The following is a 57671-nucleotide window of genomic DNA, read 5'->3' on the forward strand; positions in this document are numbered from 1 at the left end:
TTCACTCGGATACTTCGATCGTGAATATATTAGTCGCGCTCCCATTGCAACATTATCTGATGCGGATGGAAAAATTATTGCATTCACAACATTCATGCCCGTATATCAAAACGGATCATTATCTGTCGATTTAATGCGATATTATCCAGATGCGCCTAGCGGCATTATGGACGCAATTTTCATCCACTTATTCCAATGGGCAAAAGAAAATGAATACCACTCCTTTAATATTGGTATGGCACCACTTTCAAATGTTGGTTTATCCACACAGTCTTTCTGGTCTGAACGAGTGGCTGCTGCAATCTTTAATAACGTTCGTTATACGTATAGTTTCAGCGGATTACGACATTTTAAAGAAAAATATAAACCAGCATGGAGCGGTAAATATTTAGCATTTAGGAAGAATCATTCTTTACCAATTACAATGCTCTCTGTAACAAAATTAATAGGAAAAAGAAAAAACAGCTAAATTCTTAGCTGTTTTTTCTTTTTTGAACTTGTACAATAAATTCTTTTTCATATTTCTTACCATTTATATAGAAATTCCCCCACATTTTATACGTACCCTCGGCAGGAAATGTAATACGGTATTGTAATTGTTCATCCGTATCCACAGGCATAGCGTATAAAAAGTTCTCCTTCGTTTCATCCACGATATAGAGTGACTCTACTTCTCCTCTCTCTGAATGTAATTTCAATTTTTCACCCTTTTTCGCTTGAAACTGAAATGTTAACGTAACTGGTTCATTCGGATGTAATGCGCCAAATAAAAGAGAAACTTCATACTCCCCTATTTTTTTTGTAAGTACACTGTCGATTGGAAATTTCACTTTTTTCTTATTGTTCTCCTCTTTCGTTCTACCAAAATCTTTCCTAGCGAATGACTCTACGGACTTATTTTTATCTTCGTATAAAAATATCGTATATTCTTCATCTTTCGCTATTTTGGAAGATAACTTATATGACCCGTTCCCTGCAAATGTAGGTTTAATTTGTTGTATGTGTTTTAACTGTCCATCTACAATCACTGCCCGTATTTGATCATTTACACCACGAATTTCATTATTCTTTTTGTTTAACAACTGAAATACAATATCTACTTTCTCATTTCCCTTTCCATTTGACACATCCCACTTTACTTCCTGAACATCTCCTACAGTCTCTTCGTTTTCTTGATATTTTTTTATGTAAAATCCTCCTGCCACAATAAGTACTAACGCAATAAGCCCAATGACAAGATTTTTCAAAACATCACCTACCATTTTTATTGTCTCTGTTCACATAAAACTTCTTAAGCTATATATTCTAGATTATGATTTATGAAATCCTCCTATTTTGCACATATTACAAATAATAAAAAGATTTTAATTGAAAGGATTCGTAGTGTATAATGCAAATGATATTGATTTCTATCAATACATTATAAGGAGGACTTTTCATGAGTGTACATATCGAAGCAAAACAAGGCGAAATCGCTGAATCTATTCTATTACCAGGTGATCCATTACGTGCAAAATATATCGCTGAAACATTTCTAGAGGATGTTACTTGCTATAATAACGTACGTGGTATGTTAGGTTTTACTGGAACTTATAAAGGAAAACGTGTATCTGTTCAAGGTACAGGTATGGGTGTTCCTTCTATTTCTATTTATGTAAACGAATTAATCCAAAGCTACGGAGTTAAAAATTTAATTCGCGTTGGCACTTGCGGTGCAATTCAAAAAGATGTAAAAGTTCGTGATGTTATTATCGCAATGACGGCTTGTACTGATTCTAATATGAACCGTTTAACATTCCCAGGATTTGATTTCGCACCAGCTGCAAACTTTGATCTTTTAAAGAAAGCTTACGATGCTGGAACTGAAAAAGGATTACACGTTCGTGTCGGTAACGTCTTAACAGCAGATGTGTTTTATCGCGAAAGCATGGACATGGTTAAAAAACTTGGAGATTACGGTGTATTAGCAGTAGAAATGGAAACAACTGCTCTTTATACATTAGCAGCGAAATACGGCGTAAATGCATTATCTGTATTAACAGTTAGCGATCACATCTTCACTGGCGAAGAAACAACATCTGAAGAGCGTCAAACTACATTTAACGAAATGATTGAAATCGCTTTAGATGCAGCAATTCAACAATAATACACTAAAGAACTTGTCATACGTCTGGCGAGTTCTTTTTATGTGACTTTTTATAAATAACTATTTTATAAAGAGACAGATTTCTCCCCTCTACTTTATTGTAACGTTTGTTATAATAAAGTGAAACTTTAATCAGTGGTTTTTTTCCATCCCCCACTGATTATTAGTTGAACCAATCAGGCTTTTACGGACAGTTGATCTCCCACCTAACTCCCTTGTATTCGCCGAATTTTGAAGTGGAAGTCTTATTGCCCGAGCGGGATAAAGAAATCATTTACAGTATTTCTCATAAGAGGTGACGCAGTGAAAAACAGAAGTATCGTCTTTAAACTATTTTTATTAACATCAACTTTATTTACAATAATATTCCTACTTTTTTTCCTAGGACAATCTCTATTTTTAGAGAAATTTTATATTAATAAAAAAGTAAAAACAGTTCAAACTGCTTTTGAAAAATTCGTAGATAATTATGACAAAAGTGATAAAAGTTATGAGAAAGTTAGAAAACTAAAACAAGAATTTCATGATAAAACAAATGCCGATATGCAGTTTTTGGATTCTAACGGTATTATTAAAAGTGATAACAATTACTATATCGATGTATTTAATCCCAACAATAATAAACAGTATTCCATTCCACTCAATAACCTTTTAACACCAGAAGAATATAATAAATTCGAAAATTTAGGTTTAAAAAAAGATGTAATAATTAATGTTGATGGAGTCGTACAAGAGAATAATATTATTACACCACAAAAATTAGGAACGAATTATAATCAATGGCAAAACGAACATTTCTATTCGGATTTTCAGTCAATTAATGGTAATCCTTCTAAGAATAGACTTGCAAGCCGATACAAATCTACAACTCGTATCGTCTTTACAGGTGTTATAACTAAGTTACAGCTCCCATCAAAAGCTGAGGTTCGTCTTGCAAATGATATTGAAACATTACAAGCCGTTCAATATTTTGCAGATATTATTAGAGATGGCACTTCTAACTCGAACCAATTAAACACTTTCATATTAGATGGCGGCGAAAATATAAAAAATAGTATCTTTGTAAAGCCGATTATAGAAAACGGAAAGATTACAGAATATGCTTTTGCGATAGCGTCTTTACAACCCGTTAATGAAGCGATGCTAGTTTTAAAAGACTATTATGTTTATGCCTTAATCATCGTGTTTCTCGTTATTATTTTGTTATCCTTCTACTACTCAAAAATCATTGTTAAGCCATTAATTAAAATGAATCGTGTTACAAAAAAAATGGCTAATTTTGATTTCAGCGAGAAATTACCTGTTACAGCCGACGATGAAATTGGTGGGCTTTCCGGCAGTATCAATACATTATCTGTAAATTTAAAAGATCGAATCGATCGATTAAATGTTGCCAATACAAAGTTACAACAAGACATTGAACGTGAACGTCAATTAGAGAAAACAAGAAAAGAATTCATTTCTGGCGTATCACACGAATTAAAAACACCACTGAGTGTAATTAGAAGTTTTGCAGAAGGTATTAAAGATGGTGTTAGTAAGGATACTTCGTATTATACTGATGTTATTTTAGAAGAAACAGAAAATATGAACAGGCTGATTGTTGAAATGTTAGAATTAGCAAAGTTAGAATCTGGTACTTACAAACTAGATATGACGACGTTCTCAATTGGTGAATTAACGCAACAAGTCTATACAAAATTATTATTTAGCATGGAAGAAAAGCATCTACAAGTGAACGTCGATGCAGACCCTTCTATACTTGTTAAAGCAAATCGTAGCCGTATTGAGCAAGTAGTTGTGAACTTACTAAGTAATGCCATCCGCTATACGCCGGATGGAGAAAAAATACAAGTCTCCATTATAGAAGCAGAAGATACCGTAAAAATCGAAATCGAAAATACAGGAAACCCTATCCCTGAAGAAAGTCTTGAAAAAATTTGGGATCGCTTCTATCGCCTAGATGCATCACGTAGCCGTCACACCGGAGGTACCGGTCTCGGATTATCTATTGTAAAAAACATTTTAGACCTCCATCATGCCGAGTACGGTGTGTATAATACGACTAACAGTGTTGTATTCTATTTCAATTTACAAAAAGTAAAAGAAGTCAAATAATTTGTCTTAATTTCACTAGGAGTTCACATGAAATTCACACTCTCCCTTTATAGTAAGAAACAAGTTAATCCTTTCCTTTACACATATAAAAGAGGAGAGTGCGTGAAATGAAACAAGCAGGACAACCTATTCAAAATGAAAAACAATTAGAAACTATCAAAAATATACTTTTACAATCTTCGAAACGTGATGGCTTATTATTCGTATTAGCTGTAAATTCTGGCTTAAAAGTAAGTGAAATCTTACAATTAAAAGTTAGTGATGTAATCGATGAAAATGAAAATGTTCGCCATTCCATTTTATTTTACAATGAAAAAGTGAAGAAACATAAATGGTTTGCTGTAAATGAAGACTTACAGCACGCAATCGAAGACTACATGAAAGAACGTAAAACTTGGAAACGTAATGAACCATTGTTAAAATCTCAAAAAGGAACAAAATCTATTACGAGACAACATGCATGGTACATTTTAAACAAAGCTGCAAAAGAAGTTGGATTAGAAGGGATTAGCTCACATACACTTCGAAAAACTTGGGGTTATTGTGCATACAAATCAGGTGTTGATATTGCATTTTTACAACACTTCTTTGATCACAGTACTCCATCAAAAACTTTAAAGTATATCGGTATTGCTTAATAACTCTTATACATAAAAAAGGTTACCATTTGAAAATTTGGTAACCTTTTTTATATTTCATATTCTCTTTTCTTGTCTCTCCTATACTGTAGTGGTACTCTAATAATAAGGGGGAGAAATTATGAACACACTTACAATTGAATTACCAAAAGAAACGGCTGAAAAACTTGATTTATTAAAACAAGCTTACGAAAAGAAAACAGGTGCTTCTATCTCTGAGAGCACTCTCGTGCAAACACTTATCTCAAAAGAATTTATCCAGGCGATAACTCCTTTTGATTTACAACAATTCATCAACGGAAAAGAACAGCATTAATGCTGTTCTTTTTTTATCTCTATTTAAAATATACAAAGTTTTTTATATATTTTTAGAAAAACCATTGACAATGATAATGATAACCATTATCATTTATTATGAAGCCAACAATTGATGAATCAACCAAACGCTCAGTAACATTGTTACCCCTCTTTTTCATATAGAAAGGCACTGTACATTCCCCCTGTTTGTACAGTGCCTTTCTTGTTTATTATCATTCAAAAAAATTTAATTGCTCCGGCTTCGGCTCACCATATGTAATGTTCATCATTTTCATAAGCTGTTTCGCATTATCTGCTGCATCCCCACCTGAATTGTTGTTAAACAGTACGTATATATCCTTTGTTTTCTTTTTTAATTGCTCTAGTCGTTCCACCCATTCTTCCAGTTCTTTATTGTTGTAGCGATATAAACAACGAACCGCTCTCCAATTTTCCCCTTTATCAAGCCAACCATGAACATTTCGACCGTGAAAACGTATTAATGCCATGTTTGAATTCGTAACCTCTAATACGAGTGGCACAGAACCTATCCCAGCCTGTGGTTCATCACAAATTGTATGAACCCATTTCTCCTGTTCTAGAAACTGTAACGTCTTATCTCTCATTTCTGGATAAAACCATGTTTGATTTCGAAATTCTATTGCACATGGTAAACCTTCCATTTTTTCTTTCGTATATCGAAGAAAATCTACATTTTTCTTTTTGCAATCAAACCATGGTGGATATTGAAATAAAATTGTTTTTAATTTATTAGCTTCTATTAAAGGAAGAATGGACTGCTTATACACATCAAACATCTCATCAAACGTAGAAAAAGGAAATTCCCCTTTCATATGTCCTGTCATTCCTTGATACGCTTTTACGACAAAAGAAAAATCTTTCGGCGTTTCCATTGCCCATTTTATATAATTTCGTGCAGGTTGCATCGCGTAAAATGAACTATCCACTTCCACAATAGGAAAATACTCACTATATGTTCGTAATTTATTTCTATTTTCATAGGAATCTACGTATAAAGAATCATGATCTCCCCATCCTGTCACTCCAATGAACAGCACATATATTCCTCCCTTTTTAACTTTATCTTCTATTCACTCCCCAAACACTTTTGCTAATCAATTTCATTAAGTGGCCCTTTCTTTAAGAGTATCCTTATTAAAATATGATATACTATATGGAAGAATTTTTAAAATGAGGGGTTATTTATTTATGCTTCCAAACGATGCTACTGTATCTCATGAAAAACGAATTGAAGAACTAGAAAATAAAGTGCGTTTTTATGAAGAACTTGTAAATCAATTACCACATCATTTCACATACAAAAATCCACATATTGGTTTACAAATAAAGAAAACTAGAGCAACTCATTCCATTCAAGAAATACCAAAAGAGAATAAAGAGGCTCATTTTCAACTTACTTGTGATTCATTATTCTTATTTGAACAACTTGAAAAACACTTTGTACATATTTTTGATGCCTTTTCACATCATGTAACCTTTGTCGATAGTAAAGGGAATATTACTTTATGTAATCAAGTTGCCGCAGATGATTTCGGTGTAATACGAAATGATATTATCGGAAAACCGATTCAACAATTACTAAGCTTGCCGGAAGAAAAAATTAAAGCGATTGAAACATTAAGAACGGGAACAGAAATATATAATGAAGAAGTTTTAGACAAAAACTATGGCATTATAAACAACCGAATTATTCGCGATTATAACGGGGAGATTTTTAGGGTTATTAGTGTCTTTCATTATTTAAACACAGAGCGTGATGCAGAGAAGTTTTCGTTAGCAGGACGAATCGCAGCCGGAATTGCACACGAGGTACGAAACCCTCTTACGACAGTACGAGGATACTTACAATTTTTACAAGAAAGTGTTTCTCCATCAAATAAAGAGTTATTTAAAAGCTTACTTATCCCTGAATTAGATCGTGCAAATAGTATTATTACAAAATTTTTAGCCATTTCAAAAACACGTGAATTTACAAGAGAACCGTTTCCTATTAATACATTTTTATGCGACTATATTCAACAGTTACTAGCTAGTGAAGTCTTCTTGCATAACATTTCAATTGATTATAACTTTTCTAATGAATTAGATGATATTTTAGTCAATATTGATCGACATGAACTTGTTCAAGTATTTTTAAACCTATTTCAAAATGCCGTCGATGCTCAAGGCGAAAAGCCTCTTTCTATTCAAATCACTAGTTATCGCCTAGATAACTTCGTTCGGATTACTTTCACAGACAATGGAATTGGTATTCCTCTAGCTATTCAAGAATATATCTTTGATCCATTCTTCTCAACGAAGGATTCGGGGACAGGACTAGGCTTATCAGTAACAAAAAAAATCATCCAAAATCATAACGGTACGCTCAAAATGACTAGTGATCCAGACGGTACAACCTTCACTATTTCTATTCCGATTTTACCTAAAGTAAATCGTGAAGCAATTAACTTATAAAATGAGAATGCTGTTCTATTAACTCCCTTTAATTGTTAAGCACACTCTAACAATTAAAGGGAGTTTTTTAAAACATATAGATTTTTCTCTACTTCTTTATTGTTCGTGTTAGGTAGGTAAACTTCTTATTTTTTGAGAAATAGTAGTTTGTCCATCACGAATTTAATTTAAATTTCATTATAATATATAGTAACGACTATTATTCTATGAAAGAAAGGAATGCAAAGATAAACAACAAAAATAAAGGGAAAGTATTTTATGGTAATGATTGTTGCGAAGTAAGAGCTTGTAGTTATATCAACATCTCTAAGTCCGAACTTAAATAATTTGTTAGACTTCTTCAAGCTCTCGGCCAAGCTATTCAAGCTGTCTTAGTTCAATATGGATCTGGTTCCTAGGTGGAGGCGCTACTGGACCAGCGGGTACTCCGATTCGGGTAACTATAGCTGCAATAGGAAACTCCAATGCTCAAACAATATCAACTGGAATTAATATTCAATTAAATCAAGTTTTTGAAATAAATAATATTAACTTTAATGACACTACACATACTTTACAGGCGTATATGATATTAGTTTCTCGGCATCTACAACTTTCCCAGGCTCTTCACCGTTTGGATTCGGTATTTCATTCAATGGCCAACCACCTACTCGTAATTTTTCAACTAATGTTATCGGTAGTGCTGTTTCTTTCTCTACAATTGTTACTTTACAAGCTGGTACAACGATTTCTGTACAACCTACAGCAAATACTATTTCTATTCCTAACACGGGCGATACAACTGCGACACTATCTGTACTCCGAATTTACTAACCACAATTTCCGATAATATTTTGGGAGGACTAAACACATTTATAAGTAATAGGTGTGATTTTGATTGTCTATTAAATCTCTCTTTTAATAAAAAGGAGCACTTATTTGGGAGGATAAGTGCTCCTTCTTTACGTTTCTTTACCTCAAATTTACTCTATCTTAATCCTCATTTTGTATGATAAATAATGAAGTCAAAGATATGAAAGAGGGGATGAAAAATGAGAGTTATGTCACCGATACGCATTTGGATTGCTCTTATGATATGCATTATTTTATGTGTAGGGTTTTTTTTAACTCTAAAATATTCTACTATTTCAAAAGCAGAGAGAAAAACAGTTCCATACACACTTTTGTATACGAAACAAAACAACATCCTTTATTCCAATTCCACAAATAATGAAAAAAAAGTTATAAAAGGAATGCTTATTACGAAAGCTTCTAGTTACGAAACTCTACTTCAAATTACTGAAACGATTAAAGATCAGTATACAAATAAAGGAATTGATGAAATCACGCTGACTATCCATAATGAAAATAATGGTAGTTATGAAGAAGAATTACCATACGAACCGATTAGTAAAGGAACAATAATCATCACATACGATTCTCAATCCTTTGGCAGTACCAACATTACTCTTAATGAATAGTAGCATTTACCCCACTAATTATGAGCTCACTTCATTTTTCACATGAGAAAGAGGCGAATAACGAAATTCGCCTCTTTCTTTTACCATAACGATGGAATCCACTCTTTTACTTTATTAAACCACTCTTGCTGTTCTTTTTTCCTTTTTTGTTCTTCTTCTTGCCTTTTCTTTTCTTCTTCTTTTCTTCGCTTTTCTTCTTCAATTGTTTGCAATTGTTTTTTATAGTCCGCCTCAGATATTAACGACAATTGGAACGCTTTTTGGGCTGGGTTTGCATTTGCTTTTTTCATGATATCCCGGAACATCGTCGTTGTAATTTGACTACCACCTGGAACATAATGCTCGCTATCTGTTTTGTCATATCCTACCCAAACTGCACCTACTAAATCTGGTGTGTATCCTACAAACCACGAGTCCTTTGCCCCTACGCTCGGGCCATTTACAAGTTGAGTAGTCCCTGTCTTCCCTGCTGTATCAACATTAGTAACTTTCGCTTTTCCACCTGTTCCCTTTTCTACAACACCTTTTAATAAATACGTCATCTTTTGAGCAATTTTCTCACTCGTCACTCGTGTCTCTTTCTTATACCATTTCCCTATTATTTCCCCTTCAGCATTTTGAACTTCTCTAATTGCATGAGCCTCTACTTGAACCCCATCATTAGCAAATGTACTATATGCTTGGGCCATTACAAATGGTGATGTCCCTACATGCATCCCACCTAAAGCAATTGGATACGTACGGTCTTCTGGTACTAACGGAATACCAAATCGCTCTAAAGATTTCAATCCTTTATCTAATCCTATTTGTTCTAATAGCCACACAGCGGAAACATTATACGACTTTGCTACCGCTTCATACATTGTCACATTACCATGAAAGGCCTGATCACTATTTTTCGGTTCATATTCTTTAATATGAAATGGTTCATCTTTTAATATATCGTATACTTCATACCCTTGTTCTAAAGCGGGTACATATACAGCTAGAGGCTTTAATGTTGAACCTGGCTGTCTTTTTAATTGCGTAGCATGATTAAATTGTAAAAACTGATATGGTCCTCTACCTCCAACTAAAGCTGGAACACCGCCTGTTTTTGGATTTATAAGGACTACACCCGTTTGCATAAGTTGATCTGAGCCACTATCTTTGAAATAACTATCATTATTCACAACACCTTCTACAGCTTGTTGTTTTTTCGGATCAAGCTCTGTATAAATACGATAACCACCTGCTAAAATTTCATTTTGTGTTAATTCATACTTATCCATCGCTTCTCTAACTATATAGTCTACATATTGGGAGTATTTACCTTTGTATTTATCATCAACCCCACGTTTTAATACAAGGCCTGACTCTTTTTCTTTATTGTATTGCTCTTCAGAAATATATCCTTGTTCCTTCATTAAACTTAATACGACATTACGTCGTTCAATTGATTTATTAAAGTTTTTATAAGGAGAATACGCAGACGGCGCTTTAATTAAACCTGCAATCGTTGCAGCTTCTGAAATTGATAAATCTTTTACCTCTTTATCAAAATAAGATTTAGCTGCCCTCTTTATTCCCCAAGCACCTTCCCCAAAATAAATTTGATTCATATACATTTCAATAATTTCATCTTTTGTATAAGTACGTTCTATTTTTTTGGTTAAAAAGTATTCCTTTATTTTACGAGAAAATGTACGATCTTGTGTCAGAAATACATTCTTTGCAAGCTGCTGTGTAATTGTACTTCCCCCTGCTACAACTTCTCCTGCTGTAATATTTTTAAAAACTGCACTTATAATTCCACTATAATAAATACCATGATGGTTAAAAAAACCCTTATCTTCTACTGCAACAATTGCCTGAACCATAATATCAGGAATATCTTTTCTTTTAACACCTTCTGTTTTCGAAGAAGCTAATTTAGTTGCGACCTCATTATTTGCATCATAAATTAAAGTCGGTTGTGGAACAGCTTGTTTTAATTCAGATATGTCTTGAATGGATATTATTATATTTATAGCAATAAATAGAGTAATGAGTACACTTCCCAATACAATTAATGAATTACGAAGTTTCTTCCTCTTATTGAACCACTCAAGCATTTTTTTAAAATGAGTGTTCTTCAATTTCATTCGTTCACTTCCTTCATTTATTTACACTCTTCTTTTTAAAAAGAAGAATATACCGCCTTTTAAATTTACTATAATAACGTAGTCATTCCTATAGTGTAAAGCTTTTCTTTTACATTCATACTTTTTGCAAGAAAAGGACATTCTACAAGTAAGATATTCACTATTGGATATTAATATTATTAATAGAACAACGAGAGTTATGTTAAGTTTTTGTAAACTTTTCGATAAAATGTTTTAAAAAACGACAGTTTTTTGTTAGAATTGATTAGCCAATATATTTTACATATATTACTTTTGTGGGGGTAACAATAATGGTCTTTAAATCAAAAAAAGATAAATTTTCTGAAATGTTAATGAATGTTTCCGAAAATTTAAAAGAAGGCGCGCAGTTTTTCGTGGAGTATAAAATTAAAAATGCTAGCGATTTAAAAGAGTTTTCTATGCGCATGAAAGAGTATGAGTCAAAAGGTGACTCATTTATTCACGAAATCATTATGGAGCTAAACAAAGCGTTTATTACTCCAATTGAACGTGAGGACATCCTACAACTTGCAATGAGTATGGATGATGTATTAGACGGATTAGATCACAGTGCTGGTCTGTTCGAAATGTATTCTATTACAGAAGCTGATGAATACATGATTAAATTCGTGGAAGCAATCAATCAATGTGCGATTGAGATTGCAAACTCTGTTGAACTACTGTCTAAAAAGAAGTTAGTCGACATTCGTACGAACGCGATTAAGATTAAGGATTACGAATCACAATGCGATGATATTCGTCGTCATGCGATTAAGCACTTATTCTCTCGTGAAAAAGATCCGATTAAGATTATTCAATTTAAAGAGATTTACGAAGAGCTTGAAGAAGTAGCTGATAGCTGTCAAAGCGTTGCAAACGTATTAGAAACAATTATTATGAAGAACGCGTAAGGAGTTTGATCATGGATACACTCTTGATACTGACCGTTTTAGTAGTCATTTGCGCTTTAGCTTTTGACTTTATCAATGGATTTCACGATACAGCAAACGCTATTGCAACGGCTGTTTCAACGAAAGCTCTAAAGCCTAGACATGCAATTATTATGGCAGCTATTATGAACTTTTTAGGTGCAATGACATTTACAGGTGTAGCAAAAACGATTACAAAAGATATCGTTGACCCATTTGCTTTACAAAATGGTTCTCTTGTAATTTTAGCTGCTTTGCTTGCGGCGATAGCATGGAACTTAATTACTTGGTACTACGGTATCCCAAGTAGTTCTTCGCATGCAATTATTGGCTCAATCGCAGGTGCAGCCATTGCTGCTGCTGGTATTAGCTCATTAAACCTTAAAGGATTCATTAAAATTCTTGAAGCTTTAATCATTTCACCAATTATCGCTTTCGTTATTGGTTATATCGTTTACAGTATTTTTAAAGTGGTCTTTAAAAACTTTAACTTAACGAAAACGAATAAAAACTTCCGTATATTCCAGATTTTCACTGCAGCATTACAAGCCTATACACACGGTACGAATGATGCACAAAAAGCAATGGGAATCATTACGATGGCTCTTATGGCTAATAACTATCATACTTCTAGCGATATCCCGTTCTGGGTACAATTATCTTGTGCTATCGCAATGGGACTTGGTACTTCTGTCGGTGGATGGAAAATTATTAAAACTGTCGGTGGACAAATTATGAAAATTCGTCCTGTAAATGGTGTAGCTGCCGATTTATCATCATCACTTGTTATTTTCGGTGCAACATTCATTCACTTACCGGTTAGTACGACGCACGTTATCTCTTCTTCTATTTTAGGGGTTGGTGCTTCTCACCGTGTGAAGGGGGTAAAATGGGGAACTGCAAAACGTATGTTAATTACATGGGTTATTACACTTCCTATTTCAGCTTCTTTAGCTGCTCTGTTTTACTACCTATTACATTTTGTTTTCTAATCAAAAGTCGTCTTCCTTATTTTTCTAGGAAGACGACTTTTTTGTGAACAAGCCTATTTCTCATTAAAAAGCGTGTATAATAATTGGTGGATAAGTTATTTAGAGGAGTTGGCAATTTTGGAATACATCATGTTACTTTTCATCGGACTAATCGCCGGGACAGTCGGCAGCCTAGTTGGGCTTGGAGGCGGAATTATTATTGTTCCGTTATTAATTGGATTACACAGTTTATCACCACAACTTGCAGTAGGGACTTCTATGGTAACAGTCGTTTTCACAGGACTATCTTCTACCCTTACTTACATGAAGCATAAGCGAGTGGATTATAAAAGTGGACTTATTTTATTTATCGGAAGCGGTCCTGGTGGTATTATCGGATCATGGGCAAATAAATTTTTAAACCAAGACACATTTTCTTTATACTTTGGGATTTTCCTTATATTCGTCTCAATTCTACTTATGCTTCGAGACAAATTAAAACCTCTTTCCCTCTCAAGTACGTCTGTAATTAAGCGTTCTTTTACAGATAATGATGGAAATGCTGTACACTACCAATTCCCACCGTTTCTTGCTATCTTTATCGCCTTTATAGTTGGGTTTATATCTGGGTTATTTGGAATTGGTGGCGGTGCCTTACTTGTTCCAGCAATGATGCTTCTTTTTGCATTCCCAGCACATATTGCAGTAGCAACTTCAATGTTCATCGTATTTCTATCAGCAATTGTAAGTTCTGCAACTCACATCTCACTTGGAAATGTCAGCTGGATTTATGCATTAATCCTTATTCCTGGTGCATGGATCGGCGGAAAAATCGGGGCTTACATTAATACAAAACTGAGTGGTAACGCCGTAATTAATTTATTACGTATTACGTTAATTATTCTTGGAACTAGATTAATCATTATTTCCCTTTTATAACGTATTCTTTTTAGAATGCGTTTTTCTTATACACATGAATATAAAAATCCTCCGAGGAGAACAAATAAAATTAAACAAGCACTTAATAACATATAATTTGAAATATGTACTTTCTTCAAGTTGACCACTCCTATAACTGCGACTGTTATCTTTATGATAGCGAAAAAATAGTTCACTTGCAGTTACAGAGTGCTAACAATGCAAAATCAATTATTACAAATTTTATCCTTATATTTCATTTCTTTGTATATTCTATCGATTTAATAAAAAAAGATGTCATATTGACATCTTTTTTAGTGAAGAAGTGACCATCCCATAAAGTCTTCATGTACTTGGCACGCCCTCTTATCGTTTCGATCATATAATTCAGCATAACTATCTGTTTCTTCATCATAAGCCATCGTATAAATAATTTGGCCGTCTACTTCAACGGATAAAACGACTCCACCTTTCATCTCTTCTACATGAATGATAGCATTCGCCGGAATTCTCATATCCGTCATTCTTATCGCATCTAACAATATACTAAACCCCCTACAGCGTATTCATTGCTAGTACTATTACACACTAAATAGTATACTACTGTAATAGCATACATTTCGTCAATGAAATTGCTGTTGAAATAGCATATTGTCTATATACATATACGCTAAAATAGAAGAAATAGAAACATATTAATGGGGGGCTAACATTGATTCTACACAAAGGAGATGTACTATTCCGTCAAGGCGAGGACGGTCCTTTATACTTTATAAAAACAGGCTTATTAAAAGTAGTTCGGCTAGAAGAAGACGGAACACCATTTTTATTCAACATTATCGTTCCAGGTGAAACGATACCTCATCATTCTTTAATTTCACCGAAAGAATATCACGGTACAGCTATCGCTTTAATAAAGACAGAAGTGGAACCGATCACTAGTAGTGAATGGTACGAGAGACTTCAAGCAAATCCCGAATCGTATGCCAACATCGCTATGCAATTGCAATCTAAATTAAGAATGATGCAACAACGAATTGATCAATTGACAACTGTCTCTCCGAAAGAACGTCTTCATCGTTTACAAGAATGGTTCACATTATATTTAGGTGACATTCCTATATATGAAATATTAACACAAACTGAAATTGGTCAACTGATAGGCATACGCCGTGAAACAGTTAACCGTTTATTACGAGAACAAATAAAAAACGAGGTAAAATAAATACCTCGTTTTTTTGTTTATTCTCATCTGTCTTATTGTAAGCTTGTTGCTGGGCCGAAAAATTCATAATGAATATGCTCTTGTTTCACACCTAAATCAGTTAGTGCAGCATTTATATGCTTCATAAATGCTACTGGACCACAGAAATAAAATTCTGCTTCAGTTGTCTGAATAATAGTTTTTAACCATTCGCTTTCAACGAAACCTTCTTTATCAAAGTTCTTCATTTCTAAATCTTTTTCAGTCGGTGCAGAATAACAAGTATATGCTTTAACTTGTTCATATTCATTTTCTACTGCCTTAACGTGTTCTTTCATTGCATGTGTATTACTATTTATTGCTGCATGAATAAAATATACATTACGTTTTGAATCTTGTTCAATTAACGTATTTAACATACTCATCATCGGTGTAATCCCTACTCCACCACTAATTAGTACAACTGGTAATGTTGAATCCATATTTAACACGAAATCTCCCGCTGGTGCACTTACTGGTAAAACATCTCCTTCTTTTACATGTTCATGTAAGTAATTAGACACTTTACCGTCTGGTGTATCTACACCTTTTTCTTTCTTTACACTAATACGATAATATTCTTTCCCAGGTGCATCGGATAAACTGTATTGACGATTATGTGTATATGTCTCACCTTCAATATTGATTTGAACCGTTACATATTGACCTGGGATGAATGAAGAAACTTTCCCTCCATCTTCAGGTTTCAAATAAAATGACGTAATAACATCGCTTTCCTTCACTTTTTTAACAATCACAAAGTTACGGAAGTCTTTCCATCCACCTTCTTTATGTGCAGCTTCTTCATACATCTCTGCTTCAATGCTAATAAATGCATCAGCAATGACACCATATGCTTCTCCCCATGCATTTAAAACTTCATCAGGTGCACCTGCGACCTCTTTAATGGCACGTAGTAAACATGTACCTACAATCGGATAATGCTCAGCTTTAATACCTAAACTTCTATGCTTATGACCAATTTGTTTTACAACTGGAATAATTGCTTCTAAATTATCAATGTACGTTGCAGCTGCATAAACAGCATTCGCTAACGCTTGTTGTTGTCTTCCCTTTTTCTGATTCGTATGGTTGAAAATATTCAATAACTCCGGATGTTCTGAAAATAAAATTTCATAAAATCTCGTTGTAATTTCAACGCCTTTTTCTTGTAATAATGGTACTGTTGACTTTACGATTTCAATTGTTTTTGCACTTAACATTGTATCCCACTCCTCTATTTCCTTAACTGTTTTTAGTTTAACTGAATCTTATAATGCAGATTGTGATTTTAATCACTATTAACACGTTGTTTTTGTGAATAATATATGAACATTGTACTTACAAAAGAAAATAAGCTAACTAGAATTCTAGCTAGCTTATTATTTTGTTTGTATAGCTTGTTCAATTACTTTTATATCTTTCCCCTCGCCAAACTCTGTATACCCCCAGATATTCGTTTCCCCCCTATATTTATTTACGATAATATCCAAGTCATGATATACACGGTGGGCATACACTACATACTCAATATTTTGAAGTTCCACACCCTTTTTTACAATTTCATAGCTTCTATTTACATCGCGTTTTATTTTTTCATTCTTTATTTCCGTATGTATATTTTTTAAAGATGGTTCTTGTTGTTGAAACCATTGCTTAAATTGATTCCAATCCCCGTCTGTATAATTCTCTGCTTTACCGTAATTTAAGAAATTATTATAGCTTTCATGTGTCATTCGAATAAAATCTAGCACTTTTGTCTCTTCTTGCACATCTTCTACTTGAGCTATTGTATTTACCTCAGCAGGCTTATTCGCATAATGTAACAGCACTTTCATAAGACTATAACTCGCGATGATCATTACGATAATAATCCCGAATACACGTAACAATTTCTTCATATACAGAACTCCTTCTCTACTAAAGATATTATAATGTATGGCTATACTTGTAACATTCTCTCGTAGAAATATACTTCCTGTATAAATTCTTCCTATCATTTCGACAATATTTTTCTATACGTTTCTCGTTGGCAAATGTTCTTGTAAAACAATATATCCTTCATAAGCTGTGTAACCGAGTATAGCCATTAATCCGATATAACAAGCAAATACTGTCCATTTCGTTTTCGCATCCACTTTATAATAGTTTTCCTGTTGTCTCTTGTCTGCATCCCATTCCTGTAATTTTCTTTCTGACATTTCAAATGCTTCTCTTATATGAATTGTATATGTTTCTTTTTCATCTTCATATGGGACGTAATCAAGTGGCTCAAACTTTGGTAAAAGATACTCTAACACTTCAAGCTTTTGAAGTTCTCCTGTTTTTAATTCTTTCTCTCGTTCTTTTTGCCTTAATACATTTATTTCATGTTGCATCATATATATATTTCGATGTACTGCACCAGTTTCTTTTAACTCCTCTTCAAGCCTTGCAACATATTCTTTCATTCCATCAATTCTATATCCTAATTCCTTAATCGGCTCATCTCTCTTTATCACTCTATATAATTCCATACAACCGATAATAACAATAAATCCTCCCAAAATACTTTTAAAGTAAATTGAATAGCCAAGTAATAAAATAAGGCCTGCTCCCCAAATTTTAGTGCTGACAACTGAAATAATTCGCCCACCATCTAGCGGCGAAACGGGAATTAAATTAAAGAAATTAATCATACTTCCAAGCAAAATAACAAGCGCCCAAAATGGTTCTTTCGTCATTATGTAAAGCGGTATCGCGGGTAAATATGACAGAAGCCCGAAAAGCGGACCCATATAGGCAATGTAAGCTTCATCTTTTGCATTTTTCGGCATCTCTTTCATTCCAATAAGAGCCCCCATAAATGGGATAAAGATTGCTGGCGATGTTGGAATCCCTTTTCTTTTCGCAGCCCATAAATGGCCCATTTCATGAACAAACAACAAATAAATGAGCGCCACCCCAAATTTCCAACCATATAGAACTGCGTATGCGCCAAGCGATAGAAACATACTAAATACCGTTGAAAACTTTGCTAATTTAAAAATTGCAAATACCCACTTTAACTTAGACAGTAAAAATAATCCTATGGCAACAATAATTCCCCATAATCCTTTTTTATTATTTTTCATCTCTCTCCTTTAACCCCCTGTAACGAGTCATACAAGCTCATCAAAAATTATTCTCCTCTTTATTATGACATATTTTTTTCTATTGTTAGAAATAATGTTTATTTAATCCATTTTTAGCCAAAAATATAAATAAAGGAGGTATATACGAATGAATTTACAATCTCTCATAATAAGTGTTTTATCATTTTTAGCTTCAACTCTTATTTTTTATACAGTGAGCTATGTATTATTATTAGATTGGTTGCCAAATCACTTACTTATCACTCTTATCATTCTTTCCGCTCTTATGATTTCATTTCTTATTACACGAAAATCAATGAATGAGCCATCTGCAAAAGCAAAATAATAGAGAGGGTGTTCTTCTCCCCTCTCTATTATCATTTCCTAGGAAAGGCTATATAGAATTTACAATTCAGTTACAGCCAATAAGGGTCTTACCCCAAAATTCAGTTGAAACAAAGAAGTTAAGTGAGAGTCAACGCCGAATTGGCAAAGACTATTAATCAATGAGAAATGAGCAGCCTCCGCCGATTAAATTCTCACTTTATCTTTGGAAATTCATTTTTTCACCATACTCTTTAACGATTTGAATTATATTTTGAAACACACCTATTTTTTCTTTTTCACTGTTTAATATTTTTAAATCATACTTTTCGTAATATGTTTCTAATGATTTTAATTGTGATTCTGAAGCGCCTTTTACCTGCACAGTAGCATGCAATTCATATTGCTTATACCCTTCCTTTACTTTTTCACCTAAAATCATTTCACTCTCTTTTGCTCCAATTAATTTTTGAACTTTTTCTGGGAAAGTGAGTTGCAAATAATATTCTTGTTCCTTCACTAACTTGTTGTATAGTGATTGTGAAATCGTATACCGTACCATATAATTCACGTTTTGATCGCCTGCTTTAATATGAAACGCGGTAATCTGCAAATCTTTTTTTGTTACCTCCGTTAAAGGACCTACCTGCACCTCTTCTTCTTTTTGTTCTGAAACATTTGGAAATATAGCCAAAAGCTTTTCCGTATCTTTTTCATTCAACATATACATAACTTTCTTATATTGCACCCATCCTCGTCTATCTTCTCCCCTTAACCATGCATAATAAGTTTCTTTTTTCCCCTCTCTACTAATTTGTATTTCATATTCAGGTTCACCGAAGCTTCCGGTTATTTCTTGTTTCTCAGCTTTATCCAAAATGTCTATTACTAACTTCGCTTCTGATTCCTGCAACTTTTTCTCTTTATGTTTTTTTTGTATAACGGTTACCCCTATTGTTTCTTTCACTTCATTCACCGTCTCTTCTACTTTTTTTGTTTCTTGTTTTTGCTCAGCTTGACCACAAGCTGCTAGTAACATAACAAATAACAACAATACATATTTCCCTTTCAAATTAATCCTCCTTTTACGATAAGAAATTCTTATAATCTTCATACATAAAACAAAAACGTGACATCCTATTAAATAAGTTATACTAATCATTGAAAGGAGGTCTTTATCATGTCCATTAATTTTCATGATGCAAATAATAAATACACATACGCAACAAGAAACGCTCATATTTCTTGGGCTGAAATGGTAAAAAACATTACAGACATACAAAACAAGCAAATAATTGATATTGGCTGCGGTGGCGGGATTTATACGAAAGAACTCGCTCTTATGGGAGCCAAAAATGTTGTGGGACTTGATTTTTCACAAGAAATATTACAAGCTGCAAAAGAAAATTGCAACAATTTCCCAAATATTTCTTTCATCCACGGTGATGCACATAATATCCCATACCCTAACGAAACATTCGACATAGTTATTTCGCGCGCAGTTATTCATCATTTACAAGACATTCCTACATTTTTATGTGAAGCTTCTCGTATATTAAATAAAAACGGTGTACTTATTTTACAAGATCGAACGATTGAAGATTGTACAGTTCCAGGAAGTCCCGAACACATTCGTGGATATTTTTTCTCTATATTTCCAAAACTCATTGAAATAGAGTCAAAAAGACGTCCAAAAACCAACACGATACAGAAAGAATTACAAAAACATTCTCTTCACGTGCTTCCCACACAAACACAATGGGAAGTACGAAAAATACATGATTCTGTAGAAGCATTGCTAAAAGATTTATCTCCTCGAACAGGTCGATCCATTCTATATGAGTTAACAGATGATGAACTTTCTCAACTTCTACAACATATACAGACCACATTACAAAACGTCTCTCCTATTATTGAAAGAGATCGATGGACAATTTGGAGCGCCATGAAGTTGTAAGGAAGGAAGCCTCACAAAATAATGTGAGGCTTCCTTTCTTTCATAATCTAATTTTGCAACACTCTTGATATCCTCCACTTCTGGCCTGTGCACTTCCACACTTCGGACATACTAAATATCTAGACTGATTTGTCAACAAACTACCTTTTTGAAAGAGTAAAACTTCTGCTTGTTTAAACGAACGCGAATAATATAACCACATAAAACCAATTATAGCAATAATGCCAAATAATACTCCCATCGCAAGCATTTCAGTCACCTCTTTTGGTTTGTTCTTTCCAGCAAGTGGATTGTTGTAATATTCTCTGTAAATTCAAATAATCCCTTCTTTACTCCTATAAATATCAACTTTCTCTATAAATTTTACAATTCTCCACAAATTTTTACTCCCATTTTACAATTCATTATTCCTTTTGCAACAACGAATATTACTTTCGATATTTCCGTATATAAATATATCTTTCAAAAAACATATTGACTTTCTAAAAAAAACATGCAACAATACTGTCAGAATACTTGAATAAAAATTCATTGACGAGAACGAGTACGTTATAGAACTGTTCCCCAGAGAGTTGGCGATTTGCTGAAAGCCAACGTTCAGTGCGTAACCGAAAATCATCTCCGAGAAGTAGAACCGAATGTTACAGTAAGTTCTTACCGGCCGTCCCCCGTTACAAGGAACACGTATCATGTTGTACGTTGCAAAGCCGTATACATATAGATTTATTTCTACATGTGTAAATTAGGGTGGTATCGCGGGTAAATATAACTCGTCCCTTTCTTTAGGGACGAGTTTTTTGTGTTCTTACAAATGAACTTAAAAAAGGAGGAAAAACAATGAACACTGTATCAAAAAAACATATTTTTTTCACGGGTCTTATGCTATTTTCTTTATTTTTTGGGGCAGGTAATTTAATTTTCCCTCCCATGCTTGGCCAAAACGCAGGTGAAAACTTTTGGCCCGCAATGATTGGATTTTTACTAACAGGAGTTGGCTTACCACTACTTACTGTTATCGCAATTTCTCTATCAGGAAATGGAATGCAGCAACTTGCAAGTCATGTTCATCCATTATTCGGAATTTTCTTTACGGTAGTTGTATACATTGCCATCGGTCCATCCATGGGCATCCCACGTGTTGCAAATGTTGCTTATGAAATGGGTGTTAGTTCTTTCTTACCAGAAACAATCCGCTCTAGCAGCCTAGTGCTATTTGTATATACAATCATATTCTTTACTATCGTATTTTGGCTGAGTTTAAATCCATCTAAACTTGTCGATCGTATTGGAAATATATTAACACCTATTTTATTACTCTCAATTTTCTTATTGTTTGTTAAAAGTGTCTTTACACCACTTGGACAATCAGGACCAGCTATGCAAGAGTATCAAACTTCTCCAATCTTCAAAGGCTTTATGGAAGGGTACTTAACAATGGACACCATTTCAGCACTTGCATTTGGAATTATCGTTGTAAATGCAATTCGCTCTAAAGGTGTGAATGATCGTAAGTCCATTGCCATCGCCACAGCAAAAGCAGGGCTTATTGCCGCTACAGGACTCGTACTTGTATATGGTGCACTCGGCTGGCTTGGGACAACTAGTGTCTCTCTCGGATATGCAAAAAATGGTGGACAGCTACTTACTGTTATCGTACAACAATTATTCGGCCCATACGGTTTGCTCCTATTATCTCTTATCGTTACACTCGCTTGTTTAACGACATGCGTTGGACTCGTATCTGCGTGCAGCCAATATTTTTCAACATTATTGACTACATTTTCATACAAAACGTTCGCGAGTATCATTTGCGCATTAGGATTATTAGTTGCCAACTTAGGTTTAACAAAAATTATCGCAATCTCTGTTCCAATTCTACTTGTTGTATATCCAATTGCGATTGTACTCGTACTACTATCGTTACTTCATAAATACTTCGGTGGATATCGCTCTGTTTATGTAGGTGCTTTAATCGGAGCAGCAGTTGTGAGCGTATTTGATGGATTAAAACAAGGCGGTATTCCAGTCTCGTTTATCACGTCCAACTTTGAATTTATTCCTTTATATAATGAAGGAATAGGCTGGCTATTACCAGCATTAGCCGGAGCACTTATCGGATTTACTATCGCTAAACTAAACGGTGCTAAAAAAGTTCCCTTAATAACCGACGCAAAAGCATCCTAAAAAAACTCCCGAAAGGGAGTTTTTTTACATTTGATAAGCAGTATGATTAAAACTACTTATTTTATACGCTTTCGTATAATATTCAATATTCGTATCAACTGTTTCTACCTTAACAACATCATAGCAGTCTTCTTGCTTTACTAAAAATAAATAGTATTCCTCTGTTGCCTCAATAATCGCAATTTTATCTGTTTCAACATTATATTGTTCACAAAGCGCTTGTAATGCGTTCACATAATCCCCTAATTTTTTAGACTTATCCATTCCGAATATAGTTTGAACTAACATATACATTCTCCCCTTTGTATGTACTGTTAACAACTTAATGATAACGCTTACATTTATTAGCGTCAATAAAAAGATTTGATGCAAACTAATAATCAATGGGGATAGTCCCCCACTGATTAAAGTTGCACTTTATCATTTCGTTAATTGATGTCTAAATGCATAAATAACCGCCTGTGTCCGGTCACTTACATTTAGTTTATTTAATATATTACTCACATGTGTCTTTACTGTTTTGAGGGCAATAAACAATTCATCTGCAATCTCTTGATTACTTTTCCCCTCTGCAATTAATAACAAAATTTCAGACTCTCTTTCTGTTAACTCCTCATGCAAAGGTTGCTCTTTCTTTTGACGCATACGGGACATCATTTTCCCGGTAACTTTCGGCTCTAATACCGTTTCTCCATCATAAGTAGCTCGTACAGCGTCCGCTATATCACTTGCTCTTGATGTTTTTAATAAATAACTAGTCGCCCCAGCCTCAATAACAGGATACAATTTTTCGTCATCTAAAAAGCTTGTTACAACTACAATTTTTGCTTCTGGCCATTCTTGAATAATAGCACGTGTTGCTTCGACACCATCCATCTCATCCATAACAAGGTCCATTAAAATAATATCCGGTCTTAATTGCAGTGCTAATTCTGATCCTTTTTTTCCATTTTCAGCTTCCCCGACCACTTCAATATCTGGTTGTGTAGATAAATATGCCGATACACCCATACGAACCATTTCATGATCATCGACAAGCAATACTTTTATCATACTTCTCCCCCTCTCTCAAGCATAATCGGTACTTTCACTTCTATTTGTGTACCTTTGGCCGGGAAACTCAGTACCTTGAGTGTCCCACCAATTTCATGAACACGCTCTTGCATCGATCTTAAGCCATAGGAACCGGCTTTATTAACGCCTACTTCAAACCCAACACCGTCATCAATGATTTTTAAAATCGCATATTGATCAATTTTTCGAAGGCGCACTTCTGTTTTCTTTGCCTTCGCGTGTCGCAACGTATTTGATAGCGCTTCTTGCACAATACGGAATAAATGATCTTCTACACCTTTTTTTAATTCTATTGGCTCAATAAGCCATTCAATTTTCATATGTTGTTTTCGCGATAATTCCGTTAATAATTCCTCTATACCTTCTGTCAGTTTCTTACCTTCCAATTGTACAGGACGTAAATGAAGGAGCAATGCTCTCATTTCTGATTGAGCATTTACAACCATATTTTCAACAAGTTGTAATTGTTTTTTTGTCACATCTGGAAATTCAGTTATTTGTTCATTAATCGCTGACATCATCATCGACATTGCGAAAAGCTGCTGACTTACTGAATCATGCAACTCCCTTGCTAAGCGATGCCTTTCTTGAGAAATCGCTTCTTGTCTCATCTCTTCATTCCAATGAGCTCGTTCATTCGTTACTTTTTGAAAGAGTCCAGCTTGCTCCTCTAATCGACGAGCCAGAACGATTACTTTTCGCTCCACTTCATGAAATTCATCATCCGCAGTAAACGAAACATCACTCGGAAAATTCCCTCGCTCTACTTCAAATAGAAAAGTATTTAATCCTTGTATACGCTGCTCTATATAGTAACCGATTGCATATCCTACAATTCCCCCGATAAGTAAACTTGTAGTCATAATAAACAAGCCAATTGGAACAGAAGCGATGGATTCCTTCCATAATAAATCATACACTTGTTGCTCGCTTTTCCAAACATATACAATTGTACAAATGAGTGCGATACTAACAGAGGACAACATAGAATAACGAATATACATCCACGAAATATTTTTTTGTTTCTTCATTATACTTTCCTCACTTCCGTGTCGCCTACGACAAGCGAAGAAATAATTTTAATACGACGAGGAGCCTCTTTATACTGCTCTGTTCTAAATGTAACATTGCGGTTAAACCCTGTCTCTTCATGACCTGGCAAGAGCACACGGCCGACAATAACAGAGTGATTTAAAGAAAGTTCAATATCATATGGCACATATAAACGAATATTACCAACGACACCTCGAATAACAATTACTGTTTCTCCTTCTGGAATCATAGCAGTTGTTAAATCTATTTCCACATCACAAGCACCATATTGAACATTAATATCCTCAAGTTCATAAATATGATCCATCATTCGTACATTGCCTACAAACATATTTTTCAAATATGGTTCTGTACGATATATTTGCTTCTCTTCGTCTATAATTCCTTTTTCTTTAATTTCAACCTTCATTGCTTTTTGCTGATGTCCTTGTTGAATCAATTGATAACCAATTAAAGCTAAACAAGCAAATACGACAAGAACAAATGCTGCTGATGAAAATAAGAAAAATAAAAATACGATACCACCAACAAATAAAAATACATTCCCCCGTACATAACGATTCTTTTTACGATAATGCCTTCCAAACATAAGCATAATAAATGCAAAAATGAGACCACCTGGTTCAAAATGTCCAAGTATCATATCAAGAAAAAGACCGAACCCAAATATGATGAGGAGCATCCCCATTAATTGTGTCTTTGAAAAATGTTTCTTCACTTCAGCTCCCCCCCTTCTTGTCACATATACATAGAAGAAAAGGCATTGCTTTCCAACACCTTTTCTCCTATCACTATATCATAAGCCTGTTTTATAATATACTACTATTATTTTGTTAACTCTTTCGTTAACGATACATCATTCTTTTCTTTCATTTCACGCTCAAGTTTTGCAATTTTCATATCAAATGTGTCACGCTCATGCCCTTCATTCATACGAGTTTCTAAGTCACGAATGTGATCTTCAATTTCTTCAAATCGTAAGAACGGATTATTTTCATCCATTTTATGCATCGCAGTATTCATCCGACGATTTGCATGTGCCATATTTTCACGTGCCATTAGTTCCATACGCTTTGCGTGCATTTCTTTTAATTTATTTTTCATTTCAGAAAGACGACGCTCTAACTCATCAATTTGCTCTACAACACCTGCATACATTTCTTCTAATCGAGTTACTTGCCCTTCATAATAAGCTACCTCTTCTAACGCACGTTCGTGCAATTGTAATTCGCCTGCTTCTTGAGCAACGATAGCTTGCTTTGATCTTTTATTAACGAAATAACGTGCTTGCTCAAGCTCACGAGCGAAGTTAGATTTTAATGTTTTATGACGCTCAATTAACTTCTCAATTTTTGTTATTTCACGCTCACTATCACGTAAATATTGGTTTAACATCGCAATTGGATTTTTTCTTTCCTTCTCATCTAACACGTTATGAAAATCAGCTAAAATTGCATCGCGTACACGTCCGAATAAAGATTGTTTCATTATAAATCTTCCTCTCTTCTACTTTAATTATAATTTGATTTATTGTTTTAGTTTTTCATTAATTTGTTCCACTCATCTTCAAAGTTGCTATATGGTTTAGAACTTTCTGGAGCAGATTCAACAACTACATCTTTTTCTTTTTTCCACTCACGGTATCCGTAGTATAAAACCACTAAAGCAGCGATACCGATTAATGCTGGTGAATGAGAAAGTGCAATGGATAAACCGATTAAACCAACAATACCCCAAGCTAACTTTCCAAAAAATGATTTAGCTCGCACAAATGATTTATAGCTCCAATATACAACTCCTGCTCCGATTGCGAATCCTACAATACCAGCAAGACTACCAAGAGCAATTAAAGCCAAAATACCGGCTGCGATAAACGCTAGAAATTGTTTCATCTTGTGCTTGCCTCCCTTCGATTTGATACTCTTATCTTAACTATTTTTTCATCTTTCCATAACGAGCTTAAGAACCGTTTTTAACTCAGACTTAAGACCGAGTCATATTCAGCCCTTTACGCAAAAAAACGTGCAGAGTCTATTCTCTGCACGTTTTTTAATTACTAACGTTCATATTAGATTAAGCTGTTTTATGATACTTTTTTTTCTCAGCTACTTTCGAAAACCTTGGAAACCCAATTAAAATAGAAATAATCCCACATACTCCAACTAAAATTGGATAAAATGCATATGGTAACAATTCAACCGGAGATAACGCTGCAAATCCTGCTGCCGTTAACATTTGGGCACCGTACGGGATCAACCCTTGCACACAACATGAGAAAAGATCTAATACACTCGCTGATTTACGAGGATCTATTTCATATTGATCCGCAATATTTTTTGCAAGCGGGCCTGTAAAAATAATCGAAATCGTATTATTTGCTGTACACATATTCGTCATACTCACTAAACCAGCAATACCAAATTCCGCTCCTTTTTTCGAACGAATATTACGTGTTAATACATTCATTAAATATTGAATACCACCATTATATTGGATTAATTCAACCATACCGCCAATTAATATAGCAAGTAATACTAACTCCATCATACCGCCCATTCCAGTCGTTACACTTTTAAAGAAACTTTCTAACGTGTAACTTCCATCTATAAGACCGATAACACCAGATAGTACAGTTCCACCAGTTAATACGATAAGTACATTCCAGCCAAGTAGAGCTGTAATAAGTACTCCTGCGTACGGTAAAATCTTTATCCAATCAAAGCTATGCGCTTTAACCTGCGTATCACTTCCTGAAGTAACTATTACTAATAGTACAATTGTAATAATAGCCGCTGGTAATACAATTAAAAAGTTCGTTTTAAACTTATCTTTCATTTCTGTTCCTTGTGAACGAACAGCTGCGATTGTTGTATCTGAAATAAATGATAAATTATCACCAAACATCGCTCCGCCAACAACAGTAGCCATCGTAAGCGCAATTGAGATATCAGTTTGACCACTAATACCTACAGCAATTGGTGCTAACGCTGCAATTGTTCCCATTGAAGTCCCCATAGCTAATGAAATAAATGCACCAATAACAAAGATTCCAGCTACGATAAATCCTGGCGGTAAAATAGTTAACGCTAAATTAACAGTTGAATCTACCCCGCCCATTCCTTTAGCAGTTTCAGAAAATGCACCAGCAAGCACAAAAATTAATACCATAATCATAATATCTGGATTTCCTGCACCTTTAGCGAACCGCTCTACTTTCACATTAAAACTTTCTTTACGATTCATCACTAAAGCAACTCCTACAGCAATTGAAATCGCTACAAGTATCGGCAATTTATAGAAATCACCTGTAATAATTCCAGAACCAATAAATAGCGCCAAAAATATCCCAAGTGGTAATAAAGCTAAACCATTTCCTCTCGTTTCTTTCAAAGTACCATCTCTCCCTAGTTTCAACCTTTTTCTAATGAATAACAAAAGACCTCTTCCGATGAGAAGAGGTCTTATACATCTATAAGAAACACTCTTCTCATCTTTCAAGCACACGCTTGCTGGATTTGGCACAGCACTCTGAAATCGAGTCCGCTGCCGAGGCATCGTAGGGCCAGTCCCTCCGCCTCTCTTTATAAGAAGGTTTCATATTTATTTTTTAATAATAATTTCTTCCCTAACTTTACTCGCTTACAAAACAAAAGTCAATTATTTTTTGTATAGATTTTTTTGGTAATTATACAAAAATTTGAATACAACAATCATTTTAACTTTTCGATTTCTTCTTCCAATATTGAAATCCAATAAAATTCACTATTTTTTATTGCTGCTAATATCCATTTCGTAGTGTACCAAACTAACTCATACTCTTCCTTCGTGACATCGCCACTTTTATAAGCATCCTCTAGCTCTTCTTCATCTAATATATACACCTTACCGCTGGGTAATAATACTACATCTAAATATAAATCATCAAAATACGGTAAACCACGATCGTCTATTTCATATTCTTTCGTCACATCAATATAATATTGCACTAAATTGTGCCTATCATCTAACATAGCTGTAATCGCAAAGTTCTTTCCATTAATGAAATATTGAACCCACGTATACCCATCACTTGCAATACAAATTTCTTTACCATCATATTCTTTACAACTAGGCTCTCTCACTTTTTTTATATCCAGTATTCCGAGCATTCCCTCTTCCACTTGCTTAACCGTATAACTCTTTTCTATTAGTCTCTTCCACGAAGCACCGTCACCATATTTACGTTTCATTATGTCTGCTCCTCTTCTATATACAGAAAAGCTCCCACATATTATGTGAGAGCTTGTTCATATTATAATTAAGCAGCTTGACCCTTTTCAGAAATCTCTTTTAAATAAGCTTGTCCTTTTTCAGCGTCATATTGACCTTCCCACTTAGACATAACTACAGCTGCTAAAGAGTTTCCTACAACGTTAACTGCTGTACGAGCCATATCTAAAATACGGTCAATACCAGCAATGAACGCTAAACCTTCAGGTGGAATACCTACTGTACCAAGTGTCGCTAATAATACAACGAATGATACGCCCGGTACACCTGCGATACCTTTTGATGTAACCATTAATACAAGTAATAATGTAATTTGTTGTGTAATAGATAAATCAATACCGTACATTTGCGCCAAGAAAATCGCCGCAATTGCTTGATATAAAGTTGATCCATCTAAGTTAAATGAATAACCTGTCGGAATAACGAAAGATGTAATTGCTTTCGGACAACCGAATTTCTCCATTTTCTCCATGATTTTCGGTAAAACTGTTTCTGAGCTTGCTGTAGAATACGCTAAGATCAGCTCGTCTTTTAAAATCTTAAAGAATTGGAAAATGTTAATTCCAAATATTTTCGCTGTAAGTCCTAAGACAACTACGACGAAGAAGATCATTGCTCCATATACGACAATTAGTAATTTCCCTAATGGAATTAATGAAGCAAGACCAAATGTAGAAACTGTAACACCAATTAGTGCAAACACACCAAATGGTGCAAATTTCATAACTTGGTTTGTTACATAAAACATTGCGTCAGCTACACCTTGGAAAAATTGAAGAACTGGTCTTCCTCTTTCACCAATTGCTGCTACACCTAAACCAAATAGTACAGAGAAGAAGATAATAGCAAGCATATCTCCGTCAGCTAATGACTTCATAATGTTCGTTGGAACAATATTTACAAATGTATCTGCAAATGAATGACTTTGTACTTGCTCTGTTGTATGTGTATATTTTGAAATATCTGTCTTTGTTAACTGCTCCATATTCACGCCTTTTCCTGGTTGGAAAATATTCGCTATTAATAGACCAACAATAATTGCAATTGTTGTAATAATTTCAAAGTAAATAATTGTTTTTCCGCCTAGTCGACCTAGTTTTTTAACATCGCCAACACCAGCAACCCCAACAACAATACTTGCTACAACAATCGGTACAACGATCATTTTAATTAATCGGATGAAAATATCACCAATTGGTTGTAAATAACTCACTACAGCCGGATTGCCAAAGAAAATCGCCCCAACTGCAATACCAAGTGCAAGTCCTATTAATATTTGCCATGCAAGTCCTATTCTTTTCATATTTGTTGTAACCCCCTCTTCGATGTGTCACTCTATCTCTCATTCTATCTCTATAAAACTAAGAAATTAAGAGTATTACATATTATTCGACAATTCACTACATTTTGTCCCTGTTAAAAATCATAAATCAAAATTTAAAATCTGACAACAAAATAACTTTGCTCGAACACAAATAATTTTCTTGACAAAAAATAAACTCATGTCAGAAAACCTCACATGAGAACGATTCCTTACTAGTATTTCATTGGCTTTCTAAGTAATATTTCACCCCATAAAAACTCTTACTTCCCTCCTGCATTTTACAAATAAATCAAAAATTTACCTTTGTTACACATATAAATAAAATGTAAGTACTATGACAATTAAAGTTGAAAAATGATAAATTCCGACAAAACTTAGCAATTTTATAAAGTTTTCTTTACATTATGATTACAACGATAGACACCCTTCTTCTTATGATATATAACATTCATAGGGAAAGGAGTCAGACAACAATGAAAAAGAAATTTGCAGCGTTTAGTGTTTTAGCAGCAGGAACGATTTTTGCTTCCCCGTTACTTTCACCCGTATACGCTGAAACGAATCAAGATAAATTAACTAACATTCAATCTGAATTAGAAGGCAAACAAAGTGACTTACAAAATAAATCAGTCGAGAAAGAACAAATAGAAAAAGAAATTCAAGAATTACAGAAGAAAATCGATGAATTAACTACTTCTATTAATAAAAACGAGGCTGAATTAAACGATACAAAAAAAGAAATTAGCAAAACACAACAAGTAATTACTGACAAAAAGAAACATATAGAACAATTACAAACAAACATAGATACACGTCAGGAAGTTATTAAACAACGATTACAATCTATGCAAGAAAAACCGCGTACAAATATCATTACAGAAGTATTAACAAACTCTACAAACATTGCTGATCTTGTTGATAATATGTACTCCGTAAGTTTAATATTAAACAACGATACAGATATTGTAAAAAAACAAACATCTGATCAAAATGCTGTAACTACAGAAAAAGAAGCTGTTGAGAAAAAAGAACAACAACTGAAAGAATCTGAGCAAAAACTAGAACAAAAACAGCAAGAATTACAAAATAACCAACAACAGCAACAAACTCTTATTAACGATCTACATACGAAAGTAGCAAAAGTAGATTCAGAGATTGAAGGATTAGAAGAATCCAAAGGTATTTTAGAAAATCAACGTCAAGCTGTTCAAAAAGCAATTGAAGAAGAAAAACGTGCCGAAGAAGCTCGTAAAGCGGAAGAAGCTCGCCAGGCAGAAGAGGCTCGCAAACAACAAGCTACTAAATCTGCTCAAGCAACTCAAGCAGCTCCAACACCACATGATACAAATATCGGTGGCTTTATCAAACCAGCAGCTGGATCAAAAACATCCGGATTCGGTGTACGTTCTTTAGATAACCATAAAGGAATTGACATCGCTGCTTCGGGAACGGTTCCAATTATCGCTGCTGCAGATGGCGTTGTTATTCGCTCAGAATTATCATCTAGTTACGGAAACGTAGTGTACTTATCTCACCGTATAAACGGAAAAACATATACGACAGTATATGCTCATATGAATAGCCGTTCCGTATCGAATGGACAAACTGTAAAACAAGGCGATCAGCTTGGATTTATGGGGAATACGGGCCAATCATACGGACAACATTTACACTTCGAACTTCATCTTGGAGAATGGAATGTCGGCAAGACAAACGCAGTTGACCCATCTCCTTATATCGGATTATAAAAAACCTCGGTGCCTACCGAGGTTTTTTATTTACACTTCACACAATATAGGCATTCTACATAAACTATAACTAAATGCCTATAGTTTACGAGGTGATCCATATGAATACGCAATTACAACAAAAAATAGAAGAAGCTAGAACGACATATATCGGCCGGATATTTACATTTGGCGGCTCAGTTTTATTTTTAATCGGTTCATTCCTCGCAGTCACCACAGCCTATAAAGCGTATAATCGGCTATTACATTCATCAACATAAAAAAGACGGTAGATCCCCGTCTTTTTTATGCAAACATTTTAAATATACCTATCGCATTTAAAAATACAATTATTACAGTTACCGGAATGACATAACGAAGTAAGAAGAACCAAATGTTAAATAACGTTTTCCCTTTCGTTTCCGTCACTTCTAATTCTTTCATCAACAATTCTTTACTCATTTTATTTGGTACAAATAATGAAATAGCTAGTACTCCTAACGGCAGCAATACGTTACTTACTGAAAAGTCGACTAAATCAAAAAATGTTTTCCCGAATATTTTCACGTCACTCATTATTCCAAATGATAACGCTGATGGAATACCGACTGCAAAAATAAGAATACCAATTAATAATGATGCTGACGGACGCTTCTTCTCATTACCTTTCGCAACAGATGCTACTACAATTTCAAGCATTGAAATTGCTGATGTTAAAGTCGCAAAGAAGAATAAAATTAAAAACATAATAAAGAAAAATTGACCAAATGGTATTTTTGCAAATACTGCTGGAAGGACGATAAACAGTAATCCCGGTCCTTCAGTCGGTTTAACTCCTAATGCGAAAATCGCTGGGAAAATTGCTAATCCTGCAAGTACTGTAACAAAAACAGTTAAACTTACAATAGATGTTGCTGATTTCGCTAAATGTTCTTCTTTCTTTAAATACGAACTATACGTTACCATTACCGAGGCACCTACAGTTAGCGAGAAGAAAGATTGTCCCATCGCATATAAAATCGTATCTGCTGTAAGCTTTGAAAAATCTGGCTTTAAGAAGAACTCTACTCCAGCAAAAGCACCATCGAGTGTTAACGCACGAACAATAATCGCTATAAATAAAATAAATAATAGCGGCATCATGTACTTACTTGCCTTTTCTATACCTTTCTCTACACCTTTACTTACGACAAAAATTGTACAAAGCATAAAGATAAATTGTGCTCCAATCGCACTTAACGGATTTGAAATCGTTTCACCAAACAATTGTCCATAATCAGCTACTCCATTCCAGAAACTGCCTGTCACACTATAATATAAATAAAGTAAAATCCATCCACCTACAACACTATAAAAAGATAGTACACTAAAACAAGTAACAACTCCCATACGACCAATCCAAGGATATAATTTGCTATTTGGCACTAATACTTTATAAGCTGTAACCGCCTCTTTTTGCGTGCTACGTCCAATAACAAACTCCGCTATTAGAAGAGGCATACCTATAAATAAAGTTAATAGTAAAAATACAAGGAAGAATGCTCCTCCCCCGCCATTACCTGCAACATATGGAAATTTCCATATCGCACCAAGACCTACTGCGGCTCCGGCTGCTGCGAGTACAAAGCCTATTTTCGACGTCCATTGCTGTGTTTCTTTCATCATAAATTCTCCTTTTCTGAATATTTAAACTTTTGTTAATTATACACTTTCATTTCATACTCGCACACCTCCTTTAGAAAATAAAAAAGTCCCCTACACGCAAATATGCATGTAGAGGACGATATATGTAATGTAAATACCGTGGTACCACCTCAATTGGATTGATAAATCCCACTTGTTCAAGTACAGGAATAATTCCGATACTCTATCCTTTTAACGGCGGAACCCGGGTTGCCTACTACAATGTTCAACATACCTCTCGCAAGCCCATTCTGTATAATTTATCGTACCGGGCTCCCACCTAACCCCAGCTCTCTGAACGCATCAAATATACGTACTCTTCTTGCTCATCGATTTCATCTATTGAAGTTACTTGTGATTATAAATTATATTTTTATATTTGTAAAGCGCACTTTATCTTTTATTATTTTAAAACCTTTTCCTCTAATTCTCGCAAAAAACTTTCTCTTTTCCCCTCGTTTTGCATATATACTGATTTCAACACTTCCTGGAGCAATATATTTCGTTCCCTCTTTTCTAACTGTAAATCTTTTAACTTCACCCTTACTTCATATAAAAAATCTAAATACGATTCATATGTCTCATCATATTTATTTGCAATCTCATCTCGAATTTTTTTTGCGAGCTTCGGGCTCGCTCCCCCAGTAGAAACTGCTATATTAAGCAAACCACGATGAATCGCTGCCGGAAAATGAACATTACCACTTTCCGGATTTGTAATAACATTTACTAATTGATTCTCCGCGGCATCTTCAGCAACTTGTTCATTTAATATTGAATCACTACTCGCTGCAACAACTAAAAAAGCACTTTTAATATCACTTTTTTCATATTCTCTTTGATACCAACGAATTTTCTTTTCTTCCACAAGTTTTACTAAATTCGCATCTAATTCTGGACTGATTACAACTATATCTGCACCTTGTTTGAGTAAAGGAATAATTTTAAATCCTGCAACTTTTCCCCCACCAATAACAACAACACGTTTCTCATTAACTCGCACTGTAAGTGGATACATACTGATCTCCCTTCAATAACTCCGTCGTTTTCTGAATTAACATATCTTGAAACGCTTCATTCTTCCCTAAATATGGACTGATTTTTATCTCTTCCAATTCATATTGGCGCACTTCTTTCTCAATATGTTTCATAAGTAAACCTGTAAATAACAAGTAAGGCAGTACAACGATGTTCTTTTCTTTTCGTTCTACAACTTCCTTTAACTTCTCCTCAAATTTTGGCTCTGCAGCCGCTAAATAACAAACTTCTACTTTTTTAACCTTCTCTTCCGTTTGAAATAAAGAAGCAATCCAGTTTATATCTCTTAATACTTCAGGATCACTGCTCCCTCTTGCAACGAGAAGTAACGTCACTTCATTTTTATCTTCCTGTTCGATGCCACTTCCGCTATACACCGATTTAACAAGTGTTTCTGACACACCAAACGGATTACCATAAGTCACTTTAACATTCGGATATTGATTCTTGAGCTTTACCAATTCAAACGGGATATCTTTTTTTACATGACCTGCCGCTAATAAAAAAACTGGAATAACAATAACCTCTGTAGCACCACGCTTCAAACATATACGGAACCCTTCATCAATATTTGGATTCGCTAACTCTAAAAAACAAACTTCTTGAATATTCGCTTCTATACGACTCATACACGATGTAATAAATTGAATCGCCTCTTCTTTTGCTGTCTTCAAACGACTTCCATGACATATATATAAGACGGCTTTCATTTTACAACACTCCACTTACTTGATAAGCATTTTCCGTTTGCTTCTCAAACCAATGGATTTTTTCTCTAAAACGGACAACTTCTCCAATTACAATCATGCTCGGATTTTGAATTTGCTCTTTTTTCGCAACATCTACAATTGTCCCTAACGTTCCAACAACTGTGCGCTGCATAGACGTCGTCCCCTGCTCAATAATAGCAACTGGCGTACTTTTATCTTTTCCATGCTTCATCAGTTGTTCGCATATGTAGGGTAAATTACTAACCCCCATATATACAGCTAACGTCTCTACACCTTTCGCTAAATTTTCCCATTTCACTTCTTCTTTAGCACCTTCTTTCCTATGCCCAGTCACAATAGCAAAACTTGCACTTGCATCACGGTGCGTCACTGGAATACCAGCATAAGCAGGTACAGCTATTCCAGACGAAATGCCTGGGACGATTTCAAATGGTACACCTTGCTTTGCTAATGCTTCCGCTTCTTCTCCTCCTCTACCAAATACAAATGGATCACCGCCCTTAAGCCTCGTTACAACTTTTCCTTTTTTCGCATACTTAATAAGAAATGTATTAATTGTTTCTTGCTTCATCGTGTGATAATTCGGGAGTTTCCCGCAATAAATTAAATCCGCATCAGGCTTTGCGTGTGAAAGCAGCTCTTTATTCACAAGGCGATCGTATAAAATAACATCTGCCTTCTCAATACATTTCAATCCTTTAACAGTAATTAAATCTGGATCGCCAGGACCCGCTCCAACAATATAAACCTTTCCCATCATCTCTCCTCATTTCTTCTATTAAAATGAAACTTCCATTCGTATATAAGAATGGAAGTTTTTATTTTTTCGTATTACTGATCTCTACTCATGAATAACAAATGCCGCACCTTTTCGAATCTTCTTTTTTTCAAACAAAGAAATCTCTTTTACCTCTGGCAACGGTAAAAAATGCTTTTCAAGCTCAATCTCCGCAAGCTTAAATGCCTGTTCTTCACTTTGAGCAACAACAACAATCGGAACAATATCACTCACTAATACAGCTTCAAATCGATATAAATCCATATTGTCCTCCCTAAGACGCTATGACATCTTCTAACACGTTATTTAACGCTATTTGTAATGTATCTACACCAACACGACCTACAAAATCATAAAATGTTTCGGCTGGTAATTTATTCTCTTTGAAATAACTTATAAATGATGCGAGTACATCAGGTAAATCCTCGCCATCTATTTTTCCTTTTAACTTTTGATTGTAGGCACCGCCATCTAACAACGTTCCACCTACGTATATTTCAAACGCTTCAACAATTCCCTTTTCCTTCGTTTTCATTTTCACCCCTTGTAATCCAATGTCAGCAATTTGACGTTGACCACATGAATTCGGGCATCCTACCATATGAATTCGAACTGGAACATCAAGTGCAATTTGTGTATCTAAGTATTCTGCAATTTTTCGTAATCTTTCTTTCGTTTCTACTAGTGCAAGATTACAATATTCAATACCAGTACATGAAACCGCATGACCAATAAATGATTTCGGGCTTGCAGATATCGCTTCAAACAACGGTTCACTAAGTAATCCTTTTACATTTTCCGGCGGAACGTTCGGAATAATAAAATTTTGTGAATTACATGTACGAATTTGTCCATTTCCATATTGCTTTGCGATTCTTGCAATCTCAAACATTTCTTCTGCATGTAAACGACCTACTGGTACATTAAAACCTACATATTTTAATCCCTCTTGTTTTTGGTCTTGAACACCATAAAAATAGCCTGCATTCCATCCTTTGAGTGCACTTTCCCCTTTACTTTGTAAAGGCCCTGTATACTCTATTAGTTTCTCTTTAAATTTCTCTGCTCCCCAGTCCGCAACAAGAAATTTCAAACGGGCTAAATGACGTTTCTCACGATATCCAAAATCACGGAATATAGTAGCAATCGCAATCGCCACTTCCTTCACTTCTTCTGGTAAAACAAACACATCTAATTCATCAGCTAAATATGGACGGGCTGATAACCCTCCGCCTACTTTTATATGAAAACCAACTTTTTTCTCACCATCTATTTCTTTCGTAGCAGGTGTAAATGCAACACAGTTAATCTCTGCGTTTGCTGAGTTATAAATATTAGAACTAATAGACATTTTAAATTTACGTGGCAAGTTAGAAAACTCTTCATTATGTTGGAAGTAGTCATATACTTCTTTCACAATATGTGTCGTATCAAATAGTTCATTTGCATCAATTCCAGCAAGCGGATTACCTGTAATATTCCGCGTAATATCACCACAAGCCCCCGCTGAAGATAATCCAACTCTTGCTAATCTTTTAAAAATATCTGGAATTTGCTGAATTTCTAACCAGTGAAACTGAATCGCCTGTCTCGTAGTAATATCTATTACATCACGTCCATAATCCTCAGCGATAGAAGCAAGTACTTCTGCCTGCGCATTTGTAATAATCCCTGACGGAATATTTACCCGCATCATAAAATAACCAGCTTCTTTTGGACGTTGTAAATACAATCCTGCCCATTTAAAGGCATCCCACTCTTCTTTCGGAATAGATTCAAATCCATTTTCCGCATAGTAAGGAATATCATTAAAAATTTCTAAACCATCTTTTTCTAATTTATTTTTCTCCGTCTGATTTAATTTTTCATTGTTAGCCCATACTTTTTCATAACTCATTTTTAAATCCCCCTATATAAAGTGAAACTTTAATCAGTAGAGTTTTGTTCATCCCACGCTGATTATTAGCCTTAACCAATCGGGTATTTACGGGCAACCCGACTCCCACCTAACTTCTTTGCCCCAACCGAATTTTGAGGTGGGAATTTTACTTCCCGGCAAATAGCGGGATAAAACTACGCTCTTGTAAGTACTTCACGATTTGTTCTGCACATTCTTCAATAGAATATTTGTGCGTTTCTACAATTAATTCTGCTTGTTCTGGCTCTTCATAAGGCGAATCAATACCTGTGAAATCCTTAATATCACCTTTTCTTGCCTTTTTATAAAGCCCTTTCGGATCACGTTTCTCACACTCTTCAATCGGACACTTCACAAAAATTTCAATAAATTCATCTGCCGCTAATAAATCTCTTACTTGTTTGCGATCTACTCGAAATGGTGAAATAAACGCTGTAAGGACAACTGTTCCTTGATCTACAAATAACTTTGCCACTTCGCCAATACGTCTTATATTTTCCATGCGATCACTTTCAGAAAATCCTAAGTCTTTATTTAAACCGTGGCGAATGTTATCCCCATCCAGCACATAATTTCCAATATTCTTTTCAAACAGTTTACGAGCGACCGCATTCGCTACTGTAGATTTACCCGAAGCTGATAAACCAGTAAACCAAATTACAAAACTGTGATGTCCATTCTTCACTCTTCTATCATCTTTTGAAACCGAAGCTATATGCCAAGTAATATTCGTATCCATCTCGTTCTCTCCCTATTCTGTTACTACTTCTTTTTTTAAACCTTTAATTAGCACTTCTACTACTTCTTTACGACTAAATGTACTTGGCGGAATCTCACCGTTTCTTAATAATTCTCTTACTTTCGTACCCGATAAAATAACATGATCTTCTTTTCCGTGCGGACATGTTTTCGTTGAAGCCATCGCTTCACATTTCGTGCAGTAAAAACTATGTTCAAAGAATAGTGGTGTAATGCCTAACTCTTCTATCGTAAAATTCGTGAAGATTTCTTGCGCTTCGTATGTTCCGTAATAATCTCCTACTCCGGCATGATCACGCCCTACAATAAAGTGTGTACATCCAAAATTCTTTCTTACTAACGCATGAAATATAGCTTCCCTTGGTCCTGCGTAACGCATTGCAGCAGGAAATACACTTAAAAAGACACGATTTTTCGGATAATAGTTTTGAAGGAGTACTTCATAGCTTTCCATTCTTACATCAGCAGGAATATCATCCGATTTCGTTTCTCCAACGAGTGGATTTAAAAAGAGACCATCTACAATTTCAAGAGCAGATTTTTGAATATACTCATGGGCACGATGTACCGGGTTTCTCGTTTGAAATCCGACTACTGTTTTCCACCCACGTTTTTTAAATTCTTCTCTCGTTTCAATTGGGTCTAAACGATAAGAAGGAAATTGATTATTTTCAAAGCGTTTTGTTAGAATAATAGTTCCTCCAACGTAAACGTTTGGCCGTTCATATAACTTTTTCACTCCTGGATGAACTTCATCCGTTGTTTTATATACAAGTAACGCTTCTTTTTCTTTATCTGGTACGAAAATATCTTCTATTTGAATAACACCATATATATTTCCATTGTTGACAAGCTTTACTTCCTCTCCAGTCTTCAGGCTTTCTGCGACTTCTTCTGTTACCGGTAATGTAATCGGTATACTCCACACACTACCATTTGCTAAACGAAGCGTTTCTACGACTGAATCATAATCTTCCTTCCCTAAAAAACCAGTAAGCGGGCTATATCCACCTGTCGCCAATAGTTCTAAATCACTTAAAGCAATATTGTCTAATTTAATTTCTTTTTCAATTTGTGATACCTCATATGTCTCATCTATACGGTTTACTAATTCGTTTACTGTGCTCATTTTCTATATCCCCTCTTAGCTTTATTTCAAGATTCATCTTATTGATAATGAAGACCACATTCGGTTTTCATTTTCCCAGCCCATCTACCATCTCTTGAATCGCCACCATCCCCTACAGGTAAAGTACATTTCTCACACCCAATACTTGGATAGCCAACATCATGCAACGGATTATACGGCAAGCTATGTTTGTATACATATCGCCAAACTTCTTTCCACGTCCAATGAATGAGTGGACAAACTTTAATAGATTGAAAACGATGATCTTGATTTATAAACTTTGTATGCTTACGTGTTTCTGATTGTTCCCTTCTTAAGCCCGATATCCATGCTTTTTCCACGACTAATGATTTTTCTAAAGGTAAAATTTTTCTAATCTTACAACAAAGATTCGGATTGCTCTCCCACAGTTTTTCACCATGCAACTTCGCCTGTTCATCAAGTGTAAGTTCTGGCTGTTTTTCTATAATATTCAATGAAGGAAATCGTTCCCTCACTCTTTGAATTAATTCATACGTTTCTTGAAAATGAACATTTGTATCTAAAAATACAACTTTAGCAGATGGATTTACTTGGTTTATAAGGTGCAGCAATACCATACCTTCCACCCCAAAGCTACATGCATAGACGATTTCATCTTTATACTCTTCATAAGCCCAATTTAATACTGATAACGCGCCTTTTGTTTCATCTTCTTCCGAAAATGAAACAACATTTTCTTCCCACGTTTCATACGTCAACATGTTTTTTCCCCCTGTAAAAGCAAAAAGACGGTTTTAACCTAATGAAAATAGGTTAAAACCGCCTCTAGTTTTTCTAGTCAGCGCTTTTCACTTTAAACGTACTTTTTCACTTTTCTCTAACTGAATTACTTTTCCATCTTGCACAACAATTGTAATTGAACCATATTTCATATCAGCAAGCATCGCTTCAATCTTCTCGGATACTTCATCAAAATGTTCCCGTACACTCACGCGAACAGCCCCCCTTTTTATTCATAAAAAAAATCTTTCCCATTTCGAAAAGACTGTTCGGTAATATATTTTACCTTATCTTTCAAAATGGATTCCATTTTGCTGGATTTAGCACCTTGCTTTCTATAAGCAGGTTGCCGAGCTTCTTCGGGCCAGTTCCCTCCGCTTCTCTTGATAAGCTTTGTATTTGTATTTTATCACAATTCTGATTTTTTTCAATCCTAGTTTTCCGATATATTTTAATTATTTTATTTTACAAAAAAGGAATTGCCCATCCGAACAACTCCTTTTCTATTTAGACAAGCTCTTTAATACGTATGCGATCGTTCCCAATAATATTTTCATATGTTTCGCGTTCCACAACTACTTGCGATGTTCCGCCTTTTGCAAAGACCACGGCTGGTCTTCGAATCCGATTGTAATTATTCGCCATCGAATACCCGTAGGCTCCTGTACAGGAAACTGCTAGTAAATCAGCAGAAGCGACTTTTGGTAAATGAATATCCCAAATCAACATATCTCCACTCTCACAGCATTTCCCAGCAATCGAAACGAGTTCCTCATTCTCATCATTCCCTCGATTCGCTAACATTGCTTCATAACGCGCACTATATAAAGCAGGTCTTAAATTATCTGTCATTCCACCATCGACTGATACATATTTCCGAATACCAGGAATATCTTTCACAGATCCAACTGTATAAATTGTTGTCCCAGCATCACCTACAATGCTACGGCCTGGTTCAATCCATATTTCTGGCAATGGATATTCACATACAGTAAATTGTTCTCTCACTGCACTTGTTACAGCTCGCACATATGTCTCAAGAGTTAATGGTGTATCCGACTCTGTGTAGCGTATTCCAAATCCCCCGCCTACATTTAACACTTTTACTACATAGTTTGTTTGCTCTCTCACTTCTTCTAAAAATTGGCGAAGAACTTCAATTGCTCGAACAAAACCAGCTGTTTCAAATATTTGCGATCCGATATGTGAATGAATCCCTAGCACATTATAATTTGATTTTTGTAAAGCAAATCCAATTGCCTGCATCGCTTGACCGTTTGAAACGCCAAATCCAAATTTCGAATCATCTTGGCCTGTTGTAATATATTCATGTGTGTGCGCCTCTACTCCAGGCGTTACACGAATTAATATGTTCACAAATTTTCCATGTTGCATCGCTAAATCGTGTAAAATTTCTAATTCAAAGAAATTATCTACGACAAAACAACCAATATTCGCCTGAAGAGCCATCACTATCTCTTCTTCTGTTTTATTATTTCCATGAAAATGAATACGTGATGCTGGAAATCCTGCTTGGAGCGCAGTATATAATTCTCCCCCAGAAACAACGTCTAATGACATATTCTCTTCACGAGCTACTCGGCACATCTCCATGCACAAGAACGCCTTGCTTGCATATGCTACTTGATAAGAGAAACCACTTTCTTTAAAAGCACGATGAAACGCTCGGCATTTTCCTCGAATAGACTCTTCATCATATACATAAAGTGGTGTTCCGTATTGCTTTGCTAGCTGCGTCGTATCGCACCCTCCAATTTCTAAGTGTCCTTGCCCATTAATTCGGCTTGTGCCGTGTAAATACATTTAAATTCCTCCCTTATTTCCTCTAAAACTCATAACCCCAATCTTCTATTCATTGCAGCACGCTTTTAGATAGACAAAAAACGCGCGGAACAATGTTCACACGCGTTTCTTATTAGGAAAAATATATATTGAAAAAATAAACGAGTTGTTATCTCCTCAAAATAAGAAACCGCATCAACATCTCCAAATAGCTCTCCATAAAATAAATCTTATGACAGTACTACATTTATTCAATGTAGTCCCAATATATGAATAAGATGGTTATTCTTATATTTCGGCAATAGTCCCTTTCAACCTATGATCACAGATTCCATTAAATCTCCCATAGCTTACTCTTTCCTATCGCGGCCTCTACCTTTGAGAGTAGATGAGGTAAGTCTATTTAATTTTCAAACATCTAATTGTTGCTATTAACAATACCAAAGGACCATTTTATTTGTCAAACAATTTTTTATATTGTTTTTTTACAGTTTAATTTTGTATCGTTTGGTAAGCGCTTTACTGAAATCTTTGTCACTTCCCATTCGCCTTCTTCGTTATTAAATGTAATCGTTACCTTCTCAAATGGTGGAGCAATTTTCCCAGCAACACGTTCATACTTTGTCACTTCAATACTTGCTTGAAATAAATATGTACCGCTATACACTTTTTTTAAACTAATAATTTTAGGACATTGATAAGGTTTCAAACTTCCATATTGTTTTTCAATTGCTTTATTTATTTTTGGAAATAAAACAGAATAAAGTGCATCTTCCATAAGAGGTGCATCATATTGAGCTACCGACACACTCGGTGAAGTAAAAAGTATAACACTACTGCATGCTATAAAATATAATAATTTTCGCATTATAACCTCCGTATATCACGCGATTCTTTCTACGTACGATAATTATCATACATAGAAATTCTGTTTTATTGTCTCCCACCAATCTTTTTCTACTCGATTATTATAAAAAAGCCCACAACCCCCTTTTATTTTCGTATAATGATACTCATAGTATAATAATCATAATAACAAAGGACTGTTCGTATATATAAAAGGAGTCGTTAAGCAAACTGACTCACAAGAACTGTCATGCTTTTTAGGAGAGGAGTATATTATGCTACAACATCTGTTTCCAAAACTGCGATTTGCACTCGTTGCAGTCGTTTTACTATGGATTAAAACATATATTGTGTACAAGCTAGCATTTGATATTAAAATTGATAATTTCTTTGAAGAATTCATGCTTTTTATTAATCCACTAGCTGCGTTACTTTTATTTTTCGGCTTAGCTTTACTTGCATCTAAGCACCGAAACCGAATTATAATTGGAATCAGTTTTATACTGTCATTTATTTTATTTGGAAACGCAATGTTTTATGGGTTCTATAACGATTTCGTTACTTTCCCGGTTTTATTCCAAACAAACAATATGGCTGATTTAGGGACAAGTATAAAAGAACTCTTTACGTACAAAACATTACTTTTATTTGCAGATGCAATTATTTTAATGTTTATTTCGCGTAAATTCCCATCATTTGGCGACAAAACACCACTTTCCCGCTCAGAGAAGCGAACTTTCTTTAGCGGTGTAACAGCTTTATTAGCACTACAAATTGTTGTATCAGTTATTTATAAACCACAAATGTTCTCACGCTCATTTGACCGTCAAACTGTTGTGAAAAATTTAGGTTTATACACATATCATCTATTTGATATTACACTTCAATCCAAGTCTTCAGCTGAGCGTGTATTTGCAAGTGGCGATGGATTTTCTGAAATTAAGAACTATACAGACTCAAAAGACAAGCAAGTTGATAAAAACTTATTTGGAGCTGCAAAAGGTAAAAATGTAATTTTAATTTCAATGGAATCTACACAAAGCTTTGTTATTAATAAAAAAATAAATGGAAAAGAAATTACACCATTTTTAAATGAATTTATTAAGGATAGCTTCTATTTCGATAACTTCTATCATCAAACTGGACAAGGTAAAACTTCTGATGCTGAATTTATCGTTGAAAACTCACTTTACCCACTAGATCGTGGTTCTGTATTCTTTACTCATGCAACAAATGAATACACAGCTACACCAGAACAATTAAAGAAATACGGATATTCTTCCGCCGTCTTCCATTCAAACGATAAAACGTTTTGGAATCGGGATGTAATGTATCCTACACTTGGATATGATCGTTACTTTAATTTAAATGATTACGTAGGAACGGAACAAATGTCTGTCGGTTGGGGATTAAAAGATAAAGAGTTCTTTGAACAATCTATTCCAAAGTTAAAATCTTTACCGCAACCGTTCTATACAAAATTTATTACATTAACAAATCATTTTCCGTTTCTTCTAAATCCGGAAGACCAATATGTTGATGAATTCAACTCAGAAAGTGGTGTTGTAAACCGCTACTTCCCAACTGTTCGTTACACAGATGAAGCTCTTAAATTATTTATTAAACAATTAAAAGAAGAAGGACTGTATGATAATTCCGTTATTGTCATTTATGGTGATCATTATGGTATTTCCGAAAACCATAACGCAGCTATGGCACAGTTCCTAGGAAAAGATACTATTACACCATTCGATTCTATGCAATTACAACGCGTTCCTCTTATTATTCATGTGCCTGGTCAAGAAGGAAAAGTTGTTTCTAAAGTATCTGGTCAAATTGATATTAAACCAACGCTCCTTCATTTACTTGGTATTAAAACAAATAAATCCGTTGAATTTGGAACTGACTTATTTATTAAAGAAAAAGACCCGCTTATGGTAATGCGTGATGGTAGCTTTGTTTCTGAAGAGTATGTTTATACAAAAAATATGTGCTACAAAAGAAGTACGGGTGAAGAAGCTGACATGACGCTATGTCAGCCGTATGTTGAAAAAGCAAAAACAGAATTAAAACTCTCCGATAAATTAATTTATGGAGATTTATTACGTTTCGATCCTAATAATCGATATAAAACCGGAACGATGACAACGAAATTTGAATAGTAAAGGAAGCAACTTTATACAAGTTGCTTCCTCTTTTTATTTTCACTTAATTTATTCCTCATCCTTCTATGAAATCTTTCACAAATTGGTAATTTCTTTCGTATGAGGAATAAATTTATGGTATGATAAAATAAGTAAACTTTCATACACTAATTAAGAATTTATTACAGAAAGCAAGGGATCAGATTTTGTATAGAGCAGCTATTCCAAACTTATTTACGCTCGGAAATTTATATAGCGGATTTTTATCAATCGGCTATGCATCTTTAGGATATTATAAATCAGCTGCTATTTTAGTACTTATCGGGATGATGTTAGATAGTCTTGATGGTCGTGTTGCTCGTTTATTACGTGTTGATTCACAAATGGGAAAAGAGCTCGACTCGCTTGCAGATGTCGTAACATTTGGTGCAGCACCTGCTGTTTTAATGTATTACACATCTTTCTCAAACTACGGAATCATCGGATTATACATAGCGGGATTATTCCCTCTTTTCGGGGCATATCGTTTAGCACGATTTAATGTAACACCATCTTCTACTTCAATGAAATATTTCACTGGAGTACCGATTACAGCAGCGGGAGGGCTTGTTGCTTTCTTAACATTATTTTCACATACCATTCCAAAAATCGTTCTTATTACCGTATTTGTAACGTTCGCATTTTTAATGGTGAGCCGCATTCGTATCCCAAGTTTAAAAGATGTACCAATTCCACGATATAGCATCATTATTACACTATTTTTAGTTGGAATCATTATTACAATGTATCAAACAGGATTTGGCAATTTTTCTGTTTTCTTATTCATTGCCATTCCACTATATATTTTGTACATGTTATCTCAATTCATTAGACAAAGACCGTCTAAAAAAGCGAATAAAGAAAAATAAGAAACCTTCCGAGTCCGGAAGGTTTCTTTTTATTTTGTGACTAATACCTTTTGATTTACAGGTGTTACTGGCTCTTCGCCGTTTAATACAGCTAAAATATTTCTGACAGCCATTTCAGCCATCGCATCACGAGTTTCAAACGTTGCATTCCCTACGTGTGGAGCAAGCACTACATTCTTTAATTCTTTTAGCTCTTCTGTAATTTTCGGTTCAAATTCAAACACATCAAGAGCTGCCCCTTCAATTTCATTCGTTTTTAATGCATGAGCAAGTGCCGCTTCATTCATAATTGGTCCACGTGAAGCATTTACAATATACGCTGTTTTCTTCATCATTTTAAACTGCTCTTCATCAATCATATGATGTAATTTTGGATTATAAGCACAGTTAATTGTAATAAAATCTGCTGTTTGTAATAATTCTTCCAACGTCACATACGTTGCTCCCAGTTCACTTTCAGCTTCAAGCTTACGATTTGGCCCTGTATATAAAACACCCATTCCAAATGCTCTCGCACGTTTTGCAACAGCCTTCCCGATTTCTCCAAGACCAATAATTCCAATTGTCTTACCGTGGACTTCTCGTCCTAAGAAAAATAACGGTGCCCATCCGTTAAATCCAGTCGTACGACATAACGTATCCCCTTCAGGAATTCTACGCGCCGCTGCTAAAAGAAGTGCAAATGTTAATTCTGCAGTCGCTTCCGTTGATACTTTCGGTGTATTCGTTACTGCAATTCCTTTTTCGCCAGCATACGTGTAATCAATATTGTCGTAACCAGCACCATAGTTTGCAACAATCTTTAAATGAGGCGCTGCATCAATAACTTCTTTTGGCACCTTTGTTGAAAGTAAACTTAACAATGCATCTTTATCTTTTACACGCTCTGTTAATTCATCTATAGAAATTAACTCCTCTTTATCGTACATTTCTACATCATGATCTTTTAATAGTTCTAATCCAATTTCTGGAATTTTTCCCGCTACTAATATTTTTGCCACTACTAACACCTCTTCTATAGAAAATAAGATATCTCTTATATTTCATTGTAAGAAATCCATATATAAAAACCAAGGAATTTGATTATAGTTTTGAAAATCGACACTTTTCCATAAAAAAAGAGGAGATACAACTCTCCCCTCTTCTTACGCTTTTTCCTGCGATTCTTCTCCGAGCTTCACATCAATAGTTCCTTCTGCAACCGTATCGCTAATTTGCTCCTCAATAACCGATTGAGATGCAGCATTCGTTTCAGACGTATAAGCTTGTTGCTGTGCAACTTGTACATTTTGTTTATTTTGTTGTTTCGCCATTTCTTACCCTCCTTTTCATTCTTTCTTATTTTGAACAAAAAGGACGGTTTTCATCAAAAAATCGCGTTTCATTTTAAATTTGTTACTTCTTCTTCAAGCAACCTCATTACTCTTGCTCGCTTCGTAAATGTTGCGACCTGAGTAACACCGTGAGCTCGTAATGTTTGTACATTTTCTTGTACATAATTCCCTAAATCATTTGGATAATGGGCATCCGAAGAAATCGTAATTGGAACACCATACTTAGCTAATACTTGTAAATATAGTGGACTTGGGCACATTTCACGAACAGGGTAACGATAGTACAGTCCTGCATTTATTTCTGTTGCCGTATTCGTTTCTACTAACGCACAGGCAATTTCCTCATAATAAGAAAGCTGTTCATTCTCATCCAATCGATAATTAAATACCTTTATATTATCAAGATGAGCGATAATATCAAATAACTCTGTATGAATCGCACTCTCAACTGTTTTAAAAAACGTATCGTATAATGTGCGTAGGTCATGCACCTCAAAATATTCTTTCGTATCCGGATTATCAAATCCCCAGCCATTTAGAAAATGAACGGAACCAATTACATAATCAAAGTCTCCTAGCGCTAATAATTCTTTTAACTCTCCTTCACAATCAAGAAAATAATCCGCTTCAATTCCAAGTTTAAGTGTGACACCTCTTTTACTCCATCGTTCTTTCGCTTCTTCAATTGCCTTTGTAAAATCATACAGTGAAACTACCCTTACTTGATCTAACCATTCCTTCTGTATACGACCAAGCTTAGAATCACTAATATCTACATATTTTTCATAATATCCTTGCGCTTCATGAAAACGATATAGATGATCAACAATTCCCACTTCTTTTATTCCTTTTCGCACAGCTTCTTCTAAATAGAGATCCATCCATTCTTTTGTAAATGGCCCTTCCTTCACACGCTTTTGCAAACGCTCTTGTGTTTTCATAAGCCAATCAATAGAATGCCTTTCTTGAAGCGGTTCATAACATTCCAACGCTTCATTTATTTTAGCAAGCCATCTTATTGAATACGGTCCTTCTTCTAAGTGAAGATGATAATCTACTTTCATATACATTCCCCCTTATAATGTATCTATTTCCCTTCTATCCCCAACTCTCGAAAGCTTTCCATTTCGTTCTTTCACCTCTCGCATGACATCTTCCAATGCAATATTTTTTTCAGCCAATAAAACGAAACAGTGATAAAATACATCAACCATTTCTTTCACTACTTCTTCTTTATCATTATTTTTACATGCGATAATTACTTCAGCGCACTCTTCACCAATTTTCTTTAAAATTTTATCTTCTCCTTTTGAAAATAAATAATTTGTATACGATTCAGGAAGTGGGCTTTCCTTTCGTTCTTCAATTGTTTTATACAGCAACTTAAAGGCATTTTCCATATGTATCCCCCCTATATAATTTGATAGTGAAAGCATGTCTTCTCCCCCGTATGACAAGCAGGCCCTACTTGTTTCACATTCACAACAATTGAATCTTGATCACAATCTAAGTATAGAGATTGCACATATTGAACATTCCCTGATGTTTCTCCCTTATTCCATAACGACTGCCTCGAACGAGAATAAAACCATGTTCTTTTCGTCTCTAACGTTTTTTCATATGCGTCTTCATTCATATAAGCTAGCATTAAAACTTCTTTCGTACCTTCTTCGATGACAATTGCTGGTATTAATCCTTTTGAAAAATTAGGTTTCATAACCGCACCTCAACATTTGCATCTCTTAATTTTCGCTTTACACTCTGCACTGTCGCCTCACCATAATGAAATATGGATGCCGCTAACGCTGCATCAACCGTTGTCTTTTGAAAAACTTCTATAATGTGATCCGTATGACCACAGCCCCCTGATGCGATGACTGGAATGGAAACACTTTTTGAAATCTCTTCTGTTAAACGAAGATCATATCCACTTTTCGTTCCATCTGCATCCATACTCGTTAACAAAATTTCACCCGCCCCGAGCTTAACAACACGCTTCGCCCATTCTATAGCATCCATTTCTGTGTCAACTCTTCCACCGTTGACGTATACGTTCCATTTATCTTCCGCTACTTTTCTAGCGTCAATTGCGACGACAATACATTGTGATCCAAAGTGTTCTGCCCCTTCTTCGATTAGCTTCGGGTTTCGCACTGCCGCTGAGTTTATTGAAACTTTGTCTGCTCCAGCTCTTAGTAAATTGTACATATCTTTCACACTTGAAATCCCCCCGCCAACCGTAAGAGGAATAAATACTTTTGCTGCTGTTTTTTCTACAACATCTATAATCGTTTTTCTTCCTTCATGGGTCGCCGTAATATCTAAAAATACGATTTCATCTGCCCCTGCCTCGTTATATGCTTCAGCTATTTCAACCGGATCACCGACATCTTGTAATCCTATAAAATTTACACCCTTTACGACTCGCCCTTCTTTCACATCTAGACATGGAATAATTCGTTTCGCTAACATAACTTCGTTACCTGTAATACTTCTTCTAAATCAATCTTTTTCTCGTAAAGCGCCTTTCCAATTATGACACCATATATATTCATATCATTTAACTTTTTCACATCTTGAATAGATGCCACTCCTCCAGAGGCAATGAGACGAATGCCCACACTTTTTTGAAGTAACGTCAATTGTTCAAAATTTGGCCCTGCAAGCGTCCCGTCTTTCGAAATGTCTGTAAACACAATCGTTTGAACACCTAAACTTTCCATTTGTTTCGCTAAAATAATATAAGAAATTTCAGACAAATCAAGCCAACCTCTCGTTGCTACGAAACCATTTTTCGCATCAATTCCAACAATGATTTTCTCTTTATATAGATGAACTGCTTCCTCTAAAAATGACTTATCATAAAGAGCCGCTGTTCCTAAAATCACTTTTTCTACACCTACTGACAATAACTTCTCCACCGCTTTAAGTGAACGAATTCCTCCTCCCACTTGCACAGGAATACGTACCGCCTTGCAGATTTTTTCAATGACGAGAAAATTTAGCGACTCGCCAGCAATTGCACCGTCTAAATCAACAATGTGTAGTATTTCCGCTCCAAGCTTTTCAAATATGATCGCCTGCGCTACCGGATCTTCATTCATCACCGTTTCTTTACTAAACTCTCCTTGATAAAGTCTAACGCATCGCCCTTCCTTTAAATCGATAGCCGGGAAGATTTCCATACTTCTACCACCCCTTGAAAATTTTTTAATATTTGCATGCCAATTTCACCACTTTTTTCTGGATGAAACTGTGCACCAAATACATTTCCTTTCGCTACAAACCCTGGTACTTGCATTCCATAATCACTTACTCCGCATACAATTTCATCTGGACAATCCGCGTAATATGAATGAACATAATACACGAAAGAACCATCTACTAATCCATTCCAAAGGGGAAATTCTCTTTCCTTCCTTAATTCATTCCATCCCATATGAGGAATTTTATACGAAACTTTTAACTTACGAATTTCCCCTGGTAGTAAACCTAACCCACTACAACCTTTTAGTTCCTCACTTCGTTCAAATAAAAGCTGCATGCCCAAACATATACCGAGGAGTGGTTTTCCTATATCACAAACTTCTTTTAGTACACACACTAAATCTCTTTCTTCTAATACTTCCATCGCTTTCGGAAATGCACCTACTCCCGGTAAAATCACGCCATCGCTTCTCAATATCTCTTCTTTATCACTCGTTACAATGTGCTCTGCCCCAATATATTTTAATGCTTGCTCTACACTACGAATATTCCCCATTCCATAATCTATAATGGCAATCAATTACAACATCCCTTTCGTTGAATTTACACCAGTAATGTTGGCATTTTTTTCGACCGCTTCTCTAAGCGCTCTACCAAAAGCTTTAAATAATGCTTCAATTTTGTGATGTGTATTACTTCCATATAGAACGCGCGCATGTAATGTAATATTGGCAGCATGTGCAACTGCTCTAAAAAATTCTTCCGTCAATTCTGTATCAAAATCCCCGAGCTTCGGATTTGTTAATTCCCCTTGAAATACACAATATGAGCGTCCACTTATATCAATTGCGACAAATCCTAAAGATTCATCCATCGGTACATACGCTGAACCGTAACGATTAATTCTCTCTTTATTTTGCAATGCTTCTTTCAAGCAATTTCCGAGTACAATTCCAACATCTTCAACGGTATGATGTGCATCGACAAATACATCACCTTCTGCCTCAACTTGCAATCCAAATCTTCCATGTCTAGCAAATAAAGTCAGCATATGATCGAAAAAACCAATCCCCGTTTGAATAGATACATTCGTACTTTCATCAAGCTGCAAACTTAATTTAATTTTTGTTTCTGTCGTCTGACGTACTTGACTGGACTGACGCATTATTTTTCCTCCTCAAACCTTATTTGGATTGCTCTCGCATGTGCATGTAACCCTTCTTTATTTGCAAGCTCTACAATATGATGCTGTACATTTTTTAATGCTTCCTCCGTATAAGAAATAAAACTTGATTTTTTCACGAAATCATCGACTGATAACGGAGAAAAAAATCTTGCCGTTCCGCTCGTTGGTAATACATGATTCGGTCCCGCCAAATAATCCCCGAGCGGTTCAGGTGCATATGGCCCAAGGAAAATAGAGCCTGCATGTTTCACATAATCTAGAGCATTCATCGGTTCTTTTATATGTAACTCTAAATGTTCTGGAGCAATTTCATTTGATAACTTTAGTGCCTCCTCTAAAGAAGGAACGATAAAGATGGCTCCATTTCTATTTATTGATTCACGTGCAATTTCACTTCTTGGTAACATTTCTAACTGTCTTTCTACCTCTTTTTCTACTTCTTTAGCTAGTTCCATATTCGTTGTAATACAAATTGCCGTTGCTCTCTCATCATGCTCTGCTTGCGATAATAAATCCGCTGCGATATATTTTGCATTACCTGTTTCATCCGCGACAACTACAATTTCTGATGGACCAGCAATCATATCGATATTTACTATTCCGTATACTTCTCGTTTCGCTAGAGCGACGTACAAATTTCCCGGTCCAACTATTTTATCCACTTTCGGAATCGATTCCGTCCCGTATGCTAAAGCCGCAATTGCTTGCGCGCCACCTATCGTATAAATTTCATCTACCCCCGCAAGATTTGCAGCAGCTAATATATGAGGATCAATTCCTTCTTTCCTCGGCGGTGTTACCATTACAATCTTTTTCACACCTGCGAGTTTCGCCGGCAATACATTCATTAATACTGAAGAAGGATATGAGGCTGTCCCACCCGGTACATATACACCTATATTTTCTAATGGCCGAATGAGCTGCCCTCTAATTATGCCTTTACTTTCACAATCGAATATTGAGTACTTCTTTTGCTTTTCGTGATACGAAACAATGTTTTTCTTCGCCTCTTTTAAAGCTTCTAAAAATGAATTCTCTACAAGCATACTCGCTTGCTGTATTTCTTCTTCACTTACACAAAAATCTTTCATCTCTACACCATCAAACTTTTTTGTATAGAAAGATAAAGCCTCATCTTTCCCTTCCCTTACATTTCTAATGATTTCTCTTACACTTCTTTGAACAGTTTCTTCTATTATATTAGCGTTTTCTCTTAGCACTTTTATTTTAGATAATGCCTCCTTAAAGTCTTCATAAATGATTTCCATTTTAAGTCCTCCTATTTCCCTGATAAGATTTCTTGCTCCATCATATTTACAATACTGAATATTTCGTCTTTTTTAGTTTTTAAGGCCGCCTTATTTACAATCATCCGAGCCGATATAGATTGCATTTCCTCAAATATAATAAGTCCATTCTCTTGTAATGTTTTTCCTGTTTCAACAATATCTACAATTGCATCTGCCAATCCAAGAAGAGGAGCGATTTCTACAGAACCTTCTATTTTAATAATTTCTACGTCCTCTCCCTTATCATGAAAATAAGTAGAAGTAATATGTGGGTATTTCGTAGCAATTCTTTTCTTTCGGTAACTTTTCGGATTATACGTAGGAATAGAAGCAACACAAAACTTACAAATCCCTACTCCTAAATCCAGCATTTCATAAATATCTTTCTCGTTTTCCATTAAAATATCTTTTCCAACGATCCCAATATCAGCTACCCCATGTTCTACATAAGTAGCAACATCAACCGCTTTTACTAAAATAAATGAAACATTTGTATTTTTACTTTGAAATACAAGCTTCCGACCTTTATTTTTGAGTTCCGAACAATCAATTCCAATCTGCTCAAAGAGTGGAATTACATGTTTTTCTAATCTTCCTTTCGTTAACGCAATTTGAATGTTACGCATGAAGTCTCTCCTTCTTTCTGGACTACCCATTTCTCATTCCACACATATTCCACTAAGTATTCATTCTTTGCCTCAACGACCGTTCCTATTTTATTTTTTCTTGCAAATTGAAAGGTATCGCTTAAATTAGAGAATAGAGATAACCAGGCATTTTTCCCGTCCTTTCGAAGTAAATTTCGTAACCTTTCTGCTTCTGCTAATCTATTTAACTCATAATGAATCACAATATCAATTTGATTTCGTTCATATGGTTCTTGCTGCTCTTGTAGCGCCTTCACAATTTGATTTACTTGCAGCGCGAGTCCAACAGCCGGCAGCGTTTCTCCAAAATTCCCAATTAGCTCATCATATCTTCCGCCACTAACGATTTCTTCTCCAATTTCATATATATATCCTTTGAAAATAACACCCGTATAGTAATCTAAGTGTTGAATCATGCCTAAATCAATTGATATGTAAGAACCATATCCTAACGTTTCCATTGTTTCATACATTTCTTTTACTCTTGCAATTGCCATTTTCATTTCATTACTTGAAGCAAGCTTTTCTGCTTCCTCAATAACTTCTAAATTTCCAAATAGCCTCGGTAATTTCTCAAGTAATCTTACTGTCTCATCGCATCGATCAAATTTCTTTTCTCCGATGAAATTTGAGAGGGCAGCATAATTTTTACTTTCTATATACGTTCTAAGTACCCTTTCTTCTTCATCATGGATGGAGAGTTTTTTTACAATACATTTATATAACTGTACTTGCCCAATCTCAATTGTAAAAGATTGCACATTCAACTTTTGAAGTGCTTGAATGACACTTATTACGCATTCAATTTCAGCTCTTACATTATCAATCCCGATAACTTCAATACCACTTTGTACGATTTCATTATATTTTCCAGAATGGGATTCATTTGCTCGAAATACATTCCCGCTATACGTCACTTTAAGTGGCGTATCCCATCTCTGCGTTCCAATAACTCTCGCTAAAGGAATTGTCATATCTGGACGTAAAACGATAATCCTTCCCTTTTCATCAAAAAATTTATACATCTTCTCTTCATCTATCGGTCTATTTTGAAATGCAAAAACATCATAAAATTCAATTGTAGGTGTTCTTATTTCCTCATAACCTCTCTCTAAAAAAGTAAGCCTTAATTTTTGCTCCACTTCTTCAATTAATGTACATTCTTCGAATAAATAATCTCTCGTTCCATTCGGGTTTGCCCGCTTCCATTTTGTCATCTAAATTTTCACACCTTTCCCCTTCTAATGTATGCCGATTTCATTCACCTAAGCCGAAAATAAAAAGAGCCTTGTAGACAAAATACCTACAAGGCTCTTCAATAGAGTGTAGGTACAACGGGAATACCCCTTGTACCTACACGTTTTCACGCTAGGTTCAAGGGTTTCATGTATGATGATGTAGTTGTGTAAGCATTGTAATAGATCGCACGATATTCATAATACTTACTCCCTTTCTCCTCTGATTTTCACATAGTATATAACAGTTAATTTTGAATGTAAATACATTTTTAATATTCCGTCACTTTTTTAATATAAAGCCACTTTTCTTTCATACTCTTTTATTTCTTGTTCATATTGCATTGTAATACTAATTTCATCTAAACCATTTAATAACTTCTCTTTCCACATTTTCTCGATTGTAAAATGGAATCTATGCGTATTCGTTGTAATTACTTCATTTTCTAAATCAACTGTGATTTGTTCCCTCGCATCTGTTTTAGCAAGTTGTTCACGCATATCTTTATCCATTACAATCGGTAACATGCCATTCTTCATACAATTCATATAAAAGATATCGGCAAATCCTCCAGCGATAATAACGCGGAAACCATAATCAGCAAGCGCCCATGGAGCATGTTCTCTTGACGAGCCACATCCAAAATTATCACCTGTAATTAATATGCTGGCTCCTTTTCTTTCTTGTGCATTAAGAGGAAAATTAGGGTTTTCTTGGCGATTATTATCATATCGCCACTCATCAAATAAAAACTTCCCAAACCCAGTTCTTTCAATTCTCTTTAAATATTGCTTCGGAATAATTTGATCTGTATCAATGTTATCATTCATCAGTACTGCGGCAGTACCTTTATGAATACGAAATGGCTCCATCATAACTCTCCTTTCTAATATCAACAAAATGACCATATAACGCAGCCGCAGCCGCCATTGCCGGGCTAACTAAATGCGTTCGTGCTCCCTTTCCTTGTCTTCCTTCAAAATTGCGATTTGACGTAGAGGCACAATGTTCTCCTTCAGGCACTTGATCTGGATTCATACCTAGACACATTGAGCATCCGGGCTCTCTCCATTCAAATCCAGCTTCTTCAAATATGCGATGTAATCCTTTATGCATCGCTGCTTCTCTTACCCTTTGAGATCCGGGTACAACAAGTGCTCGCACACCTTCTTTTACTTTCTTACCTTTCACGACAGATGCAGCAATTTCTAAGTCAGAAAGCCTAGAATTTGTACAAGATCCAATGAAAACATGTTGAACTGGAATGTCATACGTACTTTGTCCGGGACTCAATCCCATATAAGAAAACGCTCTTTCGTCATTTGCATCATACTTTTCTGGCAATTTCTCATCAATCCGAACACCCATACTAGGATTTGTTCCCCACGTAACGTACGGCGCTAAATCCGTAACATCTACTGAAATATGTAAATCATAAACTGCATCTAAATCTGTATAAAGTTCTGACCATTTTTTCTTAATAGATTCATAGTCTTTCGGCGCATATTTACGCCCTTTTACGTAAGCAACCGTTTTTTCATCTGGTGCAATAATACCAGCCTTTGCTCCCCCTTCAATTGCCATATTGCAAAGCGTCATCCTCTCTTCCATATCCATAGCATGAATGGTCTCTCCGTAAAACTCCATTACGTAACCTGTTCCAACTGCTACTCCGTACTTTGAAAGGAGATGTAAAATAATATCTTTCGCATAAACACCTTGCGGTAACTTTCCTTTTAACTCAATGCCCATCGCTTTCGGCTTTCGTTGCCATAACGTTTGCGTTGCCAATACATGTTCCACTTCACTCGTACCAATACCAAACGCTAGTGCACCAAAAGCACCGTGTGTTGCTGTATGACTATCACCACAAACAATCGTTTTTCCT

Annotated in this window: 62 protein-coding genes, 1 pseudogene, 3 riboswitches and 2 other annotated features (2 of these 68 only partly in view); of the genes and pseudogenes, 19 read left to right on the forward strand and 44 right to left on the reverse strand. The window is 35.2% G+C overall.

Annotation, left to right across the window (positions count from 1 at the left end; all coding sequences use genetic code 11):
• Positions 1 to 469 carry the final stretch of a bifunctional lysylphosphatidylglycerol flippase/synthetase MprF gene (mprF, locus tag N2V92_RS27490; RefSeq protein WP_000010842.1) on the forward strand. It extends 2111 nt beyond the left edge of the window, so only the last 469 of its 2580 coding nucleotides appear in the window; its start codon lies off the left edge, out of view; it ends in the stop codon at positions 467 to 469.
• A gap of 4 nt (positions 470 to 473) precedes the next feature.
• Here the strand turns inward: mprF and N2V92_RS27495 are convergent, their stop codons facing one another.
• On the reverse strand, positions 474 to 1262 hold the full coding sequence (locus N2V92_RS27495; protein ID WP_000232602.1) for a hypothetical protein: 789 nt from the start codon (positions 1260 to 1262) through the stop codon (positions 474 to 476).
• Between the two features lie 176 nt (positions 1263 to 1438).
• On the opposite strand from N2V92_RS27495, the gene deoD reads away from it, so the two are divergent.
• The 4 genes from deoD to N2V92_RS27515 all read left to right on the forward strand — a co-directional run bounded on the left by deoD (position 1439) and on the right by N2V92_RS27515 (position 5218).
• On the forward strand, positions 1439 to 2146 hold the full coding sequence (gene deoD / locus N2V92_RS27500) for a purine-nucleoside phosphorylase (RefSeq protein ID WP_000110707.1): 708 nt from the start codon (positions 1439 to 1441) through the stop codon (positions 2144 to 2146).
• A 303-nt stretch (positions 2147 to 2449) separates the two neighbouring features.
• The gene (locus N2V92_RS27505) at positions 2450 to 4264 is read left to right on the forward strand and encodes a sensor histidine kinase (RefSeq protein WP_000797506.1); all 1815 of its coding nucleotides are present in this window, start codon (positions 2450 to 2452) and stop codon (positions 4262 to 4264) included.
• Positions 4265 to 4371: 107 nt separating this feature from the next.
• On the forward strand, positions 4372 to 4902 hold the full coding sequence (locus tag N2V92_RS27510; protein WP_000806236.1) for a tyrosine-type recombinase/integrase: 531 nt from the start codon (positions 4372 to 4374) through the stop codon (positions 4900 to 4902).
• 121 nt (positions 4903 to 5023) lie between these two features.
• The gene (locus N2V92_RS27515) at positions 5024 to 5218 is read left to right on the forward strand and encodes a DUF3924 domain-containing protein (RefSeq protein WP_001094856.1); all 195 of its coding nucleotides are present in this window, start codon (positions 5024 to 5026) and stop codon (positions 5216 to 5218) included.
• 214 nt (positions 5219 to 5432) lie between these two features.
• Here the strand turns inward: N2V92_RS27515 and N2V92_RS27520 are convergent, their stop codons facing one another.
• Positions 5433 to 6278: a DUF72 domain-containing protein gene (locus N2V92_RS27520; RefSeq protein ID WP_000897362.1), complete on the reverse strand. Its 846-nt coding sequence runs from the start codon at positions 6276 to 6278 to the stop codon at positions 5433 to 5435.
• A 151-nt stretch (positions 6279 to 6429) separates the two neighbouring features.
• Between N2V92_RS27520 and N2V92_RS27525 the strand changes: the two genes are divergently transcribed.
• From N2V92_RS27525 to N2V92_RS27540, 3 genes and pseudogenes are all read left to right on the forward strand, one after another.
• The gene (locus N2V92_RS27525) at positions 6430 to 7695 is read left to right on the forward strand and encodes an ATP-binding protein (protein WP_000937233.1); all 1266 of its coding nucleotides are present in this window, start codon (positions 6430 to 6432) and stop codon (positions 7693 to 7695) included.
• A 206-nt stretch (positions 7696 to 7901) separates the two neighbouring features.
• Positions 7902 to 8508 (forward strand): annotated as a pseudogene (locus N2V92_RS27535) (Gly-Xaa-Xaa repeat protein).
• Positions 8509 to 8726: 218 nt separating this feature from the next.
• On the forward strand, positions 8727 to 9155 hold the full coding sequence (locus N2V92_RS27540) for a hypothetical protein (protein ID WP_001265587.1): 429 nt from the start codon (positions 8727 to 8729) through the stop codon (positions 9153 to 9155).
• An 80-nt stretch (positions 9156 to 9235) separates the two neighbouring features.
• Here the strand turns inward: N2V92_RS27540 and N2V92_RS27545 are convergent, their stop codons facing one another.
• Positions 9236 to 11278, reverse strand: coding sequence for a transglycosylase domain-containing protein (locus N2V92_RS27545; protein ID WP_044797922.1), 2043 nt, complete (start codon positions 11276 to 11278; stop codon positions 9236 to 9238).
• Between the two features lie 311 nt (positions 11279 to 11589).
• Between N2V92_RS27545 and N2V92_RS27550 the strand changes: the two genes are divergently transcribed.
• The 3 genes from N2V92_RS27550 (at position 11590) to N2V92_RS27560 (ending at position 14138) form a co-directional block, all read left to right on the forward strand.
• Complete coding sequence (locus tag N2V92_RS27550) at positions 11590 to 12210, forward strand: DUF47 domain-containing protein (protein WP_000231445.1); 621 nt, start codon at positions 11590 to 11592, stop codon at positions 12208 to 12210.
• A gap of 11 nt (positions 12211 to 12221) precedes the next feature.
• A complete protein-coding gene (locus N2V92_RS27555; protein WP_000380276.1) occupies positions 12222 to 13220 on the forward strand; it encodes an inorganic phosphate transporter in 999 nt (332 codons plus the stop codon).
• A gap of 117 nt (positions 13221 to 13337) precedes the next feature.
• Positions 13338 to 14138, forward strand: a complete 801-nt coding sequence (locus N2V92_RS27560; protein ID WP_042597459.1) for a sulfite exporter TauE/SafE family protein — start codon at positions 13338 to 13340, stop codon at positions 14136 to 14138.
• A gap of 293 nt (positions 14139 to 14431) precedes the next feature.
• Here N2V92_RS27560 and N2V92_RS27565 read toward each other — a convergent pair whose 3' ends face one another.
• Positions 14432 to 14659, reverse strand: coding sequence for a hypothetical protein (locus N2V92_RS27565; RefSeq protein ID WP_000882911.1), 228 nt, complete (start codon positions 14657 to 14659; stop codon positions 14432 to 14434).
• 170 nt (positions 14660 to 14829) lie between these two features.
• On the opposite strand from N2V92_RS27565, the gene N2V92_RS27570 reads away from it, so the two are divergent.
• Positions 14830 to 15342, forward strand: a complete 513-nt coding sequence (locus N2V92_RS27570; protein ID WP_000600585.1) for a Crp/Fnr family transcriptional regulator — start codon at positions 14830 to 14832, stop codon at positions 15340 to 15342.
• 32 nt (positions 15343 to 15374) lie between these two features.
• Here the strand turns inward: N2V92_RS27570 and hmpA are convergent, their stop codons facing one another.
• From hmpA to N2V92_RS27585, 3 genes are all read right to left on the reverse strand, one after another.
• The gene (hmpA, locus tag N2V92_RS27575; RefSeq protein WP_000947319.1) at positions 15375 to 16583 is read right to left on the reverse strand and encodes an NO-inducible flavohemoprotein; all 1209 of its coding nucleotides are present in this window, start codon (positions 16581 to 16583) and stop codon (positions 15375 to 15377) included.
• Positions 16584 to 16742: 159 nt separating this feature from the next.
• A complete protein-coding gene (locus N2V92_RS27580) occupies positions 16743 to 17261 on the reverse strand; it encodes a hypothetical protein (protein WP_000735433.1) in 519 nt (172 codons plus the stop codon).
• A 114-nt stretch (positions 17262 to 17375) separates the two neighbouring features.
• Complete coding sequence (locus N2V92_RS27585) at positions 17376 to 18473, reverse strand: site-2 protease family protein (RefSeq protein WP_000794497.1); 1098 nt, start codon at positions 18471 to 18473, stop codon at positions 17376 to 17378.
• 148 nt (positions 18474 to 18621) lie between these two features.
• Here N2V92_RS27585 and N2V92_RS27590 point away from each other — a divergent pair, with 148 nt between their 5' ends.
• Positions 18622 to 18819, forward strand: coding sequence for a hypothetical protein (locus tag N2V92_RS27590; protein ID WP_001053359.1), 198 nt, complete (start codon positions 18622 to 18624; stop codon positions 18817 to 18819).
• 198 nt (positions 18820 to 19017) lie between these two features.
• Here the strand turns inward: N2V92_RS27590 and N2V92_RS27595 are convergent, their stop codons facing one another.
• Positions 19018 to 19869, reverse strand: a complete 852-nt coding sequence (locus N2V92_RS27595; RefSeq protein ID WP_000677057.1) for a hypothetical protein — start codon at positions 19867 to 19869, stop codon at positions 19018 to 19020.
• Positions 19870 to 19977: 108 nt separating this feature from the next.
• Here N2V92_RS27595 and N2V92_RS27600 point away from each other — a divergent pair, with 108 nt between their 5' ends.
• On the forward strand, positions 19978 to 20754 hold the full coding sequence (locus N2V92_RS27600) for a class I SAM-dependent methyltransferase (RefSeq protein ID WP_042597458.1): 777 nt from the start codon (positions 19978 to 19980) through the stop codon (positions 20752 to 20754).
• Positions 20755 to 20794: 40 nt separating this feature from the next.
• Here the strand turns inward: N2V92_RS27600 and N2V92_RS27605 are convergent, their stop codons facing one another.
• Positions 20795 to 21004, reverse strand: coding sequence for a hypothetical protein (locus N2V92_RS27605; protein WP_000880630.1), 210 nt, complete (start codon positions 21002 to 21004; stop codon positions 20795 to 20797).
• 272 nt (positions 21005 to 21276) lie between these two features.
• Positions 21277 to 21535, forward strand: a binding site (T-box leader).
• Between the two features lie 56 nt (positions 21536 to 21591).
• Here N2V92_RS27605 and brnQ3 point away from each other — a divergent pair.
• Positions 21592 to 22938, forward strand: a complete 1347-nt coding sequence (gene brnQ3 / locus N2V92_RS27610; protein ID WP_001099170.1) for a branched-chain amino acid transport system II carrier protein BrnQ3 — start codon at positions 21592 to 21594, stop codon at positions 22936 to 22938.
• A gap of 24 nt (positions 22939 to 22962) precedes the next feature.
• Here brnQ3 and N2V92_RS27615 read toward each other — a convergent pair whose 3' ends face one another.
• From N2V92_RS27615 to gltP, 9 genes are all read right to left on the reverse strand, one after another.
• Complete coding sequence (locus N2V92_RS27615) at positions 22963 to 23301, reverse strand: DUF3922 domain-containing protein (RefSeq protein ID WP_118961699.1); 339 nt, start codon at positions 23299 to 23301, stop codon at positions 22963 to 22965.
• Positions 23302 to 23358: 57 nt separating this feature from the next.
• Complete coding sequence (locus tag N2V92_RS27620) at positions 23359 to 23991, reverse strand: response regulator (protein ID WP_000598702.1); 633 nt, start codon at positions 23989 to 23991, stop codon at positions 23359 to 23361.
• The gene (locus tag N2V92_RS27625) at positions 23988 to 25043 is read right to left on the reverse strand and encodes a sensor histidine kinase (RefSeq protein ID WP_000744327.1); all 1056 of its coding nucleotides are present in this window, start codon (positions 25041 to 25043) and stop codon (positions 23988 to 23990) included. The genes N2V92_RS27620 and N2V92_RS27625 overlap by 4 nt, the downstream gene beginning before the upstream one ends.
• Complete coding sequence (gene liaF / locus N2V92_RS27630; protein WP_000716094.1) at positions 25043 to 25783, reverse strand: cell wall-active antibiotics response protein LiaF; 741 nt, start codon at positions 25781 to 25783, stop codon at positions 25043 to 25045. The genes N2V92_RS27625 and liaF overlap by 1 nt, the downstream gene beginning before the upstream one ends.
• Positions 25784 to 25890: 107 nt before the next feature.
• Complete coding sequence (locus N2V92_RS27635; RefSeq protein ID WP_000814131.1) at positions 25891 to 26553, reverse strand: PspA/IM30 family protein; 663 nt, start codon at positions 26551 to 26553, stop codon at positions 25891 to 25893.
• Between the two features lie 47 nt (positions 26554 to 26600).
• Positions 26601 to 26957 (reverse strand): lmo0954 family membrane protein, encoded by a 357-nt coding sequence (locus N2V92_RS27640; RefSeq protein ID WP_000808640.1) that lies wholly within the window; start codon positions 26955 to 26957, stop codon positions 26601 to 26603.
• A 181-nt stretch (positions 26958 to 27138) separates the two neighbouring features.
• Positions 27139 to 28455 (reverse strand): Na+/H+ antiporter NhaC family protein, encoded by a 1317-nt coding sequence (locus tag N2V92_RS27645; protein ID WP_033668892.1) that lies wholly within the window; start codon positions 28453 to 28455, stop codon positions 27139 to 27141.
• A gap of 94 nt (positions 28456 to 28549) precedes the next feature.
• Positions 28550 to 28655, reverse strand: a riboswitch (SAM riboswitch).
• A 120-nt stretch (positions 28656 to 28775) separates the two neighbouring features.
• A complete protein-coding gene (locus tag N2V92_RS27650) occupies positions 28776 to 29294 on the reverse strand; it encodes a DUF402 domain-containing protein (RefSeq protein WP_042597457.1) in 519 nt (172 codons plus the stop codon).
• A gap of 68 nt (positions 29295 to 29362) precedes the next feature.
• Complete coding sequence (gene gltP / locus N2V92_RS27655) at positions 29363 to 30637, reverse strand: glutamate/aspartate:proton symporter GltP (RefSeq protein WP_000821134.1); 1275 nt, start codon at positions 30635 to 30637, stop codon at positions 29363 to 29365.
• A 494-nt stretch (positions 30638 to 31131) separates the two neighbouring features.
• On the opposite strand from gltP, the gene N2V92_RS27660 reads away from it, so the two are divergent.
• Both N2V92_RS27660 and N2V92_RS27665 read left to right on the forward strand, forming a co-directional pair.
• On the forward strand, positions 31132 to 32406 hold the full coding sequence (locus N2V92_RS27660) for a murein hydrolase activator EnvC family protein (protein WP_000726091.1): 1275 nt from the start codon (positions 31132 to 31134) through the stop codon (positions 32404 to 32406).
• Between the two features lie 101 nt (positions 32407 to 32507).
• Complete coding sequence (locus tag N2V92_RS27665) at positions 32508 to 32666, forward strand: hypothetical protein (RefSeq protein WP_001096007.1); 159 nt, start codon at positions 32508 to 32510, stop codon at positions 32664 to 32666.
• A gap of 25 nt (positions 32667 to 32691) precedes the next feature.
• On the opposite strand, the gene N2V92_RS27670 is transcribed toward N2V92_RS27665, so the two are convergent.
• The 12 genes from N2V92_RS27670 to N2V92_RS27725 form a co-directional block, all read right to left on the reverse strand.
• Positions 32692 to 34047, reverse strand: coding sequence for a sodium-dependent transporter (locus tag N2V92_RS27670; RefSeq protein ID WP_000665434.1), 1356 nt, complete (start codon positions 34045 to 34047; stop codon positions 32692 to 32694).
• Between the two features lie 111 nt (positions 34048 to 34158).
• Positions 34159 to 34407 (reverse strand) — a binding site (T-box leader).
• Positions 34408 to 34471: 64 nt separating this feature from the next.
• A complete protein-coding gene (locus tag N2V92_RS27675; RefSeq protein ID WP_000283361.1) occupies positions 34472 to 35086 on the reverse strand; it encodes an NAD(P)-binding protein in 615 nt (204 codons plus the stop codon).
• Entirely contained in the window at positions 35061 to 35816 is a 756-nt protein-coding gene (locus N2V92_RS27680) for a sirohydrochlorin chelatase (protein WP_042597455.1), read from the reverse strand. Before N2V92_RS27680 ends, N2V92_RS27675 begins: the two co-directional genes overlap by 26 nt.
• Position 35817: 1 nt before the next feature.
• Positions 35818 to 36594, reverse strand: coding sequence for a uroporphyrinogen-III C-methyltransferase (gene cobA / locus N2V92_RS27685; RefSeq protein ID WP_042597454.1), 777 nt, complete (start codon positions 36592 to 36594; stop codon positions 35818 to 35820).
• An 84-nt stretch (positions 36595 to 36678) separates the two neighbouring features.
• The gene (locus N2V92_RS27690) at positions 36679 to 36879 is read right to left on the reverse strand and encodes a DUF3906 family protein (RefSeq protein ID WP_000366918.1); all 201 of its coding nucleotides are present in this window, start codon (positions 36877 to 36879) and stop codon (positions 36679 to 36681) included.
• Between the two features lie 10 nt (positions 36880 to 36889).
• Complete coding sequence (locus tag N2V92_RS27695) at positions 36890 to 38512, reverse strand: nitrite/sulfite reductase (protein ID WP_042597453.1); 1623 nt, start codon at positions 38510 to 38512, stop codon at positions 36890 to 36892.
• Between the two features lie 148 nt (positions 38513 to 38660).
• Positions 38661 to 39272: an adenylyl-sulfate kinase gene (gene cysC / locus N2V92_RS27700; protein ID WP_042597452.1), complete on the reverse strand. Its 612-nt coding sequence runs from the start codon at positions 39270 to 39272 to the stop codon at positions 38661 to 38663.
• A 12-nt stretch (positions 39273 to 39284) separates the two neighbouring features.
• The gene (gene sat / locus N2V92_RS27705) at positions 39285 to 40421 is read right to left on the reverse strand and encodes a sulfate adenylyltransferase (protein ID WP_000108784.1); all 1137 of its coding nucleotides are present in this window, start codon (positions 40419 to 40421) and stop codon (positions 39285 to 39287) included.
• A gap of 38 nt (positions 40422 to 40459) precedes the next feature.
• Positions 40460 to 41164, reverse strand: coding sequence for a phosphoadenylyl-sulfate reductase (locus tag N2V92_RS27710; protein ID WP_000959017.1), 705 nt, complete (start codon positions 41162 to 41164; stop codon positions 40460 to 40462).
• An 87-nt stretch (positions 41165 to 41251) separates the two neighbouring features.
• Positions 41252 to 41395, reverse strand: a complete 144-nt coding sequence (locus tag N2V92_RS27715) for a YezD family protein (protein ID WP_000116158.1) — start codon at positions 41393 to 41395, stop codon at positions 41252 to 41254.
• Positions 41396 to 41467: 72 nt separating this feature from the next.
• Positions 41468 to 41576: riboswitch (SAM riboswitch) on the reverse strand.
• A gap of 114 nt (positions 41577 to 41690) precedes the next feature.
• Positions 41691 to 43007, reverse strand: coding sequence for a diaminopimelate decarboxylase (lysA, locus tag N2V92_RS27720; RefSeq protein WP_000280641.1), 1317 nt, complete (start codon positions 43005 to 43007; stop codon positions 41691 to 41693).
• A 180-nt stretch (positions 43008 to 43187) separates the two neighbouring features.
• Positions 43188 to 43369: riboswitch (Lysine riboswitch) on the reverse strand.
• An 89-nt stretch (positions 43370 to 43458) separates the two neighbouring features.
• Positions 43459 to 43854, reverse strand: coding sequence for a DUF3888 domain-containing protein (locus N2V92_RS27725; RefSeq protein WP_001228823.1), 396 nt, complete (start codon positions 43852 to 43854; stop codon positions 43459 to 43461).
• A gap of 253 nt (positions 43855 to 44107) precedes the next feature.
• Here N2V92_RS27725 and N2V92_RS27730 point away from each other — a divergent pair, with 253 nt between their 5' ends.
• Positions 44108 to 45994, forward strand: a complete 1887-nt coding sequence (locus N2V92_RS27730) for an LTA synthase family protein (protein WP_000939085.1) — start codon at positions 44108 to 44110, stop codon at positions 45992 to 45994.
• Positions 45995 to 46182: 188 nt separating this feature from the next.
• Positions 46183 to 46884: a CDP-diacylglycerol--serine O-phosphatidyltransferase gene (gene pssA, locus N2V92_RS27735; RefSeq protein ID WP_000285417.1), complete on the forward strand. Its 702-nt coding sequence runs from the start codon at positions 46183 to 46185 to the stop codon at positions 46882 to 46884.
• A 29-nt stretch (positions 46885 to 46913) separates the two neighbouring features.
• On the opposite strand, the gene N2V92_RS27740 is transcribed toward pssA, so the two are convergent.
• The 14 genes from N2V92_RS27740 to leuC form a co-directional block, all read right to left on the reverse strand.
• On the reverse strand, positions 46914 to 47885 hold the full coding sequence (locus tag N2V92_RS27740) for an NAD(P)-dependent oxidoreductase (RefSeq protein ID WP_001062837.1): 972 nt from the start codon (positions 47883 to 47885) through the stop codon (positions 46914 to 46916).
• 144 nt (positions 47886 to 48029) lie between these two features.
• Positions 48030 to 48197: a DUF4025 domain-containing protein gene (locus N2V92_RS27745; protein WP_001118892.1), complete on the reverse strand. Its 168-nt coding sequence runs from the start codon at positions 48195 to 48197 to the stop codon at positions 48030 to 48032.
• A gap of 68 nt (positions 48198 to 48265) precedes the next feature.
• Positions 48266 to 49282 (reverse strand): histidinol phosphate phosphatase domain-containing protein, encoded by a 1017-nt coding sequence (locus N2V92_RS27750; RefSeq protein ID WP_000861858.1) that lies wholly within the window; start codon positions 49280 to 49282, stop codon positions 48266 to 48268.
• Positions 49283 to 49294: 12 nt separating this feature from the next.
• Positions 49295 to 49618: a phosphoribosyl-ATP diphosphatase gene (gene hisE / locus N2V92_RS27755; RefSeq protein ID WP_000426355.1), complete on the reverse strand. Its 324-nt coding sequence runs from the start codon at positions 49616 to 49618 to the stop codon at positions 49295 to 49297.
• 11 nt (positions 49619 to 49629) lie between these two features.
• The gene (gene hisI, locus N2V92_RS27760; RefSeq protein WP_000803959.1) at positions 49630 to 49935 is read right to left on the reverse strand and encodes a phosphoribosyl-AMP cyclohydrolase; all 306 of its coding nucleotides are present in this window, start codon (positions 49933 to 49935) and stop codon (positions 49630 to 49632) included.
• Positions 49932 to 50690 carry an imidazoleglycerol phosphate synthase cyclase subunit gene (hisF, locus tag N2V92_RS27765; RefSeq protein ID WP_000880105.1) on the reverse strand — a complete coding sequence of 253 codons (759 nt, stop codon included), beginning with the start codon at positions 50688 to 50690 and terminating at the stop codon, positions 49932 to 49934. Before hisF ends, hisI begins: the two co-directional genes overlap by 4 nt.
• Positions 50684 to 51403, reverse strand: coding sequence for a 1-(5-phosphoribosyl)-5-[(5-phosphoribosylamino)methylideneamino]imidazole-4-carboxamide isomerase (gene hisA, locus N2V92_RS27770; RefSeq protein WP_042597451.1), 720 nt, complete (start codon positions 51401 to 51403; stop codon positions 50684 to 50686). The genes hisF and hisA overlap by 7 nt, the downstream gene beginning before the upstream one ends.
• The gene (gene hisH, locus N2V92_RS27775; RefSeq protein WP_016077940.1) at positions 51376 to 52005 is read right to left on the reverse strand and encodes an imidazole glycerol phosphate synthase subunit HisH; all 630 of its coding nucleotides are present in this window, start codon (positions 52003 to 52005) and stop codon (positions 51376 to 51378) included. The genes hisA and hisH overlap by 28 nt, the downstream gene beginning before the upstream one ends.
• Entirely contained in the window at positions 52006 to 52590 is a 585-nt protein-coding gene (gene hisB, locus N2V92_RS27780; protein ID WP_001249962.1) for an imidazoleglycerol-phosphate dehydratase HisB, read from the reverse strand. It lies immediately after the preceding gene.
• A complete protein-coding gene (hisD, locus tag N2V92_RS27785) occupies positions 52590 to 53879 on the reverse strand; it encodes a histidinol dehydrogenase (RefSeq protein WP_000402915.1) in 1290 nt (429 codons plus the stop codon). The genes hisB and hisD overlap by 1 nt, the downstream gene beginning before the upstream one ends.
• A gap of 11 nt (positions 53880 to 53890) precedes the next feature.
• Positions 53891 to 54526 carry an ATP phosphoribosyltransferase gene (hisG, locus tag N2V92_RS27790; RefSeq protein ID WP_001244490.1) on the reverse strand — a complete coding sequence of 212 codons (636 nt, stop codon included), beginning with the start codon at positions 54524 to 54526 and terminating at the stop codon, positions 53891 to 53893.
• On the reverse strand, positions 54502 to 55764 hold the full coding sequence (locus N2V92_RS27795) for an ATP phosphoribosyltransferase regulatory subunit (protein ID WP_016077941.1): 1263 nt from the start codon (positions 55762 to 55764) through the stop codon (positions 54502 to 54504). Before N2V92_RS27795 ends, hisG begins: the two co-directional genes overlap by 25 nt.
• 309 nt (positions 55765 to 56073) lie before the next feature.
• Entirely contained in the window at positions 56074 to 56655 is a 582-nt protein-coding gene (leuD, locus tag N2V92_RS27800; protein ID WP_000433191.1) for a 3-isopropylmalate dehydratase small subunit, read from the reverse strand.
• On the reverse strand, positions 56633 to 57671 hold the 3' portion of the coding sequence (gene leuC / locus N2V92_RS27805) for a 3-isopropylmalate dehydratase large subunit (protein ID WP_000518094.1). The gene runs 356 nt beyond the window's last position; 1039 of the gene's 1395 nt are visible here — the last part of the coding sequence; the start codon falls outside the window, past its right edge; it ends in the stop codon at positions 56633 to 56635. Before leuC ends, leuD begins: the two co-directional genes overlap by 23 nt.

It is taken from the genome of Bacillus sp. CH_48 (genome assembly GCF_038008465.1).
GTDB classification, from domain to species: domain Bacteria; phylum Bacillota; class Bacilli; order Bacillales; family Bacillaceae_G; genus Bacillus_A; species Bacillus_A thuringiensis_S.

What these genes read in the sequence shown, in the direction of transcription:
- N2V92_RS27495 (WP_000232602.1), bottom strand. Translation starts at nt 1,262, where the DNA reads ATGGTAGGTGATGTTTTGAAAAATCTTGTCATTGGGCTTATTGCGTTA.
- deoD (WP_000110707.1), top strand. Translation starts at nt 1,439, where the DNA reads ATGAGTGTACATATCGAAGCAAAACAAGGCGAAATCGCTGAATCTATT.
- N2V92_RS27510 (WP_000806236.1), top strand. Translation starts at nt 4,372, where the DNA reads ATGAAACAAGCAGGACAACCTATTCAAAATGAAAAACAATTAGAAACT.
- N2V92_RS27515 (WP_001094856.1), top strand. Translation starts at nt 5,024, where the DNA reads ATGAACACACTTACAATTGAATTACCAAAAGAAACGGCTGAAAAACTT.
- N2V92_RS27525 (WP_000937233.1), top strand. Translation starts at nt 6,430, where the DNA reads ATGCTTCCAAACGATGCTACTGTATCTCATGAAAAACGAATTGAAGAA.
- N2V92_RS27540 (WP_001265587.1), top strand. Translation starts at nt 8,727, where the DNA reads ATGAGAGTTATGTCACCGATACGCATTTGGATTGCTCTTATGATATGC.
- N2V92_RS27545 (WP_044797922.1), bottom strand. Translation starts at nt 11,278, where the DNA reads ATGAAATTGAAGAACACTCATTTTAAAAAAATGCTTGAGTGGTTCAAT.
- N2V92_RS27550 (WP_000231445.1), top strand. Translation starts at nt 11,590, where the DNA reads ATGGTCTTTAAATCAAAAAAAGATAAATTTTCTGAAATGTTAATGAAT.
- N2V92_RS27555 (WP_000380276.1), top strand. Translation starts at nt 12,222, where the DNA reads ATGGATACACTCTTGATACTGACCGTTTTAGTAGTCATTTGCGCTTTA.
- hmpA (WP_000947319.1), bottom strand. Translation starts at nt 16,583, where the DNA reads ATGTTAAGTGCAAAAACAATTGAAATCGTAAAGTCAACAGTACCATTA.
- N2V92_RS27580 (WP_000735433.1), bottom strand. Translation starts at nt 17,261, where the DNA reads ATGAAGAAATTGTTACGTGTATTCGGGATTATTATCGTAATGATCATC.
- N2V92_RS27585 (WP_000794497.1), bottom strand. Translation starts at nt 18,473, where the DNA reads ATGAAAAATAATAAAAAAGGATTATGGGGAATTATTGTTGCCATAGGA.
- N2V92_RS27590 (WP_001053359.1), top strand. Translation starts at nt 18,622, where the DNA reads ATGAATTTACAATCTCTCATAATAAGTGTTTTATCATTTTTAGCTTCA.
- N2V92_RS27600 (WP_042597458.1), top strand. Translation starts at nt 19,978, where the DNA reads ATGTCCATTAATTTTCATGATGCAAATAATAAATACACATACGCAACA.
- N2V92_RS27605 (WP_000880630.1), bottom strand. Translation starts at nt 21,004, where the DNA reads ATGCTTGCGATGGGAGTATTATTTGGCATTATTGCTATAATTGGTTTT.
- brnQ3 (WP_001099170.1), top strand. Translation starts at nt 21,592, where the DNA reads ATGAACACTGTATCAAAAAAACATATTTTTTTCACGGGTCTTATGCTA.
- N2V92_RS27620 (WP_000598702.1), bottom strand. Translation starts at nt 23,991, where the DNA reads ATGATAAAAGTATTGCTTGTCGATGATCATGAAATGGTTCGTATGGGT.
- N2V92_RS27625 (WP_000744327.1), bottom strand. Translation starts at nt 25,043, where the DNA reads ATGAAGAAACAAAAAAATATTTCGTGGATGTATATTCGTTATTCTATG.
- N2V92_RS27635 (WP_000814131.1), bottom strand. Translation starts at nt 26,553, where the DNA reads ATGAAACAATCTTTATTCGGACGTGTACGCGATGCAATTTTAGCTGAT.
- N2V92_RS27640 (WP_000808640.1), bottom strand. Translation starts at nt 26,957, where the DNA reads ATGAAACAATTTCTAGCGTTTATCGCAGCCGGTATTTTGGCTTTAATT.
- N2V92_RS27650 (WP_042597457.1), bottom strand. Translation starts at nt 29,294, where the DNA reads ATGAAACGTAAATATGGTGACGGTGCTTCGTGGAAGAGACTAATAGAA.
- gltP (WP_000821134.1), bottom strand. Translation starts at nt 30,637, where the DNA reads ATGAAAAGAATAGGACTTGCATGGCAAATATTAATAGGACTTGCACTT.
- N2V92_RS27660 (WP_000726091.1), top strand. Translation starts at nt 31,132, where the DNA reads ATGAAAAAGAAATTTGCAGCGTTTAGTGTTTTAGCAGCAGGAACGATT.
- N2V92_RS27665 (WP_001096007.1), top strand. Translation starts at nt 32,508, where the DNA reads ATGAATACGCAATTACAACAAAAAATAGAAGAAGCTAGAACGACATAT.
- N2V92_RS27670 (WP_000665434.1), bottom strand. Translation starts at nt 34,047, where the DNA reads ATGAAAGAAACACAGCAATGGACGTCGAAAATAGGCTTTGTACTCGCA.
- N2V92_RS27675 (WP_000283361.1), bottom strand. Translation starts at nt 35,086, where the DNA reads ATGTATCCACTTACAGTGCGAGTTAATGAGAAACGTGTTGTTGTTATT.
- N2V92_RS27680 (WP_042597455.1), bottom strand. Translation starts at nt 35,816, where the DNA reads ATGAAAGCCGTCTTATATATATGTCATGGAAGTCGTTTGAAGACAGCA.
- cobA (WP_042597454.1), bottom strand. Translation starts at nt 36,594, where the DNA reads ATGGGAAAGGTTTATATTGTTGGAGCGGGTCCTGGCGATCCAGATTTA.
- N2V92_RS27690 (WP_000366918.1), bottom strand. Translation starts at nt 36,879, where the DNA reads ATGGATTTATATCGATTTGAAGCTGTATTAGTGAGTGATATTGTTCCG.
- N2V92_RS27695 (WP_042597453.1), bottom strand. Translation starts at nt 38,512, where the DNA reads ATGAGTTATGAAAAAGTATGGGCTAACAATGAAAAATTAAATCAGACG.
- cysC (WP_042597452.1), bottom strand. Translation starts at nt 39,272, where the DNA reads ATGGATACGAATATTACTTGGCATATAGCTTCGGTTTCAAAAGATGAT.
- sat (WP_000108784.1), bottom strand. Translation starts at nt 40,421, where the DNA reads ATGAGCACAGTAAACGAATTAGTAAACCGTATAGATGAGACATATGAG.
- N2V92_RS27710 (WP_000959017.1), bottom strand. Translation starts at nt 41,164, where the DNA reads ATGTTGACGTATGAAACGTGGGAAGAAAATGTTGTTTCATTTTCGGAA.
- lysA (WP_000280641.1), bottom strand. Translation starts at nt 43,007, where the DNA reads ATGTATTTACACGGCACAAGCCGAATTAATGGGCAAGGACACTTAGAA.
- N2V92_RS27725 (WP_001228823.1), bottom strand. Translation starts at nt 43,854, where the DNA reads ATGCGAAAATTATTATATTTTATAGCATGCAGTAGTGTTATACTTTTT.
- N2V92_RS27730 (WP_000939085.1), top strand. Translation starts at nt 44,108, where the DNA reads ATGCTACAACATCTGTTTCCAAAACTGCGATTTGCACTCGTTGCAGTC.
- N2V92_RS27745 (WP_001118892.1), bottom strand. Translation starts at nt 48,197, where the DNA reads ATGGCGAAACAACAAAATAAACAAAATGTACAAGTTGCACAGCAACAA.
- N2V92_RS27750 (WP_000861858.1), bottom strand. Translation starts at nt 49,282, where the DNA reads ATGAAAGTAGATTATCATCTTCACTTAGAAGAAGGACCGTATTCAATA.
- hisE (WP_000426355.1), bottom strand. Translation starts at nt 49,618, where the DNA reads ATGGAAAATGCCTTTAAGTTGCTGTATAAAACAATTGAAGAACGAAAG.
- hisI (WP_000803959.1), bottom strand. Translation starts at nt 49,935, where the DNA reads ATGAAACCTAATTTTTCAAAAGGATTAATACCAGCAATTGTCATCGAA.
- hisF (WP_000880105.1), bottom strand. Translation starts at nt 50,690, where the DNA reads ATGTTAGCGAAACGAATTATTCCATGTCTAGATGTGAAAGAAGGGCGA.
- hisA (WP_042597451.1), bottom strand. Translation starts at nt 51,403, where the DNA reads ATGGAAATCTTCCCGGCTATCGATTTAAAGGAAGGGCGATGCGTTAGA.
- hisB (WP_001249962.1), bottom strand. Translation starts at nt 52,590, where the DNA reads ATGCGTCAGTCCAGTCAAGTACGTCAGACGACAGAAACAAAAATTAAA.
- hisD (WP_000402915.1), bottom strand. Translation starts at nt 53,879, where the DNA reads ATGGAAATCATTTATGAAGACTTTAAGGAGGCATTATCTAAAATAAAA.
- hisG (WP_001244490.1), bottom strand. Translation starts at nt 54,526, where the DNA reads ATGCGTAACATTCAAATTGCGTTAACGAAAGGAAGATTAGAAAAACAT.
- N2V92_RS27795 (WP_016077941.1), bottom strand. Translation starts at nt 55,764, where the DNA reads ATGACAAAATGGAAGCGGGCAAACCCGAATGGAACGAGAGATTATTTA.
- leuD (WP_000433191.1), bottom strand. Translation starts at nt 56,655, where the DNA reads ATGGAGCCATTTCGTATTCATAAAGGTACTGCCGCAGTACTGATGAAT.